The 57671-nt window shown below is 62.9% G+C and carries 40 protein-coding genes and 1 pseudogene (2 of these 41 only partly in view); 19 read left to right on the top strand and 22 right to left on the bottom strand.

Going from position 1 to position 57671, the window contains the following annotated elements; all coding sequences use genetic code 11:
* From C5F53_RS00760 to dacB, 6 genes are all read right to left on the bottom strand, one after another.
* A protein-coding gene (locus tag C5F53_RS00760) for an SLC13 family permease (protein ID WP_146097259.1) crosses the window boundary here: on the bottom strand, positions 1-1698 show its 5' portion. 186 nt of this gene lie to the left of the window's left edge; the window shows 1698 of its 1884 coding nt (coding positions 1-1698); its start codon is at positions 1696-1698; its stop codon lies off the left edge, out of view.
* Positions 1695-2420 (bottom strand): hypothetical protein, encoded by a 726-nt coding sequence (locus tag C5F53_RS00755; protein WP_105259438.1) that lies wholly within the window; start codon positions 2418-2420, stop codon positions 1695-1697. Before C5F53_RS00755 ends, C5F53_RS00760 begins: the two co-directional genes overlap by 4 nt.
* Positions 2386-3792 (bottom strand): TAXI family TRAP transporter solute-binding subunit, encoded by a 1407-nt coding sequence (locus tag C5F53_RS00750; protein WP_105259437.1) that lies wholly within the window; start codon positions 3790-3792, stop codon positions 2386-2388. The genes C5F53_RS00755 and C5F53_RS00750 overlap by 35 nt, the downstream gene beginning before the upstream one ends.
* 9 nt (positions 3793-3801) lie before the next feature.
* On the bottom strand, positions 3802-4638 hold the full coding sequence (locus C5F53_RS00745) for a phosphate ABC transporter substrate-binding protein (protein WP_105259436.1): 837 nt from the start codon (positions 4636-4638) through the stop codon (positions 3802-3804).
* A 2-nt stretch (positions 4639-4640) separates the two neighbouring features.
* Entirely contained in the window at positions 4641-5465 is an 825-nt protein-coding gene (locus C5F53_RS00740; RefSeq protein WP_161499859.1) for a substrate-binding domain-containing protein, read from the bottom strand.
* Positions 5466-5530: 65 nt separating this feature from the next.
* The gene (gene dacB / locus C5F53_RS00735) at positions 5531-6988 is read right to left on the bottom strand and encodes a D-alanyl-D-alanine carboxypeptidase/D-alanyl-D-alanine-endopeptidase (RefSeq protein ID WP_105259434.1); all 1458 of its coding nucleotides are present in this window, start codon (positions 6986-6988) and stop codon (positions 5531-5533) included.
* Between the two features lie 152 nt (positions 6989-7140).
* On the opposite strand from dacB, the gene tsaB reads away from it, so the two are divergent.
* The 6 genes from tsaB to C5F53_RS00705 all read left to right on the top strand — a co-directional run bounded on the left by tsaB (position 7141) and on the right by C5F53_RS00705 (position 13536).
* Positions 7141-7884, top strand: a complete 744-nt coding sequence (gene tsaB, locus C5F53_RS00730; RefSeq protein ID WP_105259433.1) for a tRNA (adenosine(37)-N6)-threonylcarbamoyltransferase complex dimerization subunit type 1 TsaB — start codon at positions 7141-7143, stop codon at positions 7882-7884.
* Positions 7881-8369, top strand: a complete 489-nt coding sequence (rimI, locus tag C5F53_RS00725) for a ribosomal protein S18-alanine N-acetyltransferase (RefSeq protein WP_105259432.1) — start codon at positions 7881-7883, stop codon at positions 8367-8369. The genes tsaB and rimI overlap by 4 nt, the downstream gene beginning before the upstream one ends.
* 16 nt (positions 8370-8385) lie before the next feature.
* A complete protein-coding gene (locus C5F53_RS00720) occupies positions 8386-9237 on the top strand; it encodes a uracil-DNA glycosylase (RefSeq protein ID WP_105259431.1) in 852 nt (283 codons plus the stop codon).
* A 6-nt stretch (positions 9238-9243) separates the two neighbouring features.
* On the top strand, positions 9244-10083 hold the full coding sequence (gene pyrF, locus C5F53_RS00715; protein ID WP_105259430.1) for an orotidine-5'-phosphate decarboxylase: 840 nt from the start codon (positions 9244-9246) through the stop codon (positions 10081-10083).
* A 111-nt stretch (positions 10084-10194) separates the two neighbouring features.
* Positions 10195-11991, top strand: coding sequence for a DUF1800 family protein (locus tag C5F53_RS00710; protein ID WP_105259429.1), 1797 nt, complete (start codon positions 10195-10197; stop codon positions 11989-11991).
* Positions 11992-12000: 9 nt separating this feature from the next.
* On the top strand, positions 12001-13536 hold the full coding sequence (locus C5F53_RS00705; protein WP_105259428.1) for a DUF1501 domain-containing protein: 1536 nt from the start codon (positions 12001-12003) through the stop codon (positions 13534-13536).
* A gap of 96 nt (positions 13537-13632) precedes the next feature.
* Here the strand turns inward: C5F53_RS00705 and C5F53_RS00700 are convergent, their stop codons facing one another.
* The 3 genes from C5F53_RS00700 to C5F53_RS00690 all read right to left on the bottom strand — a co-directional run bounded on the left by C5F53_RS00700 (position 13633) and on the right by C5F53_RS00690 (position 20048).
* Complete coding sequence (locus C5F53_RS00700; RefSeq protein ID WP_105259427.1) at positions 13633-17616, bottom strand: RICIN domain-containing protein; 3984 nt, start codon at positions 17614-17616, stop codon at positions 13633-13635.
* 257 nt (positions 17617-17873) lie between these two features.
* The gene (locus tag C5F53_RS00695; protein WP_105259426.1) at positions 17874-18248 is read right to left on the bottom strand and encodes a DUF779 domain-containing protein; all 375 of its coding nucleotides are present in this window, start codon (positions 18246-18248) and stop codon (positions 17874-17876) included.
* A gap of 276 nt (positions 18249-18524) precedes the next feature.
* Positions 18525-20048 carry an aldehyde dehydrogenase family protein gene (locus C5F53_RS00690; RefSeq protein WP_105259425.1) on the bottom strand — a complete coding sequence of 508 codons (1524 nt, stop codon included), beginning with the start codon at positions 20046-20048 and terminating at the stop codon, positions 18525-18527.
* A 304-nt stretch (positions 20049-20352) separates the two neighbouring features.
* Here C5F53_RS00690 and C5F53_RS00685 point away from each other — a divergent pair, with 304 nt between their 5' ends.
* Positions 20353-22275, top strand: a complete 1923-nt coding sequence (locus C5F53_RS00685) for a sigma-54-dependent Fis family transcriptional regulator (RefSeq protein WP_105259424.1) — start codon at positions 20353-20355, stop codon at positions 22273-22275.
* Positions 22276-22346: 71 nt separating this feature from the next.
* Here the strand turns inward: C5F53_RS00685 and C5F53_RS00680 are convergent, their stop codons facing one another.
* Both C5F53_RS00680 and uvrA read right to left on the bottom strand, forming a co-directional pair.
* On the bottom strand, positions 22347-23993 hold the full coding sequence (locus tag C5F53_RS00680) for a hypothetical protein (protein WP_105259423.1): 1647 nt from the start codon (positions 23991-23993) through the stop codon (positions 22347-22349).
* A gap of 92 nt (positions 23994-24085) precedes the next feature.
* Positions 24086-27175, bottom strand: coding sequence for an excinuclease ABC subunit UvrA (gene uvrA / locus C5F53_RS00675; RefSeq protein ID WP_370446692.1), 3090 nt, complete (start codon positions 27173-27175; stop codon positions 24086-24088).
* 130 nt (positions 27176-27305) lie between these two features.
* Between uvrA and C5F53_RS00670 the strand changes: the two genes are divergently transcribed.
* Both C5F53_RS00670 and ssb read left to right on the top strand, forming a co-directional pair.
* Positions 27306-28490, top strand: coding sequence for an MFS transporter (locus C5F53_RS00670; RefSeq protein WP_105259421.1), 1185 nt, complete (start codon positions 27306-27308; stop codon positions 28488-28490).
* A 24-nt stretch (positions 28491-28514) separates the two neighbouring features.
* Positions 28515-29018 carry a single-stranded DNA-binding protein gene (gene ssb / locus C5F53_RS00665; RefSeq protein WP_105259420.1) on the top strand — a complete coding sequence of 168 codons (504 nt, stop codon included), beginning with the start codon at positions 28515-28517 and terminating at the stop codon, positions 29016-29018.
* A gap of 61 nt (positions 29019-29079) precedes the next feature.
* Here the strand turns inward: ssb and C5F53_RS00660 are convergent, their stop codons facing one another.
* Positions 29080-30939 (bottom strand): TolC family outer membrane protein, encoded by a 1860-nt coding sequence (locus tag C5F53_RS00660; protein ID WP_161499858.1) that lies wholly within the window; start codon positions 30937-30939, stop codon positions 29080-29082.
* On the opposite strand from C5F53_RS00660, the gene C5F53_RS20395 reads away from it, so the two are divergent.
* Complete coding sequence (locus C5F53_RS20395) at positions 30908-31852, top strand: transglutaminase-like cysteine peptidase (RefSeq protein WP_236635158.1); 945 nt, start codon at positions 30908-30910, stop codon at positions 31850-31852. The two genes, C5F53_RS00660 and C5F53_RS20395, sit on opposite strands and share 32 nt — an antisense overlap.
* 23 nt (positions 31853-31875) lie before the next feature.
* Positions 31876-33801 (top strand): EAL domain-containing protein, encoded by a 1926-nt coding sequence (locus C5F53_RS00650; protein ID WP_105259417.1) that lies wholly within the window; start codon positions 31876-31878, stop codon positions 33799-33801.
* Between the two features lie 17 nt (positions 33802-33818).
* On the opposite strand, the gene C5F53_RS00645 is transcribed toward C5F53_RS00650, so the two are convergent.
* The 8 genes and pseudogenes from C5F53_RS00645 to C5F53_RS00615 form a co-directional block, all read right to left on the bottom strand.
* Positions 33819-39758: a Calx-beta domain-containing protein gene (locus C5F53_RS00645; RefSeq protein ID WP_236635157.1), complete on the bottom strand. Its 5940-nt coding sequence runs from the start codon at positions 39756-39758 to the stop codon at positions 33819-33821.
* A gap of 198 nt (positions 39759-39956) precedes the next feature.
* Positions 39957-40379 (bottom strand): annotated as a pseudogene (locus tag C5F53_RS20735) (retention module-containing protein); the annotation flags it as partial.
* A 93-nt stretch (positions 40380-40472) separates the two neighbouring features.
* Positions 40473-41108, bottom strand: a complete 636-nt coding sequence (locus tag C5F53_RS00640) for a response regulator transcription factor (protein WP_105259415.1) — start codon at positions 41106-41108, stop codon at positions 40473-40475.
* The gene (locus C5F53_RS00635; protein WP_105259414.1) at positions 41105-42523 is read right to left on the bottom strand and encodes an HlyD family type I secretion periplasmic adaptor subunit; all 1419 of its coding nucleotides are present in this window, start codon (positions 42521-42523) and stop codon (positions 41105-41107) included. The genes C5F53_RS00640 and C5F53_RS00635 overlap by 4 nt, the downstream gene beginning before the upstream one ends.
* The gene (locus C5F53_RS00630) at positions 42523-44706 is read right to left on the bottom strand and encodes a type I secretion system permease/ATPase (RefSeq protein WP_105259413.1); all 2184 of its coding nucleotides are present in this window, start codon (positions 44704-44706) and stop codon (positions 42523-42525) included. The genes C5F53_RS00635 and C5F53_RS00630 overlap by 1 nt, the downstream gene beginning before the upstream one ends.
* 4 nt (positions 44707-44710) lie before the next feature.
* A complete protein-coding gene (locus C5F53_RS00625) occupies positions 44711-45034 on the bottom strand; it encodes a hypothetical protein (protein ID WP_105259412.1) in 324 nt (107 codons plus the stop codon).
* A 142-nt stretch (positions 45035-45176) separates the two neighbouring features.
* Positions 45177-46295: a tRNA 2-thiouridine(34) synthase MnmA gene (gene mnmA / locus C5F53_RS00620; protein ID WP_105259411.1), complete on the bottom strand. Its 1119-nt coding sequence runs from the start codon at positions 46293-46295 to the stop codon at positions 45177-45179.
* Positions 46296-46385: 90 nt separating this feature from the next.
* Positions 46386-46883 (bottom strand): NUDIX hydrolase, encoded by a 498-nt coding sequence (locus C5F53_RS00615; RefSeq protein WP_105259410.1) that lies wholly within the window; start codon positions 46881-46883, stop codon positions 46386-46388.
* A 179-nt stretch (positions 46884-47062) separates the two neighbouring features.
* Here C5F53_RS00615 and C5F53_RS00610 point away from each other — a divergent pair, with 179 nt between their 5' ends.
* From C5F53_RS00610 to C5F53_RS00595, 4 genes are all read left to right on the top strand, one after another.
* A complete protein-coding gene (locus tag C5F53_RS00610; protein ID WP_105259409.1) occupies positions 47063-48673 on the top strand; it encodes a Re/Si-specific NAD(P)(+) transhydrogenase subunit alpha in 1611 nt (536 codons plus the stop codon).
* Between the two features lie 12 nt (positions 48674-48685).
* Positions 48686-50098 (top strand): Re/Si-specific NAD(P)(+) transhydrogenase subunit beta, encoded by a 1413-nt coding sequence (pntB, locus tag C5F53_RS00605; protein ID WP_105259408.1) that lies wholly within the window; start codon positions 48686-48688, stop codon positions 50096-50098.
* Positions 50099-50197: 99 nt separating this feature from the next.
* Positions 50198-51871, top strand: coding sequence for a long-chain-fatty-acid--CoA ligase (locus tag C5F53_RS00600; RefSeq protein ID WP_105259407.1), 1674 nt, complete (start codon positions 50198-50200; stop codon positions 51869-51871).
* Positions 51872-51974: 103 nt separating this feature from the next.
* Positions 51975-52727, top strand: coding sequence for a 5'-methylthioadenosine/adenosylhomocysteine nucleosidase (locus C5F53_RS00595; protein ID WP_105259406.1), 753 nt, complete (start codon positions 51975-51977; stop codon positions 52725-52727).
* A gap of 49 nt (positions 52728-52776) precedes the next feature.
* Here C5F53_RS00595 and corA read toward each other — a convergent pair whose 3' ends face one another.
* Complete coding sequence (gene corA / locus C5F53_RS00590; RefSeq protein ID WP_105259405.1) at positions 52777-53763, bottom strand: magnesium/cobalt transporter CorA; 987 nt, start codon at positions 53761-53763, stop codon at positions 52777-52779.
* Between the two features lie 204 nt (positions 53764-53967).
* Here corA and C5F53_RS00585 point away from each other — a divergent pair, with 204 nt between their 5' ends.
* The 4 genes from C5F53_RS00585 (at position 53968) to hprK (ending at position 57227) form a co-directional block, all read left to right on the top strand.
* On the top strand, positions 53968-55191 hold the full coding sequence (locus C5F53_RS00585; protein WP_105259404.1) for an MFS transporter: 1224 nt from the start codon (positions 53968-53970) through the stop codon (positions 55189-55191).
* Positions 55192-55368: 177 nt separating this feature from the next.
* On the top strand, positions 55369-55698 hold the full coding sequence (gene hpf / locus C5F53_RS00580) for a ribosome hibernation-promoting factor, HPF/YfiA family (RefSeq protein WP_105260336.1): 330 nt from the start codon (positions 55369-55371) through the stop codon (positions 55696-55698).
* A gap of 91 nt (positions 55699-55789) precedes the next feature.
* A complete protein-coding gene (locus C5F53_RS00575) occupies positions 55790-56257 on the top strand; it encodes a PTS sugar transporter subunit IIA (protein ID WP_105259403.1) in 468 nt (155 codons plus the stop codon).
* A 22-nt stretch (positions 56258-56279) separates the two neighbouring features.
* A complete protein-coding gene (gene hprK, locus C5F53_RS00570; protein WP_105259402.1) occupies positions 56280-57227 on the top strand; it encodes an HPr(Ser) kinase/phosphatase in 948 nt (315 codons plus the stop codon).
* Between the two features lie 13 nt (positions 57228-57240).
* On the opposite strand, the gene fur is transcribed toward hprK, so the two are convergent.
* Positions 57241-57671: the 3' portion of a ferric iron uptake transcriptional regulator gene (gene fur, locus C5F53_RS00565; RefSeq protein WP_105259401.1), read on the bottom strand. It continues 7 nt past the right edge of the window; 431 of the gene's 438 nt are visible here — the last part of the coding sequence; its start codon lies beyond the right edge, outside the window — the gene reads right to left on this strand; the stop codon is at positions 57241-57243.

Here is a 57671-nt window from a genome sequence, read left to right as displayed (position 1 = left end):
CAGAATCATGAAACCCAGCACCCAGGGGTTGACGCCATGCACGGCGCCCAGCGGCATCAAAATGGCTGCAAACACCACAATGGTGGCGTTGATGGGCACCACCAGGCGCACCAGGCAGATCAGCACAAACAGCAGCGCAACAAACCCTTGCAGGTGGGTCTGCAGCAAGTCGCTGAGCGCGGGCAGGCCTTGGCCCAGCACCTGGTCCAGCCCCAGGTAACCCAGCGTGCTAACCATGCCGCTCACACCGCCCAGGTAGAGCAGAAAGGTCCAGTCGACCTGCTCGATCAGCTCTTTTTTGCGCAGCACGCCAAACAGCAGCAGGCCCAGCAGCATGGCCATCACCAGCCAGGGCGGTTGCACTTTGTGCAGTGAACTCGACACAATGCCCAGCACCACAAACAGCAGCGCCCCCACGGCGGCCCACTCGCGCATGCGCAAGGGCCCGAGCAACTCCAGCTGCTGGGCAATCAGTGCCTTGGGCAGCACCGGGTTCTCGCGGTTGCGAAACCACAGGGCGGCCGCCACCGCATACACCCCGCACAACATGGCCACCACCACCAGCGAGCAAAACAGCCAGGTCAGCCACTGGAAGTGGTCCTGGTCCTGCGCGGGCAGCAGACCAAACACCGCCAGGTTGACCGATTTGCTGGTCATCACCGCGGCGGACAGCAGGCTCAGGCCGCCAAAACACGAGGCCGCCAGCCGCGTGGCAGCCGGGCCGCCCCGCGCCAAGTGCAGGCCATCCGCCATGTCCGACAAAAACGGCGCCAGCATGGCCACGCGGCCGTTGGCGGTGGGGATGACCGGCGTGAGCAGGCTGCCGGTCAGGAACACGCCCAGGTTGTGTGCGACCTGGTGGTTGGGCAGGCGCAGCAGCAGCGCCAGCATGAAGCGGTAACTCAGGCCCGAACTGACAATCACCGCGCTCAGCGCCAACATGCTCAGCGCCATCACAAAACCGTCGGAGCCAAACCCCGAAAGGATGACGGAGGCCGGCACCAGCCCGGCAATCAACGTGGCCATCAGCGCAAACAGTGCGGGAATGTAGTCGTCCAGCCCGCTGAACACCCACATACACACGGTGGCGGTGAAGATGGCCAGGAAGATGGTGGCATGGGGCTCCAGGCCCCAGCGCGACTGCAGCAGATTACCCGACAGCAGCACCGCCAGCGGCAGCAGCAGGGTGAGCAGCCAGCCCACCAGCGCGCGTCGGCTGGTGGCTGCGGGGGCCGTGGCCGGGCGCACTACCGGGCCACCCTGGAACGGTGTGCCCGCCAGGTGGCAGGACAGGGATGCCAGCAGCCCACCTTGCAGACGCGGGTTGCTGGCCAGCAGCGTCTGCAGCGCGGCCCGTGGAATCTTCAGGCCGGTGCAGTCGCTGTGGGCTTGGGCGCCGTGCAGGTAGTGCGCCATGTCGGCGGCGGCCTCTTCGCCCCAACGCTGCGGTCCGCTGGACACGGAGGAGGGCTCCACCACACCCAGGCGGCGTACGGACCCGTGGGTGAGCAGGTAGAGCGCGCTGGCGGCGTCACCCGCGTGGTAGAGCGTGGAACCAGCCTCCCACTGGCAGGGCTGCACATGGGGCAGCAGGCGCGCCAGGCTGGCGTGGCTGCATTGGCCCAGCAGCGGGTCGTCCAGCAGCGCCTGCATGGCAGACGCACTGTGCGCCGTGTCCAGGGGGATCGCTGCGCTCACGGTGCGGCGGCGCAGTAGGCGTCGGTGCTGTACTGCGCGACCACGGTGGCCGTGGTGCCCACGTCCACCACAAATTCCGAGGCCCCGTAGTGGCCCCGGGCGGCGGACTCGGGGTGCCAGTCGTAGGTGTAGCCCAGGCGGGTGAACGGGTAGCCGGGGCCGGCCGGGTTATTGGCCACATAGGCGTTGCCCATCTGGCGCAGCACAAAGTTGCGCAGCTCGGGCGCGCCGTCGGCGGTGGGGGTGATGGTGCAGCGCGGGGTGTTGTTGGCGTCGGTGCTGCTGCCCAGGCAGGGGCGGCTGATCTGGGCGCGGGGCACCTGCATCACCACAAACTGGCCCTTGCGCCACTGCGGTGGGGTGTGCGGCGGCAGGCCCAGCAGCTGCTCCAGGCGTTCGCGCAGCGCGTCGCCCTGCAGCTTCCACTGGCGGCATTGCGCCTGCACCTCGCCGGCCAGCGTGAGCCACTGGCGGTCGCCGCTCACGGTGTAGCGGCAGGGCACACCTTCGCAGGGCGCGCGCTGGCTGCCGACCCAGGACACCATCTCCACCGTGTCGCCCGGCGGCAAGGCTTGCAGCGGCAGCACCTTGGCGGGGGAGGCCACCGCGGCATCGGCAATGGCGGCGTGGTACACGCCCCAGGCGTCGGTGGCTTTGGGGGCGCTGGCGCAACCGGCCAGCAGCGCACTAAGCGCCAGCAGGGCCAGCAGGCGGTGGGGCAATAGGTGGGACAATAGGTGGGACAAAGAGGAGGGCATGGGCGGGGGTCTCCAAACGGTGGCGCAAATCCGTGGCCAGTTGCAGCACCTGCTGCGGCAACTGGGCGTTGCTGGTTTTGCAGCGGTCCAGCAGTCCCAGAACCTCGGTGCGCAGCTGTGCGAGGGCAAGCTGAAGTTCGGCCAGTCGGCCGGTGCTGCGCTCGGGGGTGGCCAGCCAGGCGTCGTGCTGGGCCTCCAGTGCAATCAACTGCTGCAAGTAACCGGCAAAACGTGCGTCGTCGTTAGGTGGTGTTACCGCCACGGGCTCGGGGCCCTTGAACCAGCGCACTACCACCAGCAGCGTGGACGCCACCGAGAGCACCAGGCCGAACAGGGCCTTGATCTTGTCCAGCGTGGCGCTCGACAGCAGCGGGTTGTTGCGCTCCAGGTACAACGAGGTGCCCTGCGCCATGGGGTAACCCGAGGGCACGGTGATGCGGCTCTCGTCGATGGCCATGCGCAGGCGTGCACCCATGGCCGGGCTGTACAGCGTCTCCAGCACCTTGAAAACGGCACGCGGGTCGGTGTCCTTGTGGGCCACCAGGTGCAGGTTGACGCCGATGGTGCGAATGTCCTTGGCCGGCACCGCCGGCTTGACCTTGTACATATAGGCCGAGATCTGGCTATCGGCCACCCAGCCCAGGCGCAAGGAGAGCGAGCGGGGGAAGGGAATCTCTAGCAGCTGGTACCCCTTTTGTTTGACCAGATAGTCGGCCACGTCGGACGGGGCGAAGGACGTCACCACAATCGCCTCGGGCATCTTGCGTTCGGGCAGGGCCACCAGCTCTTCGGAGCTCAGGTTGCTTTCCACATAGTCCACACCTTCGACCAAGCCCGAAAAGTCCAGCACCTGCTTGGCAATGACGCGGGTGCCACCTTTTTTGCTGCCCAGGTTCACACGTTTGCCGCGCAGGTCGGTGATGTCCTGGATGCCGGGGCGTACCAAAAAGTGCAGCAGCTCGGTCGCCACCGTGGCCACATGGGTCACGTTGGCGTATTCGGCGTCCAGCCCGCCCTGCACAAAGGCCAGGTCCAGCTGGCCCTGGTCCAGCAGCGCCAGCGCCTCCTGGCTGCCCTGGGCCGGGATGACTTGCAACGAGACACCGTGATCCGTGGCCTCACTTTGCAGGCTGCGCGCCAGAAAGTGGCGGTTGCTGAGCAGGTCGCCACCTGAAATTTTGAGGTGGTAGGTGCGCGGCAGGATCTCGAACACAAAGTGCCCGGCAATGCCCAGCAGCGTGAGCAGCACCAGTCCGGCCAGCGCCTTGCGCAGGCCGTGGTGGCGCTGCACGCGCCCCAGCACGTCCATCAGTATTGCTTCTGCGTCTTTGGCCATGCTGCTGCCCTATGCCACGGGGAACAGGTGCTGGCTGGCCACGATGGCCTGGCCTTCCGCACCCAGTGCAAAGTCGATGAAGGCCTGTGCGGTGGGGCCTACGTCCCCATACACCACCAGGTACAGCGGTTGTGTGAAGCGGTAGCGGGCCGAGAGCACCGTGGTGCGGGTGGCCGGTACGCCGTCAATCGACAGGTAGGTCAGGGGGGTGGCGTCGCGGTCTTTCAGCGCCACATAGCCAATCGCCAGCGGGTCGGCGGCAATTTCCTTGGCCATGTCTTTGGCACTGCCCACTTCCAGGGCCTGCAGCGTGAAGTCTTCACCCTGCAGCACCAGCTCTTGCAAAAACTGGCGCGAGCTGGAGCCTGGCGCGCGGGAGACCACGCGGATGGTCGCCGCTGGTCCGCCCACGGCCTGCCACTCGGTGATCTCGCCCCTGAAGATGGCCCGCACCTGCTCGGCCGACAGGTTGCGCAAGGGGGACTGCGGGTGCACGGCAATCGCGATGTCGTTTTTGGCCACCAGATAGCTGCGCGTGCGCGGGCTGTCTTCGGCCTCGCTGAGTTCGCGTGACATGGCGGCCACGTCGATGGCACCGCGCTGCACCGCAATCAGCCCGGCCAGAGAGCCGCCTTGTTCCACCGCCACGTCCACCATAGGGCGGGTGCGCGCGAACTCAGTGGCCAAGGCCCGGTTCAGGTCCAGCATGGCGTTGGCGCCGGCCACCAGCAGCGAGGCACGCAGTGCCGCGTGTGGCCGCTGGTGCAGCCACCACCAGCCGGTGGCACTGGCGGCAATGCCCAGGGTGCCGAGGGAGGTGAGCAGGAGGCGGCGTTGCAGGCGCATGGTCAGTTGGGGTTGGCAAACATCAGGCCATCGAGAACCCAGTAGGGCTGCGGTTTCTCGAAGTGGCGCAAAAAAGCCTCGACTGCTTTGCCACTGCCCACGCGGCTGACCAGGGTCAGCTGGCTGCGCAGCGGGTAGGTGCCGTTGGCCACCTGGCGCGCCGTGGGGGGCACACCGTTGATGGACAGGTAGGCCAGGCCGGGAATATCTTCATTCATGGCCAGGTAGGTGATGGCGTCGGGGTTTTTGGCCACCATGGCGGCGCGCTGGGCCGCACTGCGCACCTGGGCCTTGGCCGAGAAGGTGGCGCCGTCGATCAGTGCTTCGCTCTTCCAGATGTCGGTGAGGCCGCCGCCGGGCGGGCCAATCAGCAGCTGGATCGCTTTGCCCTGGGGCACGCCCAGGGTCTTCCAGGAGCTGATCTGGCCGCTGAACACCGCGCTGAGTTCGGCATGGCTGAGGTTGCGGATCGGGTTGCTGGGGTGCACCGCAGCCACCAGGGCGCGGTAGCCCACGGTTTTCTGGCTCAGCACAATGTTGCGGCGGGCAAATTCGCGCTGCAGCTCGTCGGGCAGTTTGCCGCTGACGATGGCCACGTCGGCCGTGCCGTCCAGCACGGCCTTGTAACCGCGGCTGGAACCCCCGGCGTTGACCACCACGGTGGCGTCCGGGGTTTGCGCCATGTAGTCTTCGGCCACATGCTGCACAAACGCGAGAAAGGTGGTGGAGCCCACGACCCGGATCGCGCCCGCAGCCTGCGCGCCTGCGCAGGCCAGCCACGGCGTGAGCAGCAGTGCAAACAGCAGGCGCAGTGCGAGACGGTTCAAGGGCGGGGCCTCAGGTGGGGAATGCAGCGCTGCAGCATAGCACCGCGCCGTGCTTTTCCCGCCTCTTATTGGTCACGCCCGGCCCACTCCACCAGCGCGTCCACGGCGGGGCGGGCCTCGTTGGCATTGGCGTGGTTGATGACGGCCACCAGCACATAGCGCTTGCCGCTGGCCGCCAGCACATACCCGGCCCGCGCCACCACATTGCTCAGGCTGCCGGTCTTCAGGTGGGCGCTGCTGCTGCCCTTTACGCGGCGCAGCGTGCCGTCTACGCCCGAGATCGGCAGCGAGGACATCAGCTCCGACATCACCGGCGACACATAGGCGTGTTGCAACATACGGCCCAGCGCCTGCGCCGTGATGCGCTCCTGGCGCGAGAGGCCAGAGCCGTTGTCCAGCACCGGGGCTTCTTCGCTGCCCAGTCGCTCGCGCCACCAGCGCTGCACCACGGCGCGGCTGGCGCCCAAGCTGCCGGTGGGCAGTTCCAGCGGTTCGGTAGGGCTGGCGGGTGTGGGGGCGTAGGCCGCACGGCCCAGGGTCAGAAAGACTTGCTGCGCCATCACGTTGTTGCTGAACTTGTTGATGTCGCGGATCACCTCGCTCAGCGGGGCCGAGCTGCTGGTAAATGCAGGCTTGCCGGCAGCTAGCGCGGCGGGTACAGACCCCAGCCGCACGCTGCCCTGCAGTTTGCCGCCCAGGGTGTCCCACAGGCCCAGCACCGCGCGCTGGGCGTAGGTTTTGGGGTCGGCATAGGCCACGGGCCACACCTTCTCGCCGCAGCTGGCCGGGTAGCTGCCCAGGAAACGAATGCGCAGCGGGTCGGCAAAGTCGGCCTTGAGCATGCCGCGGTAGTCGCCGCAGTCGCCGGGGCTCAAGGGCACGGTGGCGGGCAGGGCTACGCCGGCCAGCGGCGGGTCGTACTGCACCTGGGCCACTTGGGCTGCGCGGTCGGGTGTGAAGGTCATCACCACCGACTTGAAGTTGATTAGCAGCGCATCGGGCGCCGCGTTGTAGGGGCGCAGCGGCTCACCGTCGAACTGGGCGGGGTCCACCTCGGGCAGGGCGAAGGCGCTACGGTCCAACACGATGTCGCCTGCAATGGTTTTGATGCCCAGACCCTGCACGCGGCGCAGCAGCAGCCACAGGCGCTCCAGCACCAGCTTGGGATCGCCCTGGCCCTTGATATAGAGGTTGCCGTGCAGCACGCCGTTGCTGACGCTGCCTTCGGTGTAGACCGGCGTATTCCACTGGTAGGCCGGGCTGAGCAGGTCCAGCGCGGCGTAGGTGGTGACTAACTTCATGACCGAGGCCGGGTTCATGGGCGCGCCCGTGCGGTGGGCCAAGCGTGGCGCGGCAGCAGGGTTTTGCGCGTCCACGACCAGAAAGGCCACCGCATCGCGCGGCACCTTGGCACGGGCCAGGGCGGCGTCCACGTCGGGGGGCAGGGGTTGTGCGGTGGCAGAGAGGCAGGCCAACAGACCGGTGGTCAGGCTGCGCAGAAGAATTCGGGTGGGCAAGGGCATCGCCGGATTATCCGGGCAGCCCCGATAATCAGTGCACGCCTCGCTGGCCTCTTGTGGCACCCGCTCTGCACCTTGTGGTCCGAGATTGCTCCTAAAACAGGAGCTGCTTGCGCAGTATCTACGGGTGCTAGAGGTCAATTTGACTTAAAACTATGAACTTGCTGGCGATTGATTCTGGAACCGAACACCTGTCCATTGCCGTGGGCCGTGAAACCACCGTGTGGCAGTACGCCGGGGCGGGTGGCGCGCGCGCGTCCACGGACCTGATTGCAGGCGTGCTGGACCTGCTGGCCCAGGCGGGCCTGCCCATGGCCGCATTGGACGCGATGGCCTTTGGTGCCGGGCCGGGTTCGTTCACGGGTTTGCGCACCGCTTGCTCGGTGGTGCAGGGGCTGGCCTTTGGCGCCAACGTGCCAGTGTTGCCGGTGGATTCGCTGCTGGCCGTGGCAGAAGATGCCCGCCAGTCGGCGGCGGCCGAGGCGCCGGCGCCGGCGCTGCAGGTGCTGGCACTGCTGGATGCCCGTATGGACGAGATGTACGCCGCGCACTACGCCTACGCCAACGGGCAGTGGCGGGTGCTGCAGCCCAGCCAATTGCTGCGTCCCGAAGCGCTGCGCTTGCCCGATGCTGATGCCAACCTGGGCCCGCTGTTGCTGGCCGGCAATGTGTTTGCCGTCTACGCCGAGCGCCTGGACCCTGCGGTGCTGCAAGGCGGCACGGTGGTGCCGGCCTTGCCTACGGCCGCGGCCATGCTGCGCTTGGCCCCCGCCCTGCTGGCCGCAGGGCTGGCGGTGGACGCGGCCCACGCCATGCCCAGCTACATCCGCGACAAGGTGGCCAAAACCACGGCCGAGCGCATGGCCGAGAAAGCGGCTGCCGCCGGCGCCCTTGCATGAACACGCAGCCCATGGCCACGTTTTCCCAGGCCTCCGAAGCCGCGTTTGAGCCACTGCTGGCCGACCGGCTGGACGAGGTCCTGCGCGTGGAGCAACGTGCCTACGCCCACCCCTGGAGCCACGCCAATTTTCTGGACGCGCTGCACAGTGGTTACCAGGCCCAGATGCTTATGGCCGATGGTTATGTGCTGGGTTACTTTGTGGCCATGAAAGGCGTGGACGAGGTGCACCTGCTCAACATCACCGTGGCGCCCGAATTTCAAGGCCAGGGTTGGGCCCGTGTCATGCTGGATGCGCTGGCCGTGTGGGCGCGCGGCCAGGGCGTGCAGTGGCTGTGGCTGGAGGCGCGCGTGAGCAATGTGCGTGCCCTGCATGTGTATGAGCAGTACGGCTACCGCCGCGTGGGCCAGCGCAAAGCCTATTACCCTGCCGGCAATGGCCAACGCGAAGACGCGGTGGTCATGAGCCTGCCCCTGTACCCTTGACGAGATCCTCCCACCCATGGCCCTGACCCTTGACGAGCGCCAACGCGCCATGCTGCTGGAGATGGGCGTGCGCGTCTGGTTGCCCGGTACCGTGTTTGAGACCGAGCCGCCCTCGGTGGCCGTGCCCGCCGCCCCGCCTGTGGTAGCCCAGCCGGCCGCTACGGTGGCGCCGGCTGCCCCTGCCGCGCCCACGCCGGCCCCGGTGCGCGCCGTACCGGTGGCGCGCCCGCCTGCCGTGGTGGCCCGCGCGGCTGGCACACCGCTGGACCTGGGTGCGCTGGACTGGGAGGCCCTGGCCGACACCGCCGCCAGCTGCCAGGCCTGTGGCCTGTGCGCTGGCCGCAAGAGCGCCACTTTGCAGCCGGCCCCCGGCCAGCGCGACTGGATGGTGGTGGGCGACCCGCCCGAGGAAGACGAAGACCGCGCTGCGCAGGCCTTTGTGGAAAGCCCGGGCCTGTTGTTGGACAACATGCTCAAGGCCGTGGGCGCCAGCCGCAGCGCAGATGCGCAAGGCGCCACGGCCGCCTACGCCACCCATGTGGTGAAGTGCCGCCCCCCGCACGGGCAGATTCCGCAGGCGGCCGACCTGGCGCAATGCGCCCAGTACCTGCAGCGCGAAATAACGCTGGTGCAGCCCAAAGTTATCTTGGCCGTGGGCCGTTTTGCCATCCAGACCCTGCTCGCCGAACACGGAGCCCTGGCCACCCAGCCACTGGGCAAGCTGCGCGGCACGGTCTACCAGTACCAGGGCATTCCGGTCATCGTGACCTACCACCCCAAAATGCTGTTGCGTAACAGCGCCGACAAGGCCAAAGCCTGGGCCGACCTGTGCCTGGCCATGGACGTGCGGGATGCCTCCGTAAAATAGCGCCCCATGACCTTTCTAGACCAGTTGCGCACCGCCGAGCGCCAAAACGGTTCCTTGTTGTGCGTGGGCCTGGACCCCGAACCCACCCGGTTCCCGGCGCACCTGCAGGGCGACGCCAGAAAAATTTACGACTTTTGTGCCGCCATCGTCGATGCCACGGCCGACCTGGTGAATTCCTTCAAGCCGCAGATTGCCTACTTTGCGGCGCACCGCGCAGAGGACCAGCTGGAAAAGCTGATGGAGCACATGCGCCGTACGGCGCCCCAGGTGCCCATCATCCTGGACGCGAAACGTGGCGATATTGGCAGCACCGCCGAGCAGTACGCCAAAGAGGCCTTTGAGCGCTACGGTGCCGACGCCGTCACCCTCTCCCCCTTCATGGGCTTTGACTCGGTGGCGCCGTACCTGAAGTACCACGGCAAGGGCGCCTTCCTGCTGTGCCGCACCTCCAACCCCGGCGGCGATGACTTCCAGCCCCAGCGCCTGCTGGACCTGCCGGGCCAGCCACGTCTGTACGAGCACATTGCTGCCTTGGCCCAAGGCCCCTGGAACCTGAACGGCCAGTTGGGCCTGGTGGTGGGCGCCACCTACCCTGCAGAAATTGAACGTGTGCGCGCGCTGGCACCCACGCTGCCGCTGCTGATTCCTGGTGTGGGCGCGCAGGGTGGGGACGCGGTGGCCACGGTCAAGGCCGGCTGGCGCAGCGCCGATGGGCAGACCACCGGGCCCATCATCGTGAACTCCTCGCGCGCCATCCTGTACGCGTCGGCAGGGCCCGACTTTGCCGCGGCGGCCCGCCAGGAGGCCCTGCGCACGCGCGATCTGCTGCAGGCTGCCACTCGTTAGGCGCTGGGTGACCGGCTGTCTCCGGCACCGGTAATTGTTTGTAAGAACGCTGGGCAGTACTGGGGGCGGTCGATAACCTCCGCCTCCTATCCACTCCACTTTGGAGCCCCCATGCGCGAACTCGTGGACGAAGCCGACCTCGCCACGGCCCCCCCTTCCGGCAACTCCCCTCTGGAATCGGGTGCACTTACCGCCATGGCGCTGGCTACCGCGGCCGCCCTGGCGGCCTGCGGTGGCGGCGAAGGGGGGACCGATCCCACAACGGCCGCCCCCGTGGGCGGACGCACCATTTCCTTGCGGGCCATGCCAGCTGCGGCCGCGATCAGCGGCGCCAGCATCAGCACCGAACAAGCGTCGCGTTTTTTGCAGCAGGCCCAGTTTTCTGCCAGCGATGCCGACATTGCCCAAGTGCGCAACCTGGGCTACGCGGGATGGGTCGAACAGCAGGTGGCCACCCACTTTGGTACCCGGGGCTGGGACTGGCTCAATAGCCAGGGGTATGCCGACCCTTACAGCACCAATAACTATTACGACCAAAGTTACCCCGCCGACCACATGGTGTGGAGCCAGCTCATGGCTAGCAGCGATCCCATGCGCAAACGCATGGGCCTGGCGCTGTCGGAGTACTTTGTGGTGTCGCTATCGGGGCTGGACTTTCGCTGGCGCAGCCACGCCATGGCGCACTACTGGGACACCTTGTGCGCCTACGCGTTTGGCAATTTTCGCGGCCTGCTGGAGTCGGTGACCTTGCATGTGGCCATGGGCTACTACCTCAACACCAAGGGCAACAAAAAAGAAAACGCGTCAGGCCGCCAGCCCGATGAGAACTACGCCCGCGAGGTGATGCAGCTGTTCACCGTGGGCCTGCACCTGCTCAACCCCGACGGCACCCAACAACTCGATGGCAACGGCAAGCCCCAGGACACCTATACCGCCAGCGATGTGAGCAACCTGGCGCGCGTGTTCACTGGCTACGACGTGGACATGAGCCAGAACGTCAACGTGACGGCCAACGGCAACACCGTGGGTAACACCAACTTTGCCCGCCTGCCCATGGTGGTGACCAGCGGCAACCACTCCACGCTGGCGGCCACGTTTTTGGGCACCACCATCCCGGCCAACACGCCAGCGGCGGCAGCCCTGAAGACCGCGCTAGACACCCTCTTCAACCACCCCAACACGGCGCCTTTTTTCTGCAAGCAGATGATCCAGCGCCTGGTGACCAGCAACCCCAGCCCAGCCTATGTGGGCCGGGTGGCGGCCGTGTTTGCCAACAACGGCCAGGGCGTGCGCGGGGACCTGGCCTTTGTGTTTGCCGCCATCCTGCTGGACGACGAGGCGCGCAACGCCACCGGCCTGAGCGCGCTGGAGTACGGCAAGCTGCGCGAGCCCATGCTGCGTCTGGCGCAATGGGGGCGCACCTTTGGCGTGGGGTCTGCCAGTGGCGCCTGGAAGATTGGCGACCTGAGCAATGCCGGTACCCAGCTCAGCCAGAGCCCGCTGCGCGCGCCCTCGGTGTTCAACTTCTTTCGCCCTGGTTATGTGCCACCCAGCACCGCGCTGAGCAATGGTGTGGTGGCCCCCGAATTCCAGTTGGTGACCGAGAGCAGCGTGGGTGGTTACCTCAATTACATGATGGGCGTGATCGACAGCGGGTTGAACTCCGGCGACATCAAGGCCGCCTACACCACCGAGCTCACCCTGGTGCTGGACCCCGCTGCGCTGGTGCGCCGGCTCAACCTGCTGCTGTGTGCCGGACAGCTCTCGGCCAGCACGCAAACCGTCATCGTCAATGCCCTGCTCGGTGTCACGCTCAACTCCAACAGCTCGGCCACCCTGAAGCGCCAGCGCGTGTGTGCGGCGGTGCTGATGGTGATGGCTTGCCCCGAATACCTGATCCAGAAGTAGAGGGCCACCATGTCCATGCTGCCACCCGAATTCCAGACCCGGCGCGCCTTTCTGCGCCGCAGCGGCCAGTTGGCGCTGACCGGCACTGCATTGCCTTTTGCACTCAACCTGGCCGCCATTGGTGAGGCGGCGGCCTTTAACGCACCGGCCGGGGACTACAAGGCCCTGGTCTGTGTGTTTTTGTTTGGTGGCAATGACTACGCCAACACGGTGCTTGCGTATGACGACCCCAGCTACAACCAGTACAGCACCATCCGCGGTGGCGGCGCCGGGCAAACCGCGGGCGGCATTGCGCTGGCCAAGGCAGCGCTCACGCCCACCCGCCTGAACCCCATCACGCCGCCGGTGGACACGCTGGGCGCGACCACCCGCGAATACGCCTTGCACCCGGCCATGACCGGCTTGGCCAACCTGTTCAACACCGGCAAGGCGGCGGTCCAGCTCAATGTGGGGCCGCTGGTGGTGCCGCTCACGCGCGCGCAGTACAACAACAGCAACCGCACGTTGTACCCGCGTCCGCCGCAGCTGTTTTCGCACAACGACCAGCAGTCGCTGTGGCAGTCCTCGTCGCCCGAGGGGTCCAAAGTGGGCTGGGGTGGCAATATGGGCGATGTGGTGCTGCAAAACAGCCTCAACAGCAACTCCTTGTTCACCTGCATGTCGGTGTCGGGCAATGCGGTGTTTTTGTCGGGCGACACGGCGCTGCAGTACCAGGTCAGCACCTCGGGTGCCATCAAGATTCGGCCCGCCACCGACACCACGGTCTACGGTTCTTCCTCGGTGCGCAGCACCATCGACAGTCTGATCCGCCAGGCCCGCACCCACAAGCTGGAGAACGAGTACAACGTGGTGACGTCGCGCGCACTGGCCGCCGAGGCCTCGGTGACCAATGCCCTGGCGCTGAGTCCGTCCACCTTTGGCACCACGCCCAATCTGCGGCCTTTTCAGGCCACGTTTGGTACCGACGCTTTGTCGATCCAGCTGCAGATGGTGGCGCGCCTGATCAAGGGGCGCAATGTGCTGGGCGCGCGGCGTCAGGTGTTTTTTGTGTCCATGGGCGGCTTTGATCTGCACGACAACCTGGTGGCGCAGCAGGCCACGCTGATGGGGCGCTTGAGTACCGCCATGACGGCCTTCTACCAAGCCACCGATGAATTGGGCGTCGCCAACCAGGTCACCACCTTCACCGCCTCTGATTTTGGCCGCACACTGGCTTCCAACGGCGATGGCTCCGACCACGGCTGGGGCAGCCACCACATGGTGGTGGGCGGTGCGGTGAATGGCCAGCGCTTTTATGGCGTGGCCCCCCCCATCAGCGTGGCTGATACCAAGGACGGTGGCGGCAACTACCTACCCGAAAACGCCTGGCATGTGGGCCAGGGCCGCTTGCTGCCGCGCACCTCGGTGGACCAGTACGCGGCCACGCTGGCCAAGTGGTTTGGCGTGAGCGACGCCGAAATGCCGGGCGTCTTGCCCAAGATCGTGAACTTTGGCACCGCAGCCAGCCGGCCGGACTACCCGACCGATCTGGGCTTTATGCAGTAGACGCTATTGATTTGGTAGCTGCTTGCGCATATTCCATATGCGCTAGAGGCTGTTTTGGCTTAAAAATTACTTGGCAGATGCACTCAGTCCCGCCACTTAGCGCAAGTACCAGATCGTCTGGTCCGGCTTGATGCCAAACACCGTGTCGCCGTTCGCGCCGATCTCATTGAGCAACATATTGGGGATCAGCTGCCACTTGCCGCTGACGCGCTGGTAGACCCGGCTGTCGGTCCCCACCGCATACACCGTGCCGTTGCCGGCAACCGCGACGTCGCGCGCCTTGGGCTCTGCGCTCCAATCCACCCAGCTTGCAGCGGCCTGGCCCGAAGGCGGGTTGTAGCGTGACATGGTGCCGTCCGACCAGGTGACCCAGGCATTGCCCTGCGGGTCGACGGCGATGCGCCGGGCATTGCTGGAGATGGCTTCCCAGGTGGCATTGCTCGTAAGCCGGTAGATGCCGTAATTGTTGGCGGCCGTGCCGACCATCCACACCGTGCCATTGGCGCCCACCGCCACATCACTGGCCAGCGGCACCGGGTTTTGGTTCACGGGGGAGATCCAGGCCTTGACGCCCTGGTCGTTGTTGTCCCAGTACGCCACATAGCCGTTGGTGCCCACGACCCAGGGGCGCAGCTTGTTGTCCACCGCAATGCGCGCGGCCTTGACGTTGCCGCCCAGCGTCAGCGTCTGCGGCGTTGCGCCCACGGTGCCGCCGACGACATCACCGTTGCTGTTGATGGCCCACAGGGCCACGTTCTTGCTGGCGTCTACACCCACGCCGATGTCTTTGGCCTTGGTGTTGCCGGGGTAGGCATCCCATGGCGATATGGCGTTGGCTGCGGCACCTGCGCCCGTGTTCGGCTGCACGGCCGACAGGGTCAGGTTGAAATAGGCCACTGAGCTGGCCTCATAGTTGGTCACACCGTTGGCCCCATATCTGCAATACGGGTTGCCGACGCGCATCAGCGGGTTGTAGCAGCCGCTGGTGGGGGTGGGCCATTCGTACAGGGTCAACGCGGGGTGGCTCATCTTGAGGGCCTGCATCTTTCCGGCTTCGGCGACCACCACCAGGGGCGCGCCAAAGCGTTGTGCGCTGCCGCGCACGCTGGTGCTGGCCGTGCCGTCTGCGGCCGTGTAGATGGCTTGCTTGACCACGCCGTCGTCGGCAGAAATGCCGTTGTCAACCCTGCATCCGTTGTCGCCAAATGCGGCGGGGGTTATCTCGTTGGACTTGAAGATGGTGGGCATGCAGCCGAACCAGATGGGGAAGTTGGCCACCGGGGTGCCATCGCGCCAGCGCAGGCGCACTGTCAGTTTGCCAAAACTCCCGCCTGCGCCTGTCTGTCCGTCGCCGCTGACCACGGCCAGGCGCATGCATGGGGTGCTGTAGTCGTCATTCTTGGCGGGGCAGTTGGCCGGCCAGCCGCCTGCGGGGGCAACGGGAGGCTCCTTGGCGTTGTCCACCACGGTCGGCGCCACGGCTGCGGGCGCTGCACCGCAATTGGCCGTGATGCTGGCGGCGCAGACCTTGGGGTCGTTGCTGGTGCAGGCCGCCAGCACAATGCGTTCGCAGCTCTTGTAGTCGATCAGCTTGTCCTGCTGGTAGCACTGCTGCGCCGCCTGGGCGCCCTTCCTCCAGGCGTTCACTTCCAGCTCGGGCACGTTGCAGGTCTTGTCGCAAAAGTCGATGGCGCCGCAAAACTGCGCCCGGTTGGTGGCGCCTTCGGTGCAGACCTTGCACTGCTCCTGCAAAGACAGTTTCTTGTCCTGCTTCTGGTTCGCCGCATCCTGCTCCGCCAGGGAGCGCTGCAGCTGCGTCAGCGGGGCGTTGCTGACGGGCTTGGTGGCGGCCGGGCACAGATTGGGCTGGAAGTACTTGCTGCACTTGGGGTAGGTGTAGGCCGAGACGATGCCGGTCACCGACTTCACCACGCCCGTGACCCCGCCGGAGGGAATGCTGGCCTCGGCCAGCTCGGCCGCCACGCGGGCCACATCTTCCTCGGTCACCACGCCGTTGATCTTGCCCTCAAAGTCCGCCATGTCGGAGGCCTGTTTCACCTGGTTCAGGCCTTTGTAGGCGTCTGTCGAGACACCGGCTTTGTAGAGCGCCCGGAGTTCCTTCAGGCGTTCTTTGAGGTCGTTCACCTTGGCGGGGTTTGCCGGCTGGGTCGGTACACCACCCGAGCGGAACGCCGAAACGACAGCGATCAGCGGCTTGATGACCGCCGTCACCTGGCCGCCAATCACGCTGGCGCAGGTGGCGCCGTTCTTGGCCGCGCCCATGCCACAGTCTTGCCAGGTGGCCGGTGCCTTGGCCCAACACACGGGCCCCACCCCGTCATAGCCGACGGGGCAGGACTTGTAGCACAGCCCGGCGTCCAATTCCTTGCCAGCCTCGCAAATGCTGCCCCTGATGACGCCGATGTTGATGCCCTTGGCGCAGGACAAGTCAAACGCACCGGGCCGCAGACCGACCGAGGTGCAGCTGGGCACGGTCTTGGGGCGGCACAGGCAGCAGCCAAAGGGCTCGTAGCCCTCCTTGCACTTGGGGTAGGCAATGGCGCCCCACATTTGGCAGCTGTTGGGGGCTTCGGCCGCATTGCAGCGCGCCAGCATGCCGCTGTTGCTGAGTCCGTCCGAGCCCTTCCACGGGTAGCCTACGCCCCGGCCGTACTCTGCCAGCCGGCAAAACAGGCCGTCATTGCGCCAGCCGGGCGGGCACTTCGCGTGGCAGTCCAGGCCCACGCGGGTCTGGCCCGGCTTGCACTGCGCATAACACAGCGCGCCAATCCGGTCACTGCCGGCCGGGCAGTTGGTGGGCACGGTGCCTACGCCGCGGGTGACGGTGTCACGCCAGCAGAACTCGGGACCATCCGAGGGCGTGGGGCAACTTGGCTCCGGCACCGTGGTCACCCCCATGGCAACGGTCTGCGCCAGGTCGCGCTGGTCCAATGTCGTTAGGGCCAGATCCCGTTCATCTGCAAAGCGTTTGCTGACAAACTGCATCTGGCTGTAGTAGCTGTCGATCAGCTGCACGTTGCTGGCCTGGCCCATGTCCACGGCTTTGCGCGCGCGCTCCAGCGCTGCCTCCATGGCAGCCTGGTTGTCTTCCTGCAGCAGGCCCGTCTGCTCCACCGTGCGTGGGCGGTTCTGCGCCAGTGCGGCCTGTGCGTCGGCCTTCAGTTTGGCAATCGCATTCTGGTCCGCCGCCGCGTTGCCCGACATGGCCGGCAAGGGGCTGCTGGCGGCGCCCCGCAGCGCGGTGATGCTGGCTGTGGTGCGGGTCTGGAAGGTGGCCAGGGCTGCGTCCAGCCCCTGCTTGAGTTGGGTAAGCGCCTGGGACTGCTCTGCCACGGCCTTGCGGGCGGCCTCTTGCCGCGCCATTTCGTCAGCCCGGGCTTTGGCCTCGGCGGCCGCCTTGGCATCCGCTGCGGCCTTGGTGGCTGCAGCCTGTTGCTGGGCCTGCATCTGGGCCGTGGTGGCGGCCTGCTGTGTGGTTTGCTGGTTTGCAGCTGCGGCCTCTGCCTGGGTCAGAATCTGGACCGAGGGAACCGCAGCCCTGGTGGCGACTGGCGTGGCCTTGAACAGCTGGTTGGCACCACCATTGCAGTCGTGCTGCATCAGGCTGGCGCCATTCGCCTGGCTGATGTTCCAAACATCCAGGCACTTGTTGCTGTGTTTAAAAACGAAGTTGCCAAAGCCGGCACCCCGGTCGACATATTTGAGCAGCTGGTTGGCGCCGCCATTGCAGTCGTACTGCTGGACCGCCATGCCACTGGCCTGGCTGAGACCGTTGACGTCCAAGCACTTGTTGCTGTGCCGGGCGACGATCTGGAAGAAGCCGCCTTCGCTGGGTACCAACATGAACTGCTGGTGAGGCGCTGCCGCGCAGTCTTGCTGCAGCAGTGTGGCCTGATTGGCCGGGCTTGCAGCATTGATGCCGAGGCATTTGTTGCTGTGCTGGGCGGTGATGGTGTGGGGGCCATTCTGCGCAAACGCCGGCTGTGCCAGCCCGCCCATGAACAGTGCCACACACGCCAGAACCCGCAAGACCATCCCGCGCAGGTCGGTATTTTTCATTTGCTCTCCCCCTTCGTCACGCTTCGCAGTCGCGGGCCCCGTGCCAGTGGCTGGAAAAACCGAACGAGCATACCCCCAGTCGGTGCAAATTGCTGCAGTGTTTTTGTGGGGCCGGTTGGGGCCGGGCTGTGTATTTCGGCCCGGTAGCGGGGGCGTACTATTTAACGGATCTAGATTTTAGTCGGCGTTTGCTATTAATTTGGTAGCTGCTTGCGCATATTCCACGGGATCTGGGGGCTGTTTTGGCTTAAATTTGTCTAGGCTGCGGGTTTGTCAATGCCCAGTTCGGCTAGTTCTGCATCGGTGAACACGCGGGAGCGGGTGTGGAAGGCTTTGCCCTCAGGCCCTTCAAGCGAAAACGTGCCGCCGTGGCCTTCGATGACGTCGATGATGAGCTGGGTGTGTTTCCAGTATTCGTATTGGGCGATGCCGATGTAGAAGGGGCTGCCGCCGATGTCGCCCAGGTACACGTCGCCTGCACCCATGGTGATTTCGCCGGGCAGGTAGCAGTTGGCCGCGCTGTTGTCGCAGCAGCCGCCACTTTGGTGGAACATCAGATCGGGGCCGTGTTTGGTTTTGAGGAAGGCCACCAGCTCCAGGGCGGCGGGGGTGGCTACTACTTTGTCGACCATGCTTTTGTCTCCTTTGGGAGGAACTGCTGAGCTTGCTTTGTTGGCGCTCGCAGCTTCGTGGACTGTGTGGGCGGCCACCTCATACTGGGGTACCAGAAATCGGCGTCCGCCCACACAGTCCACGAAGCCGGGCGATGGGTGCTCCCCTGCCCCACTGCAAGAAGCCACGTGGATTCCCCAGGGGTGACCGCCGATTTCTGGTACTCCAGTATGAGGTGGTCGCCCCTGGGGGAGCCGCGTGGCGCCCCCTCCGGCGAGAAGGGGCGCAATGGTGCTTTAGAAGAACCCCAGCTTGTTCTCCGAATAAGAAACCAGAAGGTTTTTGGTCTGCTGGTAGTGGTCCAACATCATCTTGTGCGTCTCGCGGCCGATGCCGGATTCCTTGTAGCCGCCGAACGCGGCGTGGGCGGGGTAGGCGTGGTAGCAGTTGGTCCACACGCGGCCGGCCTTGATCGCGCGGCCCATGCGGTAGGCCACGTTGCCGTTGCGGCTCCACACGCCAGCGCCCAGGCCATAGAGCGTGTCGTTGGCAATCGCTAGCGCTTCGGCTTCGTCCTTGAAAGTGGTCACGGCCAGCACGGGGCCGAAGATTTCTTCCTGGAAGATGCGCATCTTGTTGTGGCCCTTGAACAGCGTGGGCTGCACGTAGTAGCCGCCTTCCAGATCGCCACCTAGGTGCGCTTGCCCGCCGCCAATAAGCACTTCAGCGCCTTCCTGCTTGCCCAGGTCCAGGTAGCTCAGGATCTTGGTCAACTGCTCTTTGCTCGCCTGTGCGCCCATCATGCTGTCGGTGTCCAGCGGGTTCTTTTGCTGGATGGCTGCCACACGTTTCAGCACACGTTCCATGAACTTGTCGTAAATGCTTTCCTGGATCAATGCACGCGATGGGCAGGTGCAAACCTCACCCTGGTTGAACGCAAACAGCACCATGCCTTCTATGGCCTTGTCCAGAAACGCATCGTCCTTGTCCATGATGTCGGCAAAGAAGACGTTGGGGCTCTTGCCACCCAGCTCCAGTGTGGCGGGAATCAGGTTGTTGGCAGCAGCCTGCGCAATCACGCGGCCCGTGGTGGTGGAGCCGGTGAAGGCGATCTTGGCGATGCGCTTGCTGGTGGCCAGGGGCATGCCGGCCTCGCGGCCGTAGCCGTTGACGATGTTGAGCACACCGGGCGGCAGCAGGTCGGCAATCAGCTCGGCCACAATCAAAATGGAGATCGGCGTGGACTCTGCGGGCTTGAGCACCACGCAGTTGCCGGCACCGATGGCGGGGGCCAGTTTCCAGGCCGCCATCAGGATGGGGAAGTTCCAGGGAATGATCTGGCCCACCACGCCCAGTGGTTCTTGGATGTGGTACGCCACGGTGTTCTCGTCGATGTTGCTCAATGCGCCCTCGTGTGCACGCACGCAGCCCGCAAAGTAGCGGAAGTGGTCCACGGTGAGCGGGATATCGGCGTTCAGCGTTTCTCGGATCGCCTTGCCGTTGTCCACGGTCTCGGCATAGGCCAGCAGCTCCAGGTTTTGCTCGATGCGGTCGGCAATTTTCAGCAGGATGTTGCTGCGCGTGGCGGCGTCGGTCTTGCCCCAGGCGTCGCTTGCGGCATGGGCGGCGTCCAGTGCCAGCTCGATGTCTTCGGTCGTCGACCGGGCGGCCTGGGTGTAGACCTTGCCGCTGACGGGCGTGATGACGTCGAAGTACTGGCCCTTGACCGGTGGCACGAACTTGCCGCCGATGAAGTTGTTGTACTGCTTCTTGTAGGTGATGGTGGCGCCGGTCGCGCCGGGTGCTGCGTAAATAGCCATGGTTGTCGTCCTCTTGTGCTTGGTTTGAATGAGCCTGCATCGGGCTGTCCGGCAGGTGCTGAGGTATCTCAAGACGCGTGCCATGTGAGCGCCGGCAGAGGAGCCTTGATTCCATTGGGTTTGTTGCGTTGCAGCACGCTGTGCAAGCTGTCCGCAAGCCAGGGCTGTCACGATTTGCCACAGTGACAGGTGTCACAAAATGGAACAGTTGGACGTTGGGGCGGGTGTGCGCCATTGCCTCGCACACCCCCCACCCCCATACTGTGCCAAAGCGGGGCGACCACGACCCCGCGCAGGAGACAACGTGCGACAAACCTCCCCCGTGCTGGCCTTGCGACAGGCCCGCCAACAGTTGCTGGAAACCGGCCAATGCCCCGTGGGCGTGCTGGACGAACGCCTGGTCCGCTCCTGGCACCGCAGCCTGGCCGCGGGCCTGGCGCCCGCCGGCCGCGCGGCCACCGACCATGCCGGCAGTGCCAGCCTGCGCCAGGCGCTGGCCAACAGCCATGCGCTGCTCGCCCATTCGCGCCCGGTGATGGAATATGTGTTCGAGCAGGTGCGCCACAGCCAGAGCGTGGTGGTGCTGGCCGACCAGCACGGCATGCTGATGCACACGCTGGGCGACGTGAGTTTTGTGGGCAAGGCAGAGCGCGTGGCGTTGACCAGCGGCGCCTCCTGGCACGAAGCGCACCGCGGCACCAACGCCATTGGCACCGCACTGGTGGAGCGCAGTGCGGTCGAGATCCACGGCGGCGAACACTTTCTGGAGCGCAACGGCTTTCTCACCTGCGCGGCTTCGCCCATCCTCTCCGCCACGGGCGAACTCATGGGCGTGCTCGACATTTCGGGCGACCACCGCCATGGCCACGGCCACACGCTGGGCCTGGCCAGCACCGCCGCCCGCATGATCGAAAACCGGCTCATGCTGGCCACCTGCAAACGCAACATCCGCCTGCACCTGCACGCCCAGCCAGAAGGCATCGGCAGTGTGGCCGAAGGTATCGTCGCGCTGTCGGACGACGGCTGGGTGGTGGGCGCCAACCGCGTGGGCCTGGCGCTGCTGCGCCTGAATACGGGTGACATTGGCGCCACGCTGCTGGAGCGTGTGCTCGATGTGCGGCTGGACGATTTGCTGTCGCGCCACAAGCGGCGCCCCCAGCAGGTGCAGCAGCTGCGCCTGCACAACGGCGCGGTGTTGTTTGCGCAGGTGCAGGTGGATGCATCTGCGTTGCCTGCCACCAGCCTGTCGTTGCCTGTGGTGAACGCCAGTGTCAGCGATGCACTGGCTGCGCTGGACACGGGCGATGCCCGTTGGCGCAGCGCCGCCGACAAGGCGCGCCGCGTGGTGGCCAAGCCCATACCCGTGCTCATCCAGGGCGAGTCCGGCGTGGGCAAAGAGCTGTTCGCCCGCGCCCTGCACGCCAGCGGTCCGCGCCGTGACGCGCCCTTTGTCGCCATCAACTGCGGCGCCATTCCCGAGAGCCTGATCGAGTCCGAGTTGTTTGGTTACGTGGCCGGTGCCTTTACCGGCGCGCGCAAGGAAGGCAGCTTGGGCCGCCTGCGCGAGGCCGAGGGCGGCACGTTGTTTCTGGACGAGATTGGCGACATGCCTCTGCCCATGCAGACCCGGCTACTGCGTGTGCTGCAGGAGCGCACGGTCACGCCCGTGGGTGCCGGCAAGGCCGTAGCCGTGGACTTTGCGTTAGTCTGCGCCACACACAGCAAGCTGGCCGAGGCGGCGGAACGCGGCACGTTCCGCCAAGACCTGTACTACCGCATCAACGGCCTCACCGTGCAGTTGCCGGCGCTGCGCGAGCGCAGCGACTTCGGCGCGCTGACCGAACGCCTGTTGGCCGACTTGAGCCCGGAGCGTGAGATACAGGTAGCGCCCGAGCTGCTAGCCCGCCTGGGCGCCTTTGCGTGGCCCGGCAACCTGCGCCAGTACGCCAGCGTGCTGCGCACCGCCTGCGCCATGCTGTTGGACGGCGAGGACACGCTGGACTGGGCGCATATGCCCGATGACTTGGTGGAAGCGCTGCAGGTCGGAGCGCTTGCAAAGGCTCCCGCGTCGGTCGAATCCGCTGCGACACAGGCACCGCAAAGCCTGCAGGCCTTGGGCCACGCCGCCATCCAGCAGGCGCTGGAGGCTGCTCGTGGCAATGTGTCCCTGGCTGCGCGTCAGCTCGGCATTAGCCGGCAGACGCTGTACCGCAAGCTGCGCACATAATTTGCTATTATTTTGATAGCTGCTGGCGCAATTAATACGTGGGCTAGAGGCCAATTTTGCACTCAAGCGGGCTAGGTCTTGGCGCCCGCCTTGATCAGCGCAGCCCGCACCTCTTGTTGATCGCCGAAGGTGGCGAGGAGTAGCGCATTGAGGCTCTTTTGGCCGGGGTCGACCGCATTAGGGCTCGCACCCGCCTTGAGCAGCGGGCCCACGGCGGCGCTGTTGTAGTGCTTGATGGCGTCGATCAAGGCTGCGTCGAGTTCCTTGCGCCCTGAGAAGGCGTTGGAGTCGAGGCGGAACTGGACTTGGCCTGCGCAATGGGAGCGCACGGCCTCACCCAAGGAGCCCACCCGGTCGCACGGGTCCATCAGATTCCCGGCTTGTGGGGCAGCGGCGCGCAGGGCTAGTTGCAGCCCCATGTAGTTGCCGTTCGACGCAACCGTCGTGTCATCCGAGAGCAGCAGGGTGGAGTGCCCATCGGGGTTCGCCGTCTGCACCACCAACTGCAAGCGCACATCCTGGTCGCCCGCCAGGTTCTGCGGCAGGGTGAGTTGCAGGGTGCCATCGCTACGCAGGGCCACGGGGTCTTTGGCCAGATCGACCGCCCAGGGCAAGGGCTCGCTGCGTGCCAAGATGCTGGTGCTGCCATCGCTGGCGGCCTGGCTCAGCACCAGACGAATGCTTTCCACCCGGCAGTTTTCCGCCGGCTTACAGGCGCCCGCTGGCGCGAGCGCCAACTGCTGAATGCGCATGCGCAACTTCCCGCGGTTCACGTGTGCCTGGCCTTGCAGGTGGGCGCGCAAGTGCCCATCGTCGAGTAACCAGTTGCTGAGCAGCATTGCAAACTCCGGGGTGCGCACGCGCGTGCTCAGGCGCCAGGAGGCATCGGTTTCGTCTGCGCCTCGCGCGCGTTCCACCCCCGCCACCGACGCGTCATCGACTGCCACGCTGTCCTCCGCCATGGTCATGACCGGCCAGTCCTCGGGCTGCGCGTCTGGGGACCACATGGGCGAGAGCGCACTCCACGCGACCCAGCCCACCACCGCGAGCGACAGTGCGAACGCGCCGCGCCGGACCCAGCGAAGGCTACTTCGGACGCGTGCCGGCGACGCAAGCCTGGACGCGTAGTCCGGCTCAGGCAGTTCCGAAGGTGACGGGGCGTCGGTATCTGGGTGTAGCGATTCCGAGGCTTCGTCATCACTGTTGAGGCCGGTTCCGCGGGACGTTTCGGCGTCGGTCTCAATGTGAAAGGGCCACGCCTCGTCCTCTCCCCGGAGCACCAGGGAAACGTACCAATAGCCGTCTTCTGAGCCCGGCAGATCAGTGGGAAGGGTGAATTCGGCCGTGACGGCCTGCACCATGAGCTCGCCGTCCACCATCGTGGGGACTGGGCTGGCCATAAATTTGCGCTCCCAGATGCACCCAAAGCCGCTGCTATCTTCGCTTGGCGAATCAATGGTCACCAGCAGTGTCCAGACCTGCGCCTTCAGCGGTCGGGTCAGGTTGAAGGTTGCCACCGTGGGCACGCCGTGGGGTACCGGGTCCTGTGAGAGGTGCAGCGTGACGCCATTGCCGCGCAGGCGGCTGAGCCAGAGCATCAGGGCTCCGGCGGCAATCCCTATGCCCGCGAGCGCCGCCAAGCCCTTGAACCATTCAGCGGTTTCTGGGTAGGGCATGAGCAGCCCCCAGACCAGCGCGTTCCAGGCGACGGCGATCACAGTCACTATCGGGGCGCCATTGCCTGGCGAGTTTTCTGGGTGGGGCATCGTATTTTTAGGTAAGCACAGCGTTCGCTCAGGGCGCTGCGCGCTTATTCCACAGGCGTCAGCAGCGGCTTCAAATACCGCCCCGTGTGGCTGTCGGGGTTGGCTGCAATGTCCTCGGGCGTTCCCACGCCCACCACCATGCCGCCGCCTGCGCCACCTTCGGGGCCAATGTCGATCAGCCAGTCGGCGGTTTTGATCACGTCCAGGTTGTGTTCGATGATGACGATGGTGTTGCCCGCGTCGCGCAGCTGGTGCAGCACCTTGAGCAACAGCGCAATGTCGGCAAAGTGCAGGCCCGTGGTGGGCTCGTCCAGGATGTAGAGCGTGCGGCCGGTGTCGCGTTTGCTGAGCTCCAGCGCTAGCTTCACACGCTGAGCCTCGCCACCTGACAGCGTGGTGGCGGCCTGGCCCAGGCGGATGTAGGAGAGGCCCACGTCCAGCAGGGTTTGCAGCTTGCGCGCGATGGTGGGCACGGCTTGCAGAAACTCGTAGGCGGCCTCCACCGTCATGTCCAGAATCTGCGCGATGTTTTTGCCTTTGTAGAGCACCTCCAGCGTCTCGCGGTTGTAGCGCTGGCCCGCGCACACGTCGCAGGGCACGTAGACGTCGGGCAAAAAGTGCATTTCCACCTTCACCATACCGTCGCCTTGGCAGGCCTCGCAGCGGCCACCGGCCACGTTGAAGCTGAAGCGGCCGGGGCCGTAGCCGCGTTCGCGTGCCGTGGGCACCTCGGCCATCAGCTCGCGGATGGGGGTGAACAGGCCGGTATAGGTGGCGGGGTTGGAACGTGGTGTGCGGCCAATCGGCGACTGGTCGACGTTGATGACCTTGTCGAAGTACTGGATGCCGTCGATGCTTTCGTGCGCGGCAGGCTCGTCGTGTGCGCGGTAGAGCTGGCGCGCCACGGCGGCGTATAGCGTGTCGTTCACCAGCGTGCTCTTGCCCGAACCGGACACGCCGGTCACGCAGGTGAGCAGGCCCACGGGAAAGTCCACGTCCACGCCCTTGAGGTTGTGGCCACTGGCGCCCACCACGCGGATGGCCTGCATGTTGCCCTGGGTGGCAATGTGGTGCGCCTGGCGTTCGGCCCAGGCCAGTGCGGCTTTGCTGGGGGCGCCCTTGCCGCTGCCTTTGGCCACAGGTTTGGCTTCGGCCACCACGGGCAGCCAGGGCGTGCGGCGCTTGGGCACCTCGATCTGCAGCGTCTTGGCCAGGTACTGGCCGGTCAGTGAGTCGGGGTTGGCTTTGACTTCGTCAAACGTGCCTTGGGCAATGACACGCCCGCCATGGATGCCGGCGCCCAGGCCCATGTCGATCACATGGTCGGCGGCACGCATCATGTCTTCGTCGTGTTCCACCACCAGCACGCTGTTGCCGATGTCGCGCAGGTGCTGCAGCGTGCCGATGAGGCGGTCGTTGTCGCGCTGGTGCAGGCCAATGCTGGGCTCGTCCAGCACATACATCACGCCGGTCAGACCGGAGCCGATTTGCGACGCCAGTCGAATGCGCTGGCTTTCACCGCCACTCAGGGTTTCCGCGCTGCGGTCCAGGCTCAGGTAGTTCAGGCCCACGTCGTTCAGGAACTTCAGGCGCAGGCCGATTTCGCGGATCACCTTGGAGGCAATCTCGCCGCGTGCGCCGGGCATTTGCAGCGTGTTGAAGTACTCAAAACTCTCGCGCAGCGTGGCGTGGCTGATTTCAAAAATGGCGCGGGCCTGGTCGCCTTCGCCGACCTTCACGTGGCGCGCTTCCTTGCGCAGGCGCGAGCCAAAGCAGTCGGGGCAGGGCTGGGTGCTGCGCAGGCGGCCCAGGTCTTCGCGCACCAGGGCCGAGTCGGTCTCGCGGTAGCGCCGCTGCATATTGGGGATGATGCCCTCGAAGGCGTGTTTCTTGGTGACCTTCTTGCCCTGCTGGGCACCGGAGTCCATGATGTAGCTGAACTTGATTTCTTCGTCGCCCGAGCCATGCAGGATGGCGGCTTGCACCGTTTCGGGCAGGCTATCAAAAGATGCCTCGATGTCAAACGCGTAGTGTTTGGCCAGGCTCTCCAGCATGCTGAAGTAGTAACCATTGCGCCGGTCCCAGCCCTTGATGGCGCCACTGGCTAGGCTCAGTGTGGGGAAGGCGACCACGCGCGTGGGGTCGAAAAATTCGTGGTTGCCCAGGCCGTCGCAGGTTGGGCAGGCGCCTACGGGCGAGTTGAAGGAGAACAGCCGCGGCTCCAGCTCGCTGATGGAGTAGCTGCAGATGGGGCAGGCAAATTTGGCGTTGAATAAGTGCTCTTTAGGCCTCTGTGCCACGTCGTTATTGCGCGAGGCGCTATCAATATCGGAGTCCTTGGGTGCATCCATCTCCAGCGCAATGGCGCGGCCATTGGCCAGGCGCAGCGCGGCTTCAAAACTTTCGGCCAGGCGCTGCTTCAGGTCGGCGCGCACCTTGATGCGGTCCACCACCACGTCGATGTCGTGTTTCTCGGTCTTCTTGAGCTTGGGCAGGTTTTCGGCCTCAAAGGCCTCGCCGTTGATGCGAAAACGCACGTAGCCCTGGGCCTGCATGTCGGCAAACACATCCAGAAACTCGCCCTTTTTCTCGCGCGCCAGCGGCGCCAGGATCATCAGGCGCGTGTCTTCGGGCAGGGCCAGCACGGCGTCCACCATCTGGCTCACGGTCTGGCTTTGCAGGGGCAGGTTGTGGTCCGGGCAAAACGGGGTGCCGGCGCGGGCAAACAGCAGGCGCAGGTAATCGTGGATCTCGGTCACCGTGCCCACGGTGGAGCGCGGGTTGTGGCTGGTGGCCTTTTGCTCGATGGAGATGGCGGGCGACAGGCCCTCGATCATGTCCACATCGGGCTTGTCCATGAGCTGCAAGAACTGGCGCGCGTAGGTGCTCAGGCTCTCTACATAACGGCGCTGGCCTTCGGCATACAGCGTGTCAAACGCCAGGCTGGACTTCCCCGACCCCGACAAGCCTGTAATCACCACGAGCTGGTTGCGCGGGATGTCCAGGTCGATGTTCTTCAGGTTATGGGTGCGCGCACCCCGCACGCTGATGTTTTGCTGCTGCAGGGCCCGGGCAAGGTACTTGCCATCCTCGTGGGCCGCCAGGGATTTGCCGTCGTCAGTGGGAGAGTTCAAGTTCGTGGCCGCCAAAAGAGTAACCCGCCATGATAGACAATGTCGGGCTGCGGTGTCACGTCCCGGTTTCTGCCGCTTTTATTGCCTGAGAGTGCCTGCCGTGTCCGCCCCCTCCGTTCCCGATACCACGATGACGCCGCTGGAGCGTCGTTCCAGTGCCTCACTTGCACTGATTTTTGCCCTGCGCATGCTGGGGCTGTTTTTGGTGTTGCCCGTGTTTGCCCTGGAAGCGCACAAATACCCCGGTGGGGAGGATGCGGCGCTGGTCGGCATGGCCATGGGTATTTACGGACTGACCCAGGGGCTGCTGCAGATTCCGTTTGGCATGGCATCGGATCGCTTGGGACGCAAACCTGTCATGGTGGTGGGGCTGGTGATTTTTGCGGCGGGCAGTGCCATGGCGGCCTGGGCACCCACGCTGCCGTGGTTGGTGGCCGGGCGCGCTTTGCAAGGTGCGGGTGCCATCTCGGCCGCGGTGACAGCCTTGCTGGCGGACCAGACGCGCGACGTGGTGCGCACCAAGGCGATGGCACTGGTGGGCGCCAGCATCGGGCTCGTGTTTGCGCTCTCTCTCGTTCTATCGCCTCTGTTGGCGGCCTACTTGGGCTTGCATGGCCTGTTTGCCGTGACCGCGACCCTGGCCTTGGGGGGCATTGCGGTGGTGCTGTGGTGGGTGCCGCCCGAACCTGCACAACATGTAGACCAGGCGCGCGGTGGTTTGTTGTCTGTGCTGGGCCACCCGGCGTTGCTGCGCCTGAATGTTGGGGTATTTGTGCTGCACGCAGTGCAGTTGGCCATGTGGGTGGCGCTGCCAGGCATGTTGGTGCGGGCCGGGCTGGTGCGTGATCTCCACTGGCAGGTGTATCTGCCAGCGGTGCTGGCATCGTTTGTGGTGATGGGTGCGGCCTTGTTCCCGTTGGAAAAAAGAGGCTACCTGCGCGCCGTATTTTTGGCGGCCATTGGACTGATTGGGCTGGTGCAGTTGGCGCTATTGGCCGTCAGTAGCAGCGGTGCAGCACCGGGCGTCTGGATGCTGGGGCTGCTGCTGTTGCTGTTCTTTTGCGGCTTCAATGTGCTGGAGGCCAGCCAGCCCAGCCTGGCCTCGCGGGTCGCACCGGCGGCATCCCGCGGCGCGGCGCTGGGGGTGTACAACACCTTGCAGTCGTTGGGCTTTTTTGCCGGTGGTGCGGTGGGGGGCTGGCTGGTCCAATCCGCCGGGCCACAGGCCCTGTTTGCCTGCTGCGCAGTGGCCATGCTGGCTTGGTTGGTGGTGGCTTGGCCCATGCAGGCCCCGGCGCCCCGGGCGGCGGCATAATCTGCGATTAATCTGGAGAAAACCATGGCATCCGTCAACAAAGTCATTCTGGTCGGCAACTGCGGTCGCGACCCTGAAATCCGCTACCTGCCCTCCGGACAGGCCGTGGCGAACGTCAGCGTGGCCACCAGCAGCCGCCGCAAGGACCGCAACACCGGCGAGACGGTGGAAGACACCCAGTGGCACCGCGTGACCTTTTATGACCGCCTGGCCGAGATCGCTGGTGAATACGTGAAAAAAGGCCGCCCCATCTACGTGGAAGGCCGACTCAAGTACGGCAAGTACACCGACCAGTCGGGCGTTGAAAAGAACACCGTGGACATTGTGGCCACAGAACTGCAACTGCTGGGCGGCCGTGAAGGCATGGGTGGCCCGTCCGATGGCGGCGACGAAGGCGGTGCACCGCCCCCCCGCCGCATGGCACCTCCCGCAGCCCGCCCCGCAGCTGCCGCACCGGCTCCACGCCAGGCGCCCGCGCCGCGGCCGGCGAGTGGCTTTGACGACATGGATGACGACATTCCGTTCTAACCCGGAACCGGGCAAAGAAAAAGCGACCCTCGGGTCGCTTTTTTCATGGGGAGGCCCTGGCTTAGAAGGTTCGGCCTTTGGTCACGGTTTCGCGAACAATCTTCCAGCTGTCGCCCACGCGTGTGAGGGACAGGGTCTTTTCCACGCTGTCGCGGTAGTCGACGGAGCCGTATTCCTGTTTGAATGACACTTCAGCGGTTTTTGCGTCGCATGCCAGGGGTTTGATGTCGCTGATGGTGGTCTGGATGTCGCCTTGCTTGCCAATGCGTTTTTTGCGCAGATTTTCCCAGGCGTTGCGGCTCATGCCCATGGCGGGGATGAAGTTGTCGGCGTAATGCCCCAAATAGCTGTTCGCATCCTTGGAGTTCCAGGCGGCCAGCCAGGTTTGCACCGCCGAGGGGGTCTGGGAGCAGGCTTGGGCTACGGGGTCGGGTTTGGGCACTGCAGGGGCGGGGGCCACCACCACAGGCGCGGGCAGCGGGGCCAGTGGAGCGGGTTTGGGGCTTGCTACGGGCACAGGAGTTTTTTCGATAGAGGGCAGGGTGTGGCTGCTGCACTCCATCAGGTCGTCCTGGTCTTCGGTGCCGCCGGCGGTGCTGGGCAGATCGGTGGACAAGGGGCGCAATTGCAGGGCTTGCAGCAGCGAGCCGGACGATGCCAGTACACGCGCATGCGAGAGTTGCAGGTCGTATTCGGCGTTGGCCAGTGCACGGCGCGCCTGGTAGTACTCGTTTTCGGTGTCCAGCAGGTCCAGTAGTGAGCGTTGGCCAATGTCGAACTGCTGTTGGTAAGCCACGCGGGCTTTGGAGGTGGATAGCTCGTGCTGTTGTAGTAGCTTGATTTGTGAGCCTAGGCGTACGGAGTCGTTGTAGGCAATCTGGCCGGTTTGCCAGACATCGCGACAGGCCTTGTCCCGCAGGTCAAAGGCCACATTCAGTTTGGATGCGTATTGCTTGACCTTGGCGATGTCCGAGCCGCCGCGGAAGAGGTTGTAGCTCAGTACCAGTTCCAGCACGGAGTCGCGGTAGTCACCGGTCACGCCACTCTGGTTGGTTTCAAAACTCTGGCGGGCACGAAATTCCAGTGTCGGGTAGAGCGGAGATTTACGCAGGTTCATGTCGGCGCGGTAGGCGCGCAGGGTGGAGACCGAGGCCAGAAAGTCCGGGTTTTGGGCCACTGCGCCGCGCAAAAACTCGATGCCCTGAGGCATGGCGCCCACCAGCGGCTGCGGGGGACTGAGGGTAGCTGCAGGAATGTCGCCAACCAAGCGCTGGTAACGGGCTGAGACGTCATGCAGGTTGCTGACTTCGGTAATCCAGTTGGATTCAGCCAATGCCATGCGGCCCGAGGCTTGTTCCAGATCCACACGTCGGCCCACGCCGGCCTGGACTTTTTGGTTCAACCGGTCGTAGACCTCGCGGTGGGTCAACAGGTTGTCTGCCGCCATCTCTACCAGTTCCCGGTAACGAATCACATCCAGATAGGCACGGGCCGTTTCCAGGCCGGTTTGGTTGCTGACCGATTGCAATTCATAGTAGGTTGTTTGCTGTGCGTGACTCAAGCGCCGTACTTCGTTCAGGGTAGCAAAGCCGTCGAACAGGGTTTGGCGCAGCAGGATGCTGGCACGGTTGGCGCTGTAGGACTTGGCGTCTGCCAGCGATGGTTTGACGGTTTCATTGGCCGAGGTACCGGCTTCCAGGTCCACCCGGGGTAGCCAGGCACCTTCTGCCGACTTGCGTTCTTGCTGCGAGGCTTCGAAATTGTGAAAACGGTACTTCACTTCAGGGTTCTGAAGGATGGCGCGCTCCACCGCATCTTTGAGCGTAGTGGGCGATGCGAGTGGGCTTGCCGTTTGGGCATGGGCGCCCCAGGTGAGCGCGATAAGCGCAATGGCTTGGCTGATGGTCGTCAGTCGGGTCATGGATAGAAACTTCTTGGGTTCCAAGCGTGCCATGCTTGTGTGGAGAGAGATGCGCTATGCTAATCTTTTGCACAACGCCTGCCTTGTGATTATCGGGGTGCCCTTGTTTTTTTGGCACCCTTTGATTCACTTTCCAAGGTGGAAAACCCGGCCTAAATGCGATGAATGTCACGTTATCCGGATTTTTTTCGGTGGTACCCAGACTCTCATGAGCGGAGTCGCACGCCGTCGCATGACAGGTATGGCTTCGCTGCATGGGGTGCTGGCGGTTTTGTGCTGCCTGGCATTGCTAGTGGGTGTGGCGAATGGTGCCGCCGACTTTGACCGCTTGTTGTCCAGTCTGACCCAGCGCTGGGGCAATGCACCCACTGCAAAGTTCAATGCGTGGCGATCAGTGGTGCAGGCCGGCATGGCCGCTTCCGACTCTGAGCGGATCAAGCGGGTGAACGGTTTTTTTAACCAGCAGCTTCAGTTTGCAGATGACACCGTGGTGTGGTCACAGCCCGATTACTGGGCGACGCCCATGGAATCGATTGGGCGTGGTTCTGGCGATTGTGAGGACTTCTCGATTGCCAAGTATTTCACTTTATTACAGACCGGGGTCGCCCCGGAGAAGCTGCGCCTGATTTATGTGCGAGCAAAAACAGGTAGCGCAGAAGGGGCTCCGACGCAGGCGCATATGGTGTTGGCTTACTACGCCCAGCCGGATGCCGAGCCCTTGATCATGGACAACCTGATTCCTGATATCCGTCCCGCATCGCGCAGGCCCGATTTGGTGCCAGTGTTCAGCTTCAACAGCGCGGGGGTGTTTGCTGGCATTGCCGGAGGCGAGTCGGCGGCAGCGGGTGGCACGGGGCGTTTGTCGCGTTGGGAAGATTTGCTGCGGCGTGCCAAAGCAGAAGGTTTTGAATAAGTCGTTGGCAAGAGGAGATTGTTATGTCGATGTACCGTCAGTTGTGGTTGGCCATTGTGGCCAGTATGTTGTTGGCTTTGGGTGGCAGTTTGTTGGCATCTTTGCTCAGTGCGCGGGGTTATCTGGAGTCACAGCTGTCCATCAAGAATACGGACAACGCGACAGCGCTGGCACTTTCGCTGAGTCAGGGCAATCCGGATGCGGTGATGGCGGATTTGGTGGTTGCGTCGCTATTCGACAGCGGTCACTATGAGTTGATACGCATCACGGATCCCACTGGCAAAGCGATTGCCGAGCGCATCAGTGATGCCAAGGACGCTGGTGCGCCGAAGTGGTTCATCCATTTGTTGCCCATTGCAGCGACCCCCGGGCAGGCGCAGATCAGCAGTGGCTGGAAGCAGTTCGGTACGGTGACGTTGGTGAGCCACAGCCGGTTTGCTTATGGGGCGTTGTGGAAGAGTGCTTATGAGATGGTGCTCGCATTGGGTGTTGCGGGTGTAGTCGGTGGTTTGCTCGGCTCTATGGTGTTGGGGCGTATACGCAAGCCCTTGAATACCGTGATCGAGCAAGCTAAAGCGATCACCCAGCGGCGCTTTGTAACAGTTGAAGAGCCCAAGGTTCCCGAGCTCAAGCAGCTGGCCGTTGCTATGAATGCTACGGTAGGGCGTCTCAAAGGTATGTTTGAGGAAGAAGCCTCGCGTCTGGAGGTGGTGAGGCAGGAGGCCAATTTTGACCCTTTGACGGGCTTGGCCAATCGCTCGCATTTCATGGCACGTTTGCGCCAATGTATTGACGCTGAAGACTCTGTTGGGGGTGGATTGATCTTGGTGCGTTTGGCCAATTTGGCAGATATCAATCGACGTCTGGGCCGCGCTGCGACCGACGAATTTCTCAAAACTGCCGGCAAGGTTATTGCCGCGTGTGCGGCCAGTATGCCCAATGGGGCTGGGGCTCGGCTTAACGGGGCTGATTTCGCGGTTCTGTTGCCAGCGGAACGTGCGGGTCTGGCTGCGGCTCAGCAGCTGTTGCAGCGATTGGTGCAGGTGTCGGCCCCTTTTGTCGATGGTCAGGCCAGTGCCTGGCTGGGGGTTGGTCAGTTTGTCCACGGGGAAAACATGGGTGGACTGTTGGCTCGTGTGGACTTGGCGCTGGCTACTGTGGAGGCGGAGCATGCAGACGGTGTGCGTGAGGCGGTGCAAGACACAGCCGATGAAATGCCGCGCACGGCAGAGCAGTGGTCCGTGATGATTCTGCGTGCGCTGGAGCACGGCTGGGTCCGGCTGATTTCTTTTCCTGTTGTTAACGCAGAGGGCGGCCTGTCACACCGCGAGTGCCCGTTGCGATTGATGTTCGATGAGAAGGGGGAATGGCTTCCTGCTGGCCGGTTTTTGCCTGTAGCTGAACGATTGAAGCTGACGCCGGCCCTGGATTTGGCGGCGGTTCAATTGGGATTGAAAGAACTCCGTGCACAGCCGCAATTGAACGGTTTGGCGATCAATCTTTCTGCCAGTTCTCTGCAGGATTTGCAGTTCAGACCGAGACTGCTTGCGCTCATTGATGCACACAAGGATGTGGCCCTGCGCTTGTGGTTAGAGGTTTCGGAAGCCGGAGCTCTGCAGCATTTGCCAGCTTTTAAGGCACTTTGCACTGAGCTGAAGGGTCGCGGATGCCGTACGGGCCTGGAACACTACGGACACCATTTCAGCCAGATCGGCTTGCTGCATGAACTGGGACTGGATTACCTCAAAGTCGATGCAAGTTTTGTTCGCGGAGTGGATGCCAATGCGGGCAATGCCGCATTTTTGAAGGGACTGTGTAGTATTGCCCACAACATTGGCCTGCAGGTTTTGGCTGAAGGTGTCGCCACCAGTGCAGAGTTGTCTGCACTGGTGGGTTTGGGGTTTGACGGTGCAACAGGTCCTGGCGTGCACGAAGTGGCAGGTCGCTAAACTCGCCTGCCGTGGCATCAGTCGATGACCAGTGTTCCATTCTTGATCAGAGTCTGAAGCAATAGGGCCTCGCTTCCTGCCGCAACGCCTGTCGCGGTGTAAAGGTTGACGCCTTCGATGATGATGCGCTGGTCCTCTGCCCCCGATGCATAGGTGCCACCTGTGAATCCGCCATCCTTGCTGATGCGCAAGGTAGTGTTTCCACCAGAGACATTGATGTCGATGAAGTTCAGCAGGTTGTCAATCACTACGTCCGCTACGCCACTGCCTGTGTTGCTGGACGTGGTGCGTTCCCCTTGCAAGAGATCCCGGAGATCCAGAACATCTCCACCTCCGGTTGGGGCACCAGATCCGTTGTCCACGTTGCTATAGCCACCACCATAATTGAAGTCGGTGATCCGGTCGATCGCGGGACTGCCTGCAGTTCCGCTGTCTGCAAGCCGCCAAGCAAAGGTGTCAGATCCAGCGCCGCCGGTCAGCGTATCGCTGCCACCGGCACCCAAGATGTAGTCGTTGCCACCACCGCCGGAAATGGTGTTGGCAGAGCTATTGCCTTCAAGGCGGTTGGCCGCGCTGTTCCCGGTGAGGTTGATCGCGGCTCCGTCGAAAGCCGTCAGATTCTCCAGGTTGGTACCCAAGGTGTAGGTGCTTCCCGTGTTTCCCGTCACGTAGGTTGCATCGAGTTGAACGGTGTCAAAACCTGCGCCAGCGGCTTCTGTGATGGTGTCCAGTGTGTCGGATAGGCGATAGAAGTCGTCACCGACTCCTCCCGCTAAGGTGTCTGAGCCCGAGCCACCAATCAGTAGGTCATTGCCATCACCTCCATTGAGGGTGTCGTTTCCGGCGCCGCCGTCCAGTGTGTCGGCTGCTGCGCCTCCATTGAGGGTGTCGCTTCCGTTTCCGCCGGTTAGGTAGTCACGTCCTGTGCCCCCAGTAATGGTGTTGTTGCCAGCGTCCCCATCCAGGCGTGAGCCTGTTCGCAATTGCCATTGTCCCGTGCCGCCATCGTAGACCAAATCTTGAATTTCAGCATTGGCAATAGTGGGCGCATTTTCATTGGTGAACATGGCTGTGTTGGACAGGCTCATGACTTGCCAGGTGCCAGAGCTGCTGGATTTGTACTCAATGCGTAGACGTGCGTTCCCACCTTGTTCCCAGTACAGCAGCTCAATGTCTTGCAATCCACCTTGCAGGTCACCCAGCTGCACATTGTTGAAGATGCGGGTGGTCGGGCCTTGGTTGCCGTCGTACTCCAACAGAGTCTGTCCGGCAACTCGGAAGCGGAATCCGTCGTCTGCTGTGACGCGGAAGTCATAGGAGCCTGGCTGGGTATAAATTTTCCCGGAAAGACGAACTGCTGCATCGGTTGTTTGCCCCAGGCCCGAGGTGCCGTTTGAGTTGGACGTCCCGGTTTGTACAACGCCGGTTCCCAAGTCTTGGTCCAGGAAGTTGCTGAGCGCACGTGTCGTGGAGTCAGCATTGTTGTCTTTTGCCAGCAGAGCACTGCCCGCCACGACTGTCTGGTTCGATCCCAGCGATGAGTTGACGGTGGGATTGAACCCATAGTCAATGCTGCGAGCTTTGAAGGAGACGTCTGCCACGTTGCTGGCAGCAGTCGTAGCAGTTCCCACAATGCTGGCGCCTCCCCCGGCAATATTTCGTCCATTGATGATTTGGTACAAATCCTCTACGGAGTTCAGGTTGCCCGCCTCACTGTGTACCCCAAAAGTTGCGGTGCCATCGTCGCTATGCTGGCGAGTGGCCGCCCCCGCTGTGCCGTTGTAGCCGTAGTATTCGCCGTTCAAGCCTGTTGCTGCACCTGTGAGTGGCGTAATGGTGGGGCCAGGTGCTGTCAAATCTTGGGCACCTGTGACATTGATAGTCAAGGCTGCTTGGTCGGTGCCCCCATTGCCATCGCTAATGGTGTAGGTGAAAACGTCTTGAACCACTTGACCTGCGGTCAAGTTTTGAACGATGGGGCTGGAGTTATTCAGTACGTAGATGTAACCGCCATTGGCATTCAGAGTCAGTGTCCCGTAGGTGCCAATCAAGCCTGTTCCCACAGAACCCGATGATCCTGTGCCCGCTTCTGTCCCCGTGCGAACAGCTGTCACATTCAGGGTATTTCCTTCTGTATCGGTATCACGTGTTGTCGCGTTGCCGCCACTGAGAATCACACCGTTGGCTGCAGATACGGTCAATGTTGTTGTGCCATCCTCGCTCGCGGCATTTGTATCGTCACGCGCAACGGGAGGGTCGTTCACGGCGGTGACGGAGACATTGACGTTGGCGGTTTCGGTGACGCCGCCGGAGGTGACGGTGTAGGTGAAAGTAGGCACCGTGCCGTTGAAGTTGGCGGCTGGGGTGAAGACCAGCTGGCCGCCGACCAATGCCACAGAGCCGTTGGTCACAGCCACGGCTGCGCCGCCATCGGTGATGGCGGAGCCGTTGACGGCGGTGATGGCTCGTCCGGCGTTCTCGAAGGAGTCATTGCCCAGCACATTGATAGTGACGGCGTTGTCCTCGGAGGTGGTGGCGGTGTTGTCGGCGATATCGGCCACGGGAGTGACGGTAATGGCCACGGTATCGACATCGCTGGCGGTGCCATCGCTGGTGGTCAGCGTGAGTGTTGCGGAGCCGTTGTAGTCGGCGGTGGGTGCAAAGCTCAGGCCGTTCAATGCGCCAGTGATGGCGGCGGCGGTGCCGGAGATGGTGACCGACCCCGTACCGTTGTTGGTGATGGTTGCGCCGGCGAATGCCAGGGCGGTCAAAGTGCCATTGGTCACGGCCACGGTGGTGGTCAGGGTGCCGCCATCGACATCGGAGACCGAGAGGGCGTTGCCGTTGGCGGTGCTGAAGACGCGTGCTGCGTCTTCAGTGGTGGACTGCGCACCTGGAGTCGTGTTGACGGGAGGGTCGTTCACGGCGGTGACGGAGACATTGACGTTGGCGGTTTCGGTGACGCCGCCGGAGGTGACGGTGTAGGTGAAAGTAGGCACCGTGCCGTTGAAGTTGGCGGCTGGGGTGAAGACCAGCTGGCCGCCGACCAATGCCACAGAGCCGTTGGTCACAGCCACGGCTGCGCCGCCATCGGTGATGGCGGAGCCGTTGACGGCGGTGATGGCTCGTCCGGCGTTCTCGAAGGAGTCATTGCCCAGCACATTGATAGTGACGGCGTTGTCCTCGGAGGTGGTGGCGGTGTTGTCGGCGATATCGGCCACGGGAGTGACGGTAATGGCCACGGTATCGACATCGCTGGCGGTGCCATCGCTGGTGGTCAGCGTGAGTGTTGCGGAGCCGTTGTAGTCGGCGGTGGGTGCAAAGCTCAGGCCGTTCAATGCGCCAGTGATGGCGGCGGCGGTGCCGGAGATGGTGACCGACCCCGTACCGTTGTTGGTGATGGTTGCGCCGGCGAATGCCAGGGCGGTCAAAGTGCCATTGGTCACGGCCACGGTGGTGGTCAGGGTGCCGCCATCGACATCGGAGACCGAGAGGGCGTTGCCGTTGGCGGTGCTGAAGACGCGTGCTGCGTCTTCAGTGGTGGACTGCGCACCTGGAGTCGTGTTGACGGGAGGCGTGTCGTTGTCCACGATGGTGCCCAGGCCGATGCCGTCGACGATGACAGCGCCAGAGGGGTTGGAGAGATTGATGTTGAAAGTCTCTGGACCTTCAAAGACTGCATCGTTGGTGATGTTGACGGTGATGGTCTGTGTGGCCACGCCTGCGGAGAAGTTCAGGGAACCAGGGGCGACGGCGTAGTCGGCGCTGGAGGCGGAGCCATCGGCGCCGGCGTAGTTGACGGAAGCGGCCTGGGAGAGGTCGCCTGCGCGGGTGACAGTGAAGGTCACGGTACCGGCGGCCTCATCGATGGTGACATCGTTGATGGAGAAGCCTGGACGGTCATCGTTGGCGGTGCCGCCACCGGGCAGCGTGCGGCCATCATCGACGATGGTGCCGGTGGCCGTGGAGGTACCCAGGGTTGCGTTGGTGGGGTTGGAGATGGAGACGGAGAAGTTCTCGCTGATCTCGTAGGCGGTGTCGTTGGTGATGGAGACCGTGATCGTCTTGGTGGTCTCACCGGCGGCAAAGGACAGAGAGCCTGCGGCGGCGGTGTAGTCCGAGCCTGCGGTGGCGGAGCCATTGGCGGTGGCGAAATCGACCGTGACGGGCAGGGAGGTGGAACCGGTCTTGGTGACGGTAAAGGTCACAGTGCCGGCGGCCTCATCGATGACCACATCGGAGCCGATGGACAGGGATGGTCGGTCATCGTTGGCGGGCCCGCCAGGCAGGGTGCGGCCATCGTCGACGATGGTGGCGACCTGTGCGTTATCGCCGATGGTGGCGTTGGTGGGCGCACTGATCTGCACGCTGAAGGCTTCAGAGCCTTCGAAGACGGAATCGTTGGTGATGGGAACCGTGATGGTCTTGGTGGTCTCACCGGCGGCAAAAGTGAGGGAGCCTGCGGTGGAGGTGTAGTCCGAGCCTGCGGTGGCAGTGCCATCCACGGTGGAGAAAGAGACGGTGGAAGAAAGGGCGGTGGAGCCGGTCTTGGTGACCGTGAAAGTGATGGTGCCAGCGGCCTCATCGACCACGAAGTCCGAACCCATGTTGAAGACCGGGCGGTCATCGTTGGAGGTTCCGCCGCCGGGCAAGGTGCGGCCATCATCGACGATGGTGCCCAGGCCGATGCCGTCGACGATGACAGCGCCAGAGGGGTTGGAGAGATTGATGTTGAAAGTCTCTGGACCTTCAAAGACTGCATCGTTGGTGATGTTGACGGTGATGGTCTGTGTGGCCACGCCTGCGGAGAAGTTCAGGGAACCAGGGGCGACGGCGTAGTCGGCGCTGGAGGCGGAGCCATCGGCGCCGGCGTAGTTGACGGAAGCGGCCTGGGAGAGGTCGCCTGCGCGGGTGACAGTGAAGGTCACGGTACCGGCGGCCTCATCGATGGTGACATCGTTGATGGAGAAGCCTGGACGGTCATCGTTGGCGGTGCCGCCACCGGGCAGCGTGCGGCCATCATCGACGATGGTGCCGGTGGCCGTGGAGGTACCCAGGGTTGCGTTGGTGGGGTTGGAGATGGAGACGGAGAAGTTCTCGCTGATCTCGTAGGCGGTGTCGTTGGTGATGGAGACCGTGATCGTCTTGGTGGTCTCACCGGCGGCAAAGGACAGAGAGCCTGCGGCGGCGGTGTAGTCCGAGCCTGCGGTGGCGGAGCCATTGGCGGTGGCGAAATCGACCGTGACGGGCAGGGAGGTGGAACCGGTCTTGGTGACGGTAAAGGTCACAGTGCCGGCGGCCTCATCGATGACCACATCGGAGCCGATGGACAGGGATGGTCGGTCATCGTTGGCGGGCCCGCCAGGCAGGGTGCGGCCATCGTCGACGATGGTGGCGACCTGTGCGTTATCGCCGATGGTGGCGTTGGTGGGCGCACTGATCTGCACGCTGAAGGCTTCAGAGCCTTCGAAGACGGAATCGTTGGTGATGGGAACCGTGATGGTCTTGGTGGTCTCACCGGCGGCAAAAGTGAGGGAGCCTGCGGTGGAGGTGTAGTCCGAGCCTGCGGTGGCAGTGCCATCCACGGTGGAGAAAGAGACGGTGGAAGAAAGGGCGGTGGAGCCGGTCTTGGTGACCGTGAAAGTGATGGTGCCAGCGGCCTCATCGACCACGAAGTCCGAACCCATGTTGAAGACCGGGGCCGTGTCGTTATCTACGATAGTACCTGTGCCGACAGCACCACCGACGTTAACAAGAAGGTACTCTTCCTTTTCGTAGGTCGTATCGTTGACGGTCGGCATGGTGATGGAGAAACCATTGACCCCGGCGGGAACGGTGACCGTACCAGCTACCGCATTGAAGGTAACACCATTGCTGAAGGTCGGCGTTCCGTAGTCGCTTGCCGTCGCGGCTTGCTGGGGGGCGCTGCCACCAGAAAGAGAAAAACTGTATGTCACAGCTTGCGTTGTTGTTCCCGTCAAGCTGACGGAGTAGGACAGTGAGGTGCCCTCCGTCTCCCGTGGACTGGATACAGCGACGACGGTGGGGTCTGAAGTGGTTGGTATGCTGGTATTGTTGTTGCCCGCCCCTGTCGGGAAGATCAACTCTTCTGTCGATCCTTGAACTGCCCTTTGGATGTCCAGCGGATTGAGTCCTTCGCTAACCCGCACCAAGCGCACAAAACTATGTGAGTCGCCGCCTTCTCCTCCGCCAAGTCCTGCGGCGGTGGCTTCCAGTTCTGCTGACAGATCTCCGCTGCCGCTTGCCAGTGCGCGTGCCACCGCTTGTGCGCCGCTATTCAGATCTTTGAGCGCCGCTTCTGTGGGGTCTGTGGGGGCTGTGCCCAGCAAGTTTGCATCCAGCAAGAGCTCGCGTCCGGATGCAATGCTCAGTGGCTGCCCATGGGGCATTGCCAATTCGAGGCGTGTGCCGTCTTCGGTGGCAACGACTTGGCCTTCCTGAACTTCATCTCCAAGCTTCAAGGTTCGTCGACTGCCATCTGCATTGACGATCCAAGCCTTGCCTTGCAGGATCACGACAACGCCACGTGCTTGGGCGGTAACTTGGTTGGCAGCCATACGAACTCCAGAATTCAGCTAATTGAGATCAGCTAACTCTAGGGTACTGTTGGGTGGCTGCCTATTGTCCTCAAGTACAGGTTGTGTGAACTTTTACTGGATTCCGTGCACTTTGAGTGCCAATTGCAAGCGGTCTGCGATGTCCAATTTGTCGAAAACTGCGCTCAAGTGGGCTTTGACGGTTCTTTCCGAGATCTCGCAATGGGTAGCGATGTCCTGGTTGGACGCGCCTTTCGCTGCCAGCAGGGCCACTTGTTTTTCCCGTGATGTCAAATGCAAGCTCCAGGTTTCTGCGGCGGGCGTCGGTGTTGCTGCACGATTGGCTGTTTGAATCAGCTTTTGCATCAGGGTTGCACCAATCCAGACATGGCCAGCCCGTACCACTTGCTCCACTTGGCGAAGGGTGTTTGCTTCCGCGTAGGCATGGCAATAACCTGCGCAGCCTGCGTCCAGCGCGGCTACGGCTTCCGCATCTTTGGGGTTGGAGCTGGTCGCTATCACCCGTAGGGAGGGATGTCGCAGCAGAGGTACCCAGTCCGGCTCACTCCACGCTGGCAATGCTGGTATCGCCAGATCGACCCACAATAGACTGGGGACACTGATGGCTCCAGGCGCAATCGCCCCCAGTGTTTCATACGCCGTGCCCTTGTTATCTTTCAGCGCTTTTTTCCAGTGCGACAACAGCCCTGTATCCCGGCTGAGGTACAGCCCTTTGGTAGCTCCGCTCATCTTTCGGTCAATGCCTTCGCCTTGGCTCGCAAAATGGGTTTTAGCAAGTAAGACAGCACGGTCTTCTTGCCAGTCAAAATGTCCACCTCGGCCACCATGCCGGGGATGATGGGCAGCTTTTGCTGGCCAATGGTATTGGACAGCGTGCGAACACGCACCACAAAGTAGGCATTGCCTTTTTCATCCACGACACTGTCGGCCCCGATTTGTTCCAGTGTGGCCTCCAAGCCTCCGTACACCGCAAAGTCGTAGGCAGTGAACTTCACCAGGGCTTTCTGTCCGGGACGAAGGAATGCGATGTCGCGTGGCAAAACCTTGGCTTCCAGCAGCAAGGCATCGTCCGATGGCACCAATTCAATCACATCCTTGCCTGGTTGCACCACGCCGCCCACCGTATTGACCTTGAGTTGTTTGACTGTGCCGTTCACGGGGGAGCGGATCTCGGTTTGTTTGACCCGGTCTTCCAAGGCGGTGCTGCCCTCGGACAGCGTACTGAGCTTGGCATTGACCTCACTCAATTCAGAGCGCGCCACATTGCGGAAGGTTAGCTCCACTTCCTGGATCTTGCGGTTAGCCTCGGCCACGGCAGACTCCAGGCGTGGGATGTCTGAGCTCGCGCTATCCCGTTCTCCGCGGTAGCGGGCCACATCGCGCTCCAGGCGCAGCAGCTCCACATCCGAGACTGCGCCGGTACGGACCAATGGCCGGGTCATTTCCAGTTCCCGGGCGGTCAGTGTGTAGCTCTGTGCAGCTTGCTCACGGCGGGCGCGTACCGAAATCAACTCTTGGGAGCGCTGGGTGGATTGCTGGCGCGCCACACCAATGGTGGCGTCCAACTCGGCACGGCGCGATTCGTACAGCGCACGTTCTGCCTCCACAATCTCTGGTGCTTGTTGTGTAACTTCCTCTGGGGGTATAAAACGTGAACCTTCTGCCAAGGCCCGCAAACGCGCCCCCTTGGCCAGCAAGGCGAGGTACTGCGACTGGTTTTCGCGCAAGGACGACACCATGCGCGTAGGGTCCACTTTCAGCAACAAATCGCCTGCCTTCACAGTCTGTCCCTCGCGCGCCAGAATTTCGGACACGATGCCGCCATCCATGCTTTGCAAAATCTGAATCTGGCGTGAGGGGATAACCTTGCCTTCGCCCCGGGTGACTTCATCCAGTACGGCGAAGGCAGACCACAACAACAGCACGGTCATGGAGGCTACGCTCAGCCAGATCACGATGCGCGCCCCTTTGGGCGTTTGTTCTGCAATGGCCCAGTCGGCATTGGCATCGAAATCCCCATCCTGTTCGCTGTGTTTGCCCACGATGGCCAGCAGGCCCCGGTCTATCCAGGCAGAACTCCAGGTGTAGAAGCGCTCCCACAGGCGTTTCCAGCGTGGCGGGGTAGTAGGGGTCGCCTCCGTCATCAGGTGGCCCTCCCGATGCGGCCGCTTTGCAAGGCCTCGACCACTTGTGCCTTGGGGCCATCGGCCATGATCTGGCCGTTGTCGATCACGATCAACCGATCGATCAACTCCAGCAACGAGGTGCGGTGGGTGACCAGCACCACGGTCTTGCCTATGCTGAAGCGGCGCAAGCGCGCCTTGAGTTGGTCTTCGCTCTGGTGGTCCATGGCGCTGCTCGGTTCGTCCAGCAACAAAATGGGGGAGTCATTGAGCACCGCGCGGGCAATGCCCACGGCCTGGCGTTGTCCGCCAGAGAGCGATTCGCCACGCTCGCCAATCGGCATGTCAAAGCCGCGGGGGTGGCGATTGGCAAATTCGGTCACGCCTGCAATCTCTGCCGCTGCGATCACGTCCTGGTCGTCGGCAAATGGAGCACCCAGTGCAATGTTCTCTTTCAGCGTGCCATAGAACAGGCTCACGTCTTGCGACACAAACCCTGCGGCCCGGCGCAGCTCGGCCGGGTCAATCTGGCGCGAATCGATACCGTCAATCAGGATGGCACCTTCGGTTGGCTGGTGCAGGCCCAGAATGAGGCGTTGGATGGTGGATTTGCCCGAGCCCACGCGCCCGATGAACGCGACCTTTTCGCCCGCATGGATCTTGAACGACACGCGGCTCAGTACCGCCTGTTGCTGGCCTGGGTAGGTGAAGCTGACGTTCTTGAATTCGATGGTGCCCTGGAAGCCGCTGCGGTGCAAAAAGGCAGCATCGTCGGCCCGTTCCGGCTGGGTCTGCATATGCGCATCTACCGAGGCCAAGCCACTCTTGGCGCTGTGGTACTGCATAAGCAGCCCTGCCACCTGGCCAAACGGTGCCATGGCCCGCCCGGCCAACATGGAGGCGGCGATGATGGCGCCCATGCTGATCTGGTTGGACATCAGCAGGTACACGCCCACAATGACGGTGGTGACCGACACCAGCTGCTGCAACATTTGCGCAAAATTGAGCGTACCGCTGGAGAGCAGTTTGAGTTTCGCGCCGTGCTGCGCCAGGAACACGGTGGACTGCTCCCATTTGCGTTGAAAAGCGCTCTCCGCCACCATGAATTTGATGGTTTCGATGCCCACCAGGCTTTCCACCAGTGACGCATTGCGCTGGGCAGACGCTCTTTGCGTCACTTCCACCAGTTCCTGCATTTTTTGCTGCACCACCAGGGAGGCCAGCAACAGCAGCGCGATGCAGACCAGCGGTGGGATCAGCAGCCAGGGCGAGATCCAGGCAATCACCACAAGGAAGACCAGCACAAAGGGGAGGTCCACCAGGGTGGTGATGGAGGCGGAGGCCACAAAATCTCGCACGGCCTCAAAGGCCCGAAGGTTGGCGGCAAACGACCCCACCGATGCAGGGCGGTCCGCCATGCGCAAGCCTAGGACCCGCTCCATGATGCGCGATGACAGTGTGACGTCGATGCGTTTGCCCGCGGTGTCCAGAATATGGGCGCGCAGGATGCGCAAGGCCATGTCAAAACCCATCATCAACAAGACGCCGGTGGAAAGAACCCACAAGGTCTCCTCGGCCCGGTTGGGCACCACGCGGTCGTACACCGTCATGGAGAACATGGGCATGGCCAGCGCGAAGACATTGATCAGCAAAGCCGCCAGCAGGCTGTCGCGGTACAGGCGCCAGTTTTGGAACACCACACCCCAAAACCAATGCCCCGATTTGACCTCGCCGGTTTGTGGGCTGCGGGGGTCGAACTTGAACACCGGACGCACAAAAAAAACCACGCCGCCAAACAAAGCTTCCAGCTCCGCCTTGGGCAGCACGTCACTGGACTCGCCGCTTTCCGGAAAACGCACGCGTGCCTGGCCGTCCTCTGTCCACTCCAGCAGCAAGCAGGCTTGCTTGTCCTTGAGTAACAAGATGGCCGGCAGCAAACCGGGGCGCAGGTCGGAGAGTTCGCGGCGCGCCAGGCGTGCGGTCAGGCCGGCACGCGCTGCCGCACGTGGCAGCAGTGCGGGGGTGACCAGATTGCCCTCTAGGGGCAGGCCTGCCGACAAGGCCTCTTGGGTGGTCGCAATGCCAAAGAGTCGGGCAATCGCCACCACACTGTCCAGCAGCGGGTCAAAGTGGATGCCGTGTTCACCCAACCGCCAGGCGGCGGGTTTGGCAGGCGGTGGTGTCGGGCTAGGCTGGGTCACCATGGGTTTAGAGAATTCGCTCGTCACCACCCAGCAGGTTCAGCGCGCCTTGCATGCGGTTGCGCAGCCCCTTGCGCAGCATCAGCTTGCGCTGGGCCGCATCGGGCAGGTCCGTGTGGCGAATGACGTTTTTCATGATGAGCGTATCAATCAGGTCTTCCAGCACTCGCACAAATTCCGCATCTGCTGCGTTGAAGCCGGAGGCGCCGCCCTTGCTGTCCAGGAAGCGCTGAATATCGGGGTGCTCATCTGCCAGCATCTCGCCGCCCGGCCGTTCGTTCCGGGCCAGTGAGGCGATCGATCCGTCGCTGTTGCGTAATACGTGGAACATGGCGATGGGCTTTCAAGTGGTCCCTGGCGAACTGTATGCAATTCGCATCACAAACGATGTTAGCACCGGCTTCGGTGGGCGATATGCCAAAAATGTCATGAAACAGCGCATTTTCTTGGCATGGTTCCGCGTGTGGTGAGGCTCAGGGCCTCGGTGTGGCCGCGGCGATCACCCCGCCGCCCAAGCAGACCTCGCCGTCGTAGAGCACGGCCGATTGACCCGGGGTCACGGCCCACTGGGCGTCGGGAAAGTCGAGGTGAAAGCGTGCATCTGGCGCAGCGCTTAATGTGCAGGGTGCATCGGTCTGCCGGTAGCGGGTTTTGGAAGCCAGCGGGCCGTCAGTGGGCGGGTGTCCGGCCACCCAGCTCGCATCTTGGGCATCCAGGGCGGCGGACTGCAGCCAGGGGTGGTCGTGCCCCTGCACCACCCACAGGGTATTGGCCTCCATGTCCTTGCGCGCCACAAACCAGGGGGCGTGGTCCCCGCCACCGCGTTGTGCGCCTTTGGCCTTGAGCCCGCCAATGCCCAAGCCTTGGCGCTGACCCAGGGTGTAGAAGGACAGGCCCACATGTTCACCAATGGTGTGGCCCTTGGCATTTTTGATGGGACCGGGTTCCTTGGAGATATAGCGGTTCAGAAACTCGCGGAACGGGCGTTCGCCAATGAAACAAATGCCCGTGGAGTCCTTCTTCTTGGCGTTGGGCAGGCCAATCTCGTCGGCAATGCGGCGCACCTCGGTCTTGTGCAGCTCGCCGACGGGGAATAGCGTCTTGGACAGCTGCGCCTGGTTCAGCCGGTGCAGAAAGTAGCTTTGGTCTTTGGCGGGGTCCAGGCCCTTGAGCAGTTCGTGCGTGCCGGTGGCATCGTTCAGGCGCACGCGGGCGTAGTGGCCGGTCGCGATCTTCTCCGCACCCAGGCGCATGGCGTGGTCCAGAAAAGCCTTGAACTTGATCTCGGCGTTGCACAGGATGTCGGGGTTGGGCGTGCGCCCGGCCTGGTATTCGCGCAGGAATTCGGCAAACACGCGGTCGCGGTAGTCGGCCGCAAAGTTGACGTGTTCGATCTCGATGCCCAACACATCGGCCACGGCCGCAGCGTCCACAAAGTCGATGTTGGAGGAGCAGTACTCGCTGTCGTCGTCATCTTCCCAGTTTTTCATGAAGATGCTGACCACCTCGTGGCCTTGTTGTTTTAGTAGGTGGGCGGTGACGGCGGAATCCACCCCTCCGCTCAACCCGACCACGATGCGTTGCTTGCTCATCCCTTAATTTTAGCTAGGCAGGAGAGGGTGTGATTTATGTATCAAAAATGCCCTTGAAGCCCGTTGGTATTGCGCGAGCAGCTCCTGTTTTTATAGCGATGTGGCCGGGGTCCAAATGCTGGCATCGGCATACACCAGCTCCAGCGGGTAGCGCTGGCCACGCAGGTAGTCCTCCATACACTGCAGCACCAGCGGGCTGCGGTGGCGGTCCTGGCTGGCACGCAGTTCGTCGGCGGTTAGCCACACGGTGCGCTCAATGCCGGTGTCCAGCGTGCGCGCCGCGTCAAAGGCACCCAGGGAGCCCGCGTAGGCAAAGCGCAGGTAGGTCACATCCTCCAGCACATCGGCGCGCTGGCGCTGAAAGCGCGACAGGTACAGGCCCACCAGGTAGGTGGGCGTGAAGGCATAGGCCGTTTCCTCTAATACCTCTCGGGAACAACCCTGAGCGGGCGACTCCGCCGGGTCCAGGTGGCCGGCCGGGTTGTTCAGGCGCAGGCCTTCGGGCGTGTGTTCTTCCACCAGCAGGAAGCGGCCCTGCTGCTCAATGACGGCGGCTACCGTCACACTGGGTTTCCATCGTTGGGTCATGCGGGATTATGGGCATGCAAGGTTGGGCTGTTTTGCGCGGGGCCGTTGCGCACGCCGCGCCAGACGGGCAGTTGCGCAGGGAAATTCAGTTAAAGTTGCCGCCCAGATACCTTTCGCGAACCTTACCGCCGCGAAACACGCCCCAGGGCTAGGCCCCATCCACGTTGAGGAGTTGCTTGATGCAGACCAGTGTTCCCACTGAAACAGGACAGCGTATTGGTGTTCCCAAGGAGATATTCCCTGGGGAGAAACGCGTTGCCACGGTTCCGGAAGTTGTGGAGAAGCTGATCAAGCTGGGCTTCCGGGTCAGTGTGGAGTCGGGCGCAGGGGCGTTAGCCAACTGTGACGACGACAGCTACCGCGCTGCCGGCGCGGAGGTGGTGGCCACGGCTGTCGAGCTCTGGGCCCAGTCCGACATCGTCTTCAAGGTGCGTGGCCCCTCCAGCGACGAAGTGGGCCTGCTGCGTGAAGGCGGCACCCTCATCAGCTTTATCTGGCCCGCGCAAAACCCCGATCTGCTGCAACAGCTGGCGGCCCGCAAGGCCACCGTGCTGGCCATTGACGCGCTACCGCGTACCCTGAGCCGTGCCCAGAAGATGGATGCGCTCACGTCCATGGCCGGCGTCAGCGGTTACCGCGCGGTCATCGAAGCCGCAAACGCGTTTGGCCGTTTCTTCAACGGCCAGATCACGGCCGCGGGCAAAGTGCCTCCGGCCAAGGTGTTCATCGCCGGCGCCGGCGTGGCCGGTTTGGCAGCCATCGGCACCGCGGCCAGCCTGGGTGCCATCGTGCGCGCCAATGACACCCGCGCCGAAGTGGCCGACCAAGTTACTTCCCTGGGCGGCGAGTTCGTCAAGGTGGACTATGAGGAAGAAGGCGGCGGCGGCGGCGGTTACGCCAAGGTCATGAGCGAGGGCTTCCAGCAAGCGCAACGCGCCATGTACGCCAAGCAGGCCCGCGAGGTCGACATCATCATCACCACCGCGCTGATCCCCGGCAAACCCGCACCCAAGCTCATCACCGCCGAGATGGTGCGTTCCATGAAGCCCGGCAGCGTGATCGTGGACATGGCGGCCGAGCAGGGCGGCAACTGCGAGCTGACCGAGCCCGGCCAGGCCGTGGTGAAGCACGGTGTCACCATCGTGGGCTACACCGACCTGGCTTCCCGCCTGTCCAAGCAGTCGTCCACCCTGTATGCCAACAACCTGTTCCGCCTCAGCGAGGAACTGTGCAAGGCCAAGGACGGTGTGGCCAACATCAATATGGAAGATGACGCCATCCGCGGCCTGACCGTCATCAAGGAAGGCAGCGTGACCTGGCCGGCCCCCCCGCCCAAGCTGCCAGCGGCCCCTGCCGCTGCGGCTAAGGCAGCGCCCGTGGCGGTGAAGAAGCCTGCGCACGGCCACGGCGGTGCGAGCGAGCCCATGTCGGCCAAGAGCCTGGCCATCCTGATGGCCGTGGCGGCCGTGCTGTTCTGGCTCATCGGCAGCTACGCACCTGCCGCCTTCCTGGGCCACTTCACGGTGTTTGTGTTGGCCTGTTTTGTGGGCTACATGGTGGTGTGGAACGTCAAGCCCGCGCTGCACACACCGTTGATGAGCGTGACCAATGCCATCAGCAGCATCATCGCCATCGGTGCGCTGGTGCAGATTTCGCCGATTGCCGGTGCCGTGGGGCGCCCGGACAGCCTGATCACCTGGCTGGCAGCGGCGGCCATTGTGCTGACCGCCATCAATATGTTTGGCGGCTTTGCCGTCACCCAGCGCATGCTGGCCATGTTCCGCAAGTAAGGAGACCTGAAGATGTCTGCAAGTTTGGCTACGGTCTCCTACATTGGCGCGACCATTCTGTTTATCCTGAGCCTGGGCGGCCTGTCCAACCAGTCCACCGCATTACGCGGCAACCTGTACGGCATGGTGGGCATGGCGCTGGCCGTGCTGGCCACGGTGTTTGGCCCGACCGTCACTGCCGCCGGCCTTCCCTGGATCGCCGGCGCCATGGTGCTGGGCGGTGGGGTAGGCCTGTACGCGGCCCGCACGGTGCAAATGACCCAGATGCCCGAGCTGGTGGCGCTGATGCACAGCATGGTGGGTCTGGCTGCCTGTTTGGTCGGGTTTGCCAGTTATGTCGATACCTCCATCCAGCACACCGGTGCTGAAAAGGTGATTCACGAAGTGGAGATCTACATCGGCATCCTGATCGGTGCGGTCACCTTCTCCGGTTCGCTGATCGCGTTTGGCAAGCTCAACGGCAAGATTGGCGGCAAGCCGCTGCTGCTGCCGGGTCGCCATTTGTTGAACCTGGCCGGTCTGCTGGTGGTGGTCTGGTTTGGGCGCGAGTTCATCCACGCAACATCGGTGGCCGATGGCATGACCCCGCTGATCGTGATGACCGTGGTGGCCCTGCTGTTTGGTGTACACATGGTGATGGCCATTGGCGGCGCCGACATGCCCGTGGTGGTGTCCATGCTCAACAGCTACTCCGGCTGGGCCGCCGCGGCTACCGGTTTTATGTTGTCCAACGACTTGCTGATCGTGACCGGTGCGCTGGTCGGCTCCAGCGGTGCCATCCTGTCTTACATCATGTGTAATGCCATGAACCGCAGTTTCATCAGCGTGATTGCGGGCGGCTTTGGTACTGCCCCTGCCGCAGCCAAACCCGCCGCAGGCGCTGCCCAACCAGCCGGTGAAGTGATTGCCGTGAACGCGAGTGAAACTGCCGAGCTGCTGCGTGAAGCCAAGGGTGTGATCATTGTTCCCGGTTACGGCATGGCGGTGGCGCAGGCCCAGCACACGGTATTCGAGATTACGCGCACGCTGCGCGAAAAAGGTGTCAATGTGCGTTTTGGCATCCACCCCGTGGCAGGGCGCATGCCGGGCCACATGAACGTGCTGCTGGCCGAGGCCAAAGTGCCGTACGACATCGTGTTCGAGATGGAAGAGATCAACGACGATTTCCCCGAGACCGATGTGGTGATGGTGATTGGCGCCAATGACATCGTAAATCCGTCGGCGCAGGACGACCCCACCAGCCCGATCGCCGGCATGCCGGTGCTCGAAGTCTGGAAGGCCAAGACCTCCATCGTGATGAAGCGCAGCATGGCCTCGGGTTACGCGGGTGTGGACAACCCCCTGTTCTACAAAGACAACAACCGCATGTTGTTTGGCGACGCGAAGAAGATGTTGGACGAGGTGCTGGGGGCGTTAAAAGCCTGAGTGCTGCCGACAAAACCTAGGGAAAGCACACACATGTGCCGCCCCCGGGACCGTGAAAATACTGGGTTGGGTTTAAAAAAAGAGGATGGAGACAAGGACATGACAGATCGCATTTGGCTGGGCAGCTACCCCAAGGGAGTTCCGGCAGACATCAATACCGCGATGTACCCCTCGCTGGTGGGGTTGATGGAAGAGAGCTTCCAGAAACACGCCGGCAGCGTGGCCTACAACTTCATGGGCAAGGACGTGACCTACGCCCAGACCGACAGCCTGAGCCAGGCCTTTGCCGCCTACCTGCAGGGTCTGGGCCTGGTCAAGGGGGACCGCGTGGCCATCATGATGCCCAACGTGCCCCAGTACCCGGTGGCCGTAGCCGGCATCTTGCGCGCCGGTTTTGTGGTCGTGAACGTGAACCCGCTCTACACCCCGCGCGAACTGGAACACCAGCTCAAGGACTCGGGCGCCAAAGCCATCGTCATCATTGAGAACTTTGCCACTACGCTGGAAAAATGCATCGCCGCCACGCCGGTCAAACATGTGGTGCTGTGTGCCATGGGTGACCAGTTGGGCCTGCTCAAGGGCGCGCTGGTGAACTATGTCGTGCGCAACGTCAAGAAGATGGTGCCCGCGTTTAGCCTGATCGGTGCGGTGCGTTTTAATGAAGCTATCGCCCGCGGCACCAAGGCTCCGTTCAAGAAGCCTGACATCAAGGCGGACGATGTGGCCGTGTTGCAGTACACGGGCGGCACTACCGGCGTGTCCAAGGGCGCCGTGCTCTTGCACCGCAACGTGATCGCCAACGCGCTGCAGGCCGAGGCCTGGTATGGCCCCGCCATGGCCAAGGTCCCCTCCGGGGTGCAGCCCACATCGGTGTGTGCTTTGCCGCTGTATCACATCTTCGCTTTTACCGTGGGCATGATGTTGTCCATGCGCACCGGCGGCAAGCTTATCCTGATCCCCAACCCACGGGACATTCCGGGCGTGCTCAAGGAGCTTTCCAAGCACACCATCCACAGCTTCCCTGCGGTCAACACCCTGTTTAACGGTCTGGCCAACCACCCCGACTTCAACACCGTGGACTGGAGCCATTTGAAGGTTTCGGTCGGCGGCGGCACTGCCGTGCAGAGCGCGGTGGCAAAACTGTGGTTTGAAAAAACCGGCTGTCCGATTTGCGAGGGGTATGGCTTGAGCGAGACATCGCCCATCGCGAGTTGCAACCCCATCACCTCCAACGAGTACACCGGCACCATTGGCGTGCCTGTTTCCAGCACCTACATGAAACTCCTGGACGACGATGGCAACGAAGTGCCCGCCGGCCAGAGTGGCGAGATCGCCATCAAGGGCCCGCAGGTGATGGCGGGGTATTGGCAGCGTCCCGACGAAACTGCCAAGGTCATGACCTCGGACGGTTTCTTCAAGTCTGGCGACATCGGGGTGGTGGACGAGAAGGGCTTCTTCAAGATCGTGGACCGCAAGAAGGACATGATCCTGGTCAGCGGCTTCAATGTGTTCCCCACCGAGCTGGAAGACGTGGTAGCCCAGATGCCTGGCGTCATGGAATGTGCGTGTGTGGGTGTGGCCGATGCCAAAACGGGCGAGGCCGTGAAGCTGGTCATCGTCAAGAAAGACCCCAACCTCAGCGAAGAGGCGGTGCGCCATTTCTGCAAGGAAAACCTCACCGGCTACAAACAGCCCAAGGTGATCGAATTCCGCGCCGACTTGCCCAAAACCCCGGTGGGCAAGATCCTGCGGCGCGAGTTGCGCGACAAGTGATACGGTGTTGCCACCGGCCGCTACAAAGCGGTTGGTGTGAAAAAGCGGCCTGCGGGCCGCTTTTTTGTGCCTGCTACGCTAACGTCTTTTGAACGTTGCACCTATGCCCGTCACTGCCGCCCCCATTGCCATCCTGAGTGCCCTGGCCGAAGAGCAGGCCGGTTTGTTGCAGCACATGCAGGGGGCGCGCGACGTGGTGCTGGCCGGGCGCACGGTCTGGTGCGGCAACTTGTGGGGCCAACCGGTGGTGCTGGCCCTGTCGCGTATTGGCAAGGTGGCGGCCGCCACCACCGCCACCGCGCTGATTGCCCATCTGGGCGTGGATCGGGTGGTATTCACCGGTGTGGCCGGGGGTGTGGGGGACGGTGTGCAGGTGGGGGATGTGGTGGTGGGCACGTCTTATCTGCAGCACGACATGGACGCCTCGCCGCTGTTCCCGCGTTACGAGATTCCGCTGTATGGCCAAGCCGTGTTTGCGGGGGATGTGGATCTGTGTGGTGCCTTGCAGATGGCCAGCGACGCCGCATTGGCCGGCATCCGCCACCAGGGACGTGCTCCCGTGGTCCATCGCGGCCTGATCGCCAGTGGGGACCGTTTTGTGAATAGTGCTGCCGAAGTGGCGGCGCTGGTGGGGCAGCTCCGCGCGGCGGGCCATGTGCCGTTGGCGGTGGAGATGGAAGGCGCCGCCGTGGCCCAGGTGTGCGCCGACTACGACGTGCCGTTTGCCGCGGTGCGCACCATCTCCGACCGGGCGGACGACACCGCCCATGGGGACTTCCGCACGTTTGTGCAGGAAGTCGCGAGTGTGTACGCCCTGGGCATTGTTGAAAATCTGCTCAAAACGCTATCGAAATAATAGCTGCTTGCGCATATTCCATAAGGGCGGAGGCCCGATTTGGCTTGAATTATTTGAGCCAACCGCGTTTGCGGAAGTACCACATGGGCACCAGCGCGCTGGCCACCATCAAGGCCAGTGCATACGGGTAGCCCCACTTGGCACTCAACTCGGGCATGTACTGGAAGTTCATGCCATACAGGCTGGCAATCAGTGTGGGGGGCAGCAGGGCGACGCTGGCCACCGAGAAGATCTTGATGATCTTGTTCTGGTTGATGTTGATGAAACCGACGGTGGCATCCATCAAGAAGTTGATCTTGTCGAACAGGAAGGCCGTGTGGGAGTCTAGCGAGTCGATGTCGCGCAGAATCTGCCGCGCCTCTTCAAACTGCTCGGCATTGAGCATCTTGCTGCGCATCATGAAACTCACGGCGCGGCGCGTGTCCATCACGTTGCGGCGGATGCGGCCATTCATGTCCTCGTGGCGGGCAATCGCGCCCAGCACTTCGCCGGCCATGGCATCGGTCACGTCGCCCGACAACACCTTATTGCTGACCTTCTCCAGCTCATCGTAAATGCCTTCCAGCGTGTCGGCCGAGTACTCGGCGTCGGCGTCAAACAGCTTGAGCAGCACTTCTTTGGCATCTTCAATCAGGCCTGGCGCGCGGCGCGCGCGCATGCGCAGCAGGCGGAACACTGGCACGTCTTCGTCGTGGATGGAGAACAGCACACCCTTGCTTTTGAGGTTGGCGTTGACCAGGTTCAGGATAAAGGCCACGCGTACCGTGCGGGGCTCGTTGTCGTCGGCCACCAAGAAGTCGCTGCGGATATGGACATCGCCATTGTCTTCGGCGTAAAAGCGGGCGGATTCTTCAATGTCCTCGTCCATCGCGTCTTCCGGGATGGACAGGCCGTAGTACTGTTTGACCCAGCGCTTTTCTTCGAGCGTGGGGGATTCGAGGTCCACCCAGATGGGCTGGAATTTGGAAAGCTCTTCCAGCGACTCGATTTCTTCCTGAAAGAGTCGACCGTTGGCGAGCGTAAAGATATTGAGCATGGCTCACTCCCGATGTGGTGTTGTCTGCATTGCGGGCTGGGTGCTTTCAACCCCGATGCAGTGCTGGGAGTTGAAAGCTACCGACTAGGGTAGGTTTCCAAGGAGCGTTCTCCGATAGTGACGTTGCACAAATTATCGCACCGAGAACGGGGTGGTAGAGTGTCCCGCTGGCCATTCCGCCGCACTTCTTTTTTGTCTTTTTCCATGTCCACTGCACTCTCGCCGCGCCGCGAACTTTGGCTCTTGATCACCCTTGCAGGTATCCAGTTCACCAACATCCTGGACTTCATGATCATGATGCCCCTGGGGCCTGCGCTGACCGCGCTGTTCCAGATCAGTGACGCCCAGTTCGGCCTGCTGGTGTCGGCCTACACCCTGGCGGCGGGCGCTTCGGGCTTGGTTGCTTCCACCTACATCGACCGGTTTGACCGCAAGCGCCTGCTCATGGTGTTGTACGGCTTGTTTGCCCTGTCCACACTGGCCTGTGGCCTGGCGCCGACCTATGGCAGCCTGATGGTGGCCCGCATCGCGGCCGGCATTTTTGGTGGCGTGCTTTCGGCCTTGAGTCAGACCATTGTGGGCGACGTGATCCCCTACGAGCGCCGTGGCCGCGCCATGGGGGTGGTCATGACCTCGTTTTCCGTGTCTACCGTGGCAGGTGTGCCCCTGGGCTTGTTTCTGGCGGCTCACTTTGGCTGGCACCTGCCTTTTATTCTGATTGCCGTACTCAGTGTGTTGTTCATGGTGTTTGCCCAAGTGACCATGCCTTCTTTGAAAGACCATGTGGCCGCCCAGGTGCATACCTCATCCTGGAGCCGTATCCGCGATGTGGTGGTGGACCGCAACCACCAGCGCGCATTTGTGTTTTCGGCCCTGCTGATGTTTGCGGGATTTACTGTCATCCCCTACATCACCATCTACATGCAGGCCAATGTGGGCATGCGCGCAGACCAGATTCCGTACATCTACCTGTGCGGCGGAGTGGCCACCTTGCTTACCGCGCGTGTGGTGGGGCGCCTGGCCGATGGCTGGGGCAAATTCAAAGCCTTTCGGGTAATGGCTGCCGTCGTCCTGGTGCCCATGCTGGCCATCACGCAGCTGGGGCAGGTGGCCATGGGTTGGGTACTGCTGGTCTCCACCTTGTTTTTTGTGTGTATGAGCGGGCGCATGATCCCCGGCATGGCCATGCTCACCTCGGCTGCCAACCCCGCGTTGCGCGGGACGTTCATGACCCTCAATTCCGCCGTCCAGTCCGGTGCCATGGGTCTGGCCGCCTTAGTGGGTGGTTACATCATCAGCCGGGATGCGGCGGGTATGGTGCAAAACTATGGGGTTGCCGCCGTGGTGGGGGGTGTCGCCAGCCTGCTCACCATTGTGGTGGGTGCGCGTTTGCGGCTGCACCAAATGGCTGCGCCAGCACCCAAGTAAAGAGCCCCTGCATGTTGCATTGCATTACAAAAACCGATTGCAATCGCCACCAAACGGGCGCATAGTCATTCTCAAGACGACCGCAAATAGGGTTCAGAAATTTCGGATTTTTAGTGTGAGCGCCGACCACCGCAAATGGAAGGCTTTGTCAACCCTGAGAGCAACTGGAGGCTATTTATGAATTTGACGATCAGCGGTCATCACCTTGAAGTTACCCCCGCCCTGCGCAGTTATGTCACGACCAAGCTCGATCGCATCATGCGGCATTTCGACCAAGTGGTCGATGTCAAGGTACTACTTACCGTTGAGAAGCAAAAGGAGAAGGAGCGACGGCAACGCGCCGAGTGCAACATCCACGTCAAGGGCAGCGACATGTTTGCCGAAAGCGCCCACGAGGACCTGTACGCTGCCGTGGATGACTTGGTCGACAAGCTGGACCGCCAGGTGGTTCGCCACAAGGACCGGCTCCAAAACCACCACCATGAGGCCCCCAAGCGTTTGATGTAAGGCCCGCTGTAGTCCCAAAGCCCTAGGGACTGCCACCCAAAAACCGCCCTTTCACGGGCGGTTTTTTTGTGTGCATAATCCGCCTCACACCATGAACCGACTCGCGTCCATCCTCTCCGCTTCGCAAGTTCTTGCGCAAGTCGATGTCACCAGCAAAAAGCGCGCTTTTGAAGAAGCGGGCCTGCTGTTCGAGAACCTGCATGGCCTCAGCCGTGCGCTGGTCACCGACAGCCTGTTTTCCCGGGAACGCCTGGGCTCGACGGGCCTGGGGCATGGCGTGGCGATTCCCCATGGCCGTATCAAGGGCCTCAAGGCCCCCATGGCGGCGGTGTTTCAGTTGGCCAAACCGATTGGGTTTGATGCCCCGGACGATGTGCCGGTCAGTTTGCTGATTTTTCTGCTGGTGCCCGAGGCGGCCACGCAGAAACACCTCGAAATCCTCTCCGAAATTGCCGAATTGCTCAGCGATGCGAGCCTGCGCGAGCAACTCACCGCCTGTGACGATGCCGGCCAACTGCACGGCCTGATCACCGGTTGGCAGTCGGCACGTGCTGCCTGAATTTCTGTAGTCGAGGCGTGTCGTGAAACCCACCGCGGTCAGCGCAGACGCCCTGTTTGAAGAGTTCCGGGCCTACCTGCGCTGGGAGTGGGTGGCCGGACTGGGCGCCTCGGAGCGCCGTTTTGACGAAGTTGCCATCAGCGCCGCCCGATCCGGGGCCGATTTGGTGGGTTACCTCAACTACATCCATCCCTACCGCGTCCAGATTCTGGGTGAGCGCGAAATCACCTACATCACCAATGCCACGCCCGAGGACTGTGCGCGCCGCATTTCCCGCATCGTGACACTGGAGCCCCCGGTGTTGGTCTTGGCCGATGGCCAGGCGGCGCCGCAGGCCCTGCTGTCCATGTGTGAGCGGGCGCAAATTCCGATGTTTGCCACCAAGGAATCATCGGCCTTTGTCATTGACGTGTTGCGGGCCTACTTGTCCAAACACTTTGCTGAACGCATGTCCATGCACGGCGTGTTCATGGACATTCTTGGTTTGGGAGTGCTCATCACCGGCGAATCCGGCCTGGGCAAGAGCGAGCTGGGTCTGGAGCTGATTTCGCGTGGTAACGGCTTGGTGGCCGACGACGCTGTGGATTTGTACCGCATCAACCAGACCACGATCGAGGGCCGTTGCCCGGAGTTGCTGCAAAACCTGCTCGAAGTGCGCGGTATTGGCCTGCTCGACATCCGCGGCATTTTTGGCGAGACCGCGGTGCGCCGCCGTATGCGCCTGAAACTCATCGTGCACCTTGTGCGGCGCGAGACCCTGGAGCGTGAATACGAGCGTATCCCCTACGAGCCGCTCACCCAGGATGTGTTGGGCATTCCGGTGCGCAAGGTGGTGATCCAGGTGGTGGCCGGCCGCAACATTGCGGTGCTGGTCGAGGCCGCCGTACGCAACACCATCCTGCAGCTGCGCGGTATCGACACCTACCAGGAGTTCGTCGAGCGCCATCGCAAGGCGATGTCGCAAGGCTGACGGGACGATCCGCTCAGGCGGATGGGCTATTGCGGTGGGGGCACTTGTCCTTGGTGCAGGTGGCGTACAGGCTCAGCGCGTGGTCTGCAATCGTGAAGCCTTTGGCCTTGGCCACGGCGTGCTGGCGCTTCTCAATTTCCGCGTCGTAAAACTCTTCTACCCGTCCGCAGTCCAGGCACACCAAATGGTCGTGGTGCTGGCCTTCGTTGAGTTCGTACACCGCCTTGCCGCTCTCAAAGTGGCTGCGGCTCAGGATGCTGGCTTGCTCAAATTGCGTGAGCACCCGGTATACCGTGGCTAGGCCCACGTCTGAGCGCTCTTGCAGCAAGACGCGAAACACGTCTTCGGCGGTCATGTGGCGTTGCGTTCCGCGTTGGAAAACCTCCAGAATTTTCAGGCGCGGAACGGTTGCTTTGAGGCCTGTATTTTTCAGTTCGTTGATGT

Origin of the sequence: Rhodoferax sp. TS-BS-61-7 (assembly GCF_002943465.1) — a bacterium.
Classification (GTDB): domain Bacteria; phylum Pseudomonadota; class Gammaproteobacteria; order Burkholderiales; family Burkholderiaceae_C; genus Allorhodoferax.
The sequence above is the reverse complement of the archived record's forward strand: the minus strand, read 5'-3'. Positions and strand labels throughout refer to the sequence as shown.

Excerpts from the sequence above, each read along its gene's own strand:
- C5F53_RS20395 (WP_236635158.1), top strand. The coding sequence starts at position 30,908 with ATGGCTTGGCTGATGGTCGTCAGTCGGGTCATGGATAGAAACTTCTTG.
- pyrF (WP_105259430.1), top strand. The coding sequence starts at position 9,244 with ATGACCTTTCTAGACCAGTTGCGCACCGCCGAGCGCCAAAACGGTTCC.
- ssb (WP_105259420.1), top strand. The coding sequence starts at position 28,515 with ATGGCATCCGTCAACAAAGTCATTCTGGTCGGCAACTGCGGTCGCGAC.
- rimI (WP_105259432.1), top strand. The coding sequence starts at position 7,881 with ATGAACACGCAGCCCATGGCCACGTTTTCCCAGGCCTCCGAAGCCGCG.
- C5F53_RS00610 (WP_105259409.1), top strand. The coding sequence starts at position 47,063 with ATGCAGACCAGTGTTCCCACTGAAACAGGACAGCGTATTGGTGTTCCC.
- C5F53_RS00750 (WP_105259437.1), bottom strand. The coding sequence starts at position 3,792 with ATGGCCAAAGACGCAGAAGCAATACTGATGGACGTGCTGGGGCGCGTG.
- C5F53_RS00690 (WP_105259425.1), bottom strand. The coding sequence starts at position 20,048 with ATGGCTATTTACGCAGCACCCGGCGCGACCGGCGCCACCATCACCTAC.
- C5F53_RS00705 (WP_105259428.1), top strand. The coding sequence starts at position 12,001 with ATGTCCATGCTGCCACCCGAATTCCAGACCCGGCGCGCCTTTCTGCGC.
- C5F53_RS00615 (WP_105259410.1), bottom strand. The coding sequence starts at position 46,883 with ATGACCCAACGATGGAAACCCAGTGTGACGGTAGCCGCCGTCATTGAG.
- tsaB (WP_105259433.1), top strand. The coding sequence starts at position 7,141 with ATGAACTTGCTGGCGATTGATTCTGGAACCGAACACCTGTCCATTGCC.
- C5F53_RS00575 (WP_105259403.1), top strand. The coding sequence starts at position 55,790 with ATGAACCGACTCGCGTCCATCCTCTCCGCTTCGCAAGTTCTTGCGCAA.
- C5F53_RS00630 (WP_105259413.1), bottom strand. The coding sequence starts at position 44,706 with ATGGTGACCCAGCCTAGCCCGACACCACCGCCTGCCAAACCCGCCGCC.
- hpf (WP_105260336.1), top strand. The coding sequence starts at position 55,369 with ATGAATTTGACGATCAGCGGTCATCACCTTGAAGTTACCCCCGCCCTG.
- C5F53_RS00640 (WP_105259415.1), bottom strand. The coding sequence starts at position 41,108 with ATGAGCGGAGCTACCAAAGGGCTGTACCTCAGCCGGGATACAGGGCTG.
- corA (WP_105259405.1), bottom strand. The coding sequence starts at position 53,763 with ATGCTCAATATCTTTACGCTCGCCAACGGTCGACTCTTTCAGGAAGAA.
- C5F53_RS00670 (WP_105259421.1), top strand. The coding sequence starts at position 27,306 with ATGACGCCGCTGGAGCGTCGTTCCAGTGCCTCACTTGCACTGATTTTT.
- C5F53_RS00695 (WP_105259426.1), bottom strand. The coding sequence starts at position 18,248 with ATGGTCGACAAAGTAGTAGCCACCCCCGCCGCCCTGGAGCTGGTGGCC.
- C5F53_RS00600 (WP_105259407.1), top strand. The coding sequence starts at position 50,198 with ATGACAGATCGCATTTGGCTGGGCAGCTACCCCAAGGGAGTTCCGGCA.
- C5F53_RS00660 (WP_161499858.1), bottom strand. The coding sequence starts at position 30,939 with ATGACCCGACTGACGACCATCAGCCAAGCCATTGCGCTTATCGCGCTC.
- C5F53_RS00595 (WP_105259406.1), top strand. The coding sequence starts at position 51,975 with ATGCCCGTCACTGCCGCCCCCATTGCCATCCTGAGTGCCCTGGCCGAA.
- C5F53_RS00650 (WP_105259417.1), top strand. The coding sequence starts at position 31,876 with ATGTCGATGTACCGTCAGTTGTGGTTGGCCATTGTGGCCAGTATGTTG.
- C5F53_RS00585 (WP_105259404.1), top strand. The coding sequence starts at position 53,968 with ATGTCCACTGCACTCTCGCCGCGCCGCGAACTTTGGCTCTTGATCACC.
- C5F53_RS00635 (WP_105259414.1), bottom strand. The coding sequence starts at position 42,523 with ATGACGGAGGCGACCCCTACTACCCCGCCACGCTGGAAACGCCTGTGG.
- pntB (WP_105259408.1), top strand. The coding sequence starts at position 48,686 with ATGTCTGCAAGTTTGGCTACGGTCTCCTACATTGGCGCGACCATTCTG.
- C5F53_RS00745 (WP_105259436.1), bottom strand. The coding sequence starts at position 4,638 with ATGCGCCTGCAACGCCGCCTCCTGCTCACCTCCCTCGGCACCCTGGGC.
- C5F53_RS00710 (WP_105259429.1), top strand. The coding sequence starts at position 10,195 with ATGCGCGAACTCGTGGACGAAGCCGACCTCGCCACGGCCCCCCCTTCC.
- C5F53_RS00720 (WP_105259431.1), top strand. The coding sequence starts at position 8,386 with ATGGCCCTGACCCTTGACGAGCGCCAACGCGCCATGCTGCTGGAGATG.
- C5F53_RS00700 (WP_105259427.1), bottom strand. The coding sequence starts at position 17,616 with ATGAAAAATACCGACCTGCGCGGGATGGTCTTGCGGGTTCTGGCGTGT.
- mnmA (WP_105259411.1), bottom strand. The coding sequence starts at position 46,295 with ATGAGCAAGCAACGCATCGTGGTCGGGTTGAGCGGAGGGGTGGATTCC.
- dacB (WP_105259434.1), bottom strand. The coding sequence starts at position 6,988 with ATGCCCTTGCCCACCCGAATTCTTCTGCGCAGCCTGACCACCGGTCTG.
- C5F53_RS00625 (WP_105259412.1), bottom strand. The coding sequence starts at position 45,034 with ATGTTCCACGTATTACGCAACAGCGACGGATCGATCGCCTCACTGGCC.